The organism is Achromobacter sp., from assembly GCF_057314935.1.
In genome coordinates this window covers 52,217-107,300 of sequence record NZ_DBHKZA010000007.1, presented here as the reverse complement: position 1 = coordinate 107,300, position 55,084 = coordinate 52,217, and the positions used below count along the sequence as shown (strand labels likewise).

The following is a 55,084-nucleotide window of genomic DNA, read 5'->3' as shown; positions in this document are numbered from 1 at the left end:
CCGATGACCCGGCGCACGCGCTGATGCACGGCCCCACCTTCATGGGCAACGCGCTGGCTTGCGCGGCCGCCAACGCGTCGTTGGACCTGTTCGAGTCCGAGCCCCGGCTGGCGCAGGCGCAACGCCTGTCGACGGCGCTGGCTGCCGGCCTGGAACCTTGCCGCGACTTGCCCTGGGTGCGCGACGTGCGCGTGCTGGGCGCGATCGGCGTAGTGGAAGTGGACGGCATCGCGGACCGCGAGGCCTTGAAACGCCGGCTGGTCGAGGCCGGCGTCTGGGTCCGCCCGTTCGGCAATGTCGTCTACCTGACGCCGGCGCTGACCATCGCCGACGATGAACTGGCCGCCTTGATGCGCGCCGTGGTGGACGTGCTGCGCAAGCAGCGCCCCTGATCCTGCCGGCGGCCCCGGCCGCCCCACCTCGGCAAGGGGCGGAAAGGGCCTTGATCCAGATCAAGGCGCCTGGCCAGGGCGCTGGTTACCATCGGCGCATGCGAGCAAAATCGATCTTCGCCGTTCCTGCCTGCCTGCCCGATGCCGACCGCCAGCAGCGCCGCCATGCGCTGGTGCGTCTGTCGCTCGCCTGGCTGGCGATGATGCAGGTCATGATGTTCGCGTGGCCCGGCTACCTGCGGCACGACAGCATGCCCGCCGACGCCCTGGAAACGCTGGATTGGGCCATCGTGCTGATGAACTGGGCCAGCTTCGCGCTGACTATCCCCGTGGTGCTGTATTCGGCGTGGCCCATCTGGCGCCACGCGGGTGACAACCTGCGCCACGGCCGCGCCGGCATGGACGTGCCGGTGGCGCTTGGCATCGTCGCGGCCTTCATCCCCAGCGTGCACGCCACCTGGACGGGGCGCGGCGAAGTCTATTTCGATTCCGTCACGATGTTCGTGGCCTTCTTGCTGACAGCAAGATATCTGGAACTCTGCGCGCGCCAGTCCTTCGGCGCGGCAGGCGGCCTGCGGCACCAGCGGGTCGAGGCCCAGCGCCTGGATCTGGGCGCCCGCGCCGACCGCCTGGCCTCGCGCTTCGTCCTGGCGCAGGTGGCGCTGGCGCTGGCAGCGGCTGCTGCGTGGGCCTACATCGATCCCGCGCACAGCATCCCGGTGATGGTGGCGCTGCTGGTCATGAGCTGCCCCTGCGCCATGTCGATGGCGGTGCCCACGGCTATGGCTTCGGCGCACTCGGCGCTGGCGGCGCACCCGTCCATGCCCGATGCCGCGCTGGACGAACTCTTGCGGCAAGCCCGCCACAAGGCCCGCCAGAACCTCTATGGATCGCTGGTCTGGCATCTGCTCATGACGCCGCTGGCGCTGGTGGGCTGGGTCACGCCGTGGCTGGCCGCCATTACCATGCTGGTCTCGTCGCTGGCGGTGGCCTATAACTCCTGGCGCCTGTGCCGCCGGGATTGGTCTGGCGAACTCTCGCCGTCCGGCGCGCTGGAAGCCGCGCAATGACTATCCTGTACCTGCTGTTGCCCCTGTCCCTGCTGTTCGTGCTGGCCATCGGCATATCGCTGTGGTGGGCCGTCTTCAACGGCCAGTACGACGACACCGACAACGCCGGCACGGCCATCCTGCGCGACGACGACAGCGGTCCCGCCAGCCGCGGCTGAAAGCCGCTGCGCATCGCGGTTCAGGTTCGGGCGACGCGCCCGCCTCGACCGCAACATTCGCCCATCTTCTTGCAGTTCCGTTGCGCGGGCGCCGCGTTCCCCTGCGGGCCATCCACTGCTTGATCCATATCAACGCCGACTTGTGTGACTAGTCCCATCATCTGAGCCTGGAGCTATTTGTTACTTTGGGGGAAGGGTGATGAACGATTGCGCCGCAATCGCAAGCAAGGCCGATACCTTCAACTACAAGATCGTGAGGCAGTTCGCGCTCATGACGGTGGTTTGGGGCATTGTCGGCATGGCTGTGGGCGTTTTTATCGCCGCGCAGCTGATTTGGCCTCAGTTGAATTTCGATACCGCATGGCTGAGCTACGGCCGCCTGCGCCCGCTGCACACCAACGCGGTGATCTTCGCGTTCGGCGGCAGCGCGCTGTTTACGACGTCTTACTACGTCGTCCAGCGCACCTGTCAGGCCCGCCTGTTCTGTGGCCCCTTGGCCGCGTTCACGTTCTGGGGCTGGCAGATCGTCATCGTCGCCGCCGCCATCACGCTGCCGATGGGATTCACCAGCAGCAAGGAGTACGCGGAACTCGAATGGCCGATCGACATCCTGATCACGCTGGTCTGGGTGGCGTACGCCATCGTGTTCTTCGGCACGATCATCAAGCGCCGGTCCAAGCACATCTACGTGGCCAACTGGTTCTTCGGCTCGTACATCCTGACCATCGCCATCCTGCACATCTTCAACAACATCGAAATGCCGGTGTCGTTGTGGAAGTCGTATTCGGCGTATTCCGGCGTCCAGGACGCCATGGTGCAGTGGTGGTACGGGCATAACGCGGTGGGCTTTTTCCTGACCACCAGCTTCCTGGGCATGATGTATTACTTCGTGCCCAAGCAGGCCGGCCGCCCGATCTATTCGTACCGCCTGTCCATCGTCCACTTCTGGGCGCTGGCCTTCACGTACATGTGGGCGGGTCCGCACCACCTGCTGTATACGTCGCTGCCCGACTGGACCCAGTCGCTGGGCATGACGTTCTCGCTGATTCTGCTGGCGCCCTCCTGGGGCGGCATGATCAACGGCATCATGACCCTGCAGGGCGCCTGGTACAAGCTGCGCACCGATCCGATCCTGAAGTTCATGGTGACGGCGCTGTCGTTCTACGGCATGTCGACCTTCGAAGGCTCGATGATGTCGATCCGCACGGTCAACGCGCTGTCGCACTATACGGACTGGACCATCGGCCACGTGCACTCGGGCGCGCTGGGCTGGGTTGCCATGATTTCCTTCGGTTCCCTGTACTACCTGATCCCGCGCCTGTACGGCCGCGAAAAGATGTACAGCGTGAAGGCGATCGAACTGCACTTCTGGATCGCGACCATCGGCGTGGTGCTGTACATCGCTGCCATGTGGATCGCCGGCGTGCAGCAAGGCCTGATGTGGCGCGATACCGCTTCCGACGGCACGCTGGTCTACAGCTTCGTCGAGGAACTGAAGACGCGCGTCCCGTACTACCTGATCCGCTTGCTGGGTGGCACGTTGTTCCTGTCTGGTGTGTTTGTCATGGCCTGGAACGTGTGGAAGACGGTGCGCGGCGCGCAACCGGTCAACCCCGCCATTCCGCTGGACGATCCCCACGCCGCTCGCCCGCCGGTCGTTGCGACCGCCGCGCCGGCTACTGTTTGACGAGGACATCATGGCCAACAAGAAACCTGGCTTCTTTTCTCACCAGACGCTTGAGAAGAACATCGGCTGGATGATCATCGCCAGCATCCTGGTGGTGTCCTTCGCGGGGCTGGTCCAGATCGTTCCGCTGTTCTTCCAGCACAGCACGACCCAGCCCGTCGCCGGCGTCGAACCCTACAGCCCGTTGCGGCTGATGGGGCGCGACGTATACATCCGCGAAGGCTGCGTCGGCTGCCACTCGCAGCAAGTGCGCGTGTTGGCGGCGGAAGTGCAGCGCTACGGCTCGTACTCGACGGCAGCGGAATCGGTCTTCGACCATCCGTTCCTGTGGGGTTCCAAGCGCACCGGCCCGGACCTGGCGCGCGTGGGCGAGCGCTACTCCGACGACTGGCACCGCATCCACTTGCGCGACCCGCGCAAGGTAGTGCCCGAGTCGAACATGCCCGCCTACCCGTGGCTGGAAAAGACGGTCATCACCGGCCAGAACGTGGCTGAGCGCATGCGGGCCCTGCGCGCCCTGGGCGTGCCTTACACCGACGCCGACATCGCGGCCGCACCCAAGGCCATCGAAGGCAAGACGGAAGAGGACGCGCTGGTCGCCTACCTGCAGGAGTTGGGCGTAGGCGTGCGCAAGGCCCAGGCCAAGCAGGCCGAAGACGCCAAGAAGGCCGAAGCGGCCAAGAAGGCGGCAGCGCCTACCGCGCAGTCCGCCGTGCAACCCGCCGCGCAAGCGGCCACGGGAGGCTGATCATGGTGGGCTACCTGAGCGCGATCGTCACCGCCATTTCGATGGCAACCTTTTTCGGCATCGTCTGGTGGGCCTGCTCGCGCGGCCGCCAGAGCGCCAACCGCGAATCGGCCATGCTGCCGTTCGCCCTGCCCGACGAGTTCGGCCAGGCACAACAAGATGGAGCGAATCGGTCATGAGCGATTTCGTTAATGGCTTCTGGGGGTATTTCATCTCGGTCGTCGCCGTGGGCGGCGTGGTCTGGTGCGTGTGGCTGCTGTACACGCAGCGCCGCTGGCTCACCAACAAGCCGGCCAACGGCCAGGTCGAAGACACCGGCCACGTCTGGGACGGCGACCTGACCGAGCTCAACAACCCGGTCCCCACGTGGTGGACCTGGATGTACCTGCTGGCGTGCGTGTTCGCGCTGGGCTACCTGTTCTTCATGCCCGGCCTGGGTTCGTACAAGGGCCAATTGGGCTACAGCAGCACGGAAGAAGTCGCGCGCCACCAGGCCAAGATGGCCGAGGCCGTGCGCCCGATCTACGCGCGTTTCGAGACCATGACCGTGCCGCAGGTGGCGCAGGATCCGGCCGCCCTGGAAATGGGCCAGCGCCTGTTCCTGAATACGTGCGCGCAATGCCACGGCTCTGATGCGAAGGGCGGCCCCAGCTTTCCGAACCTGACCGATGGCGACTGGCTGTATGGCGGTTCGCCGGAAACCATCATGGAGACCATCACCAAGGGCCGTCACGGCGTGATGCCGCCCTGGAAAGCGGCGATCGACGCCAAGACTGCCGGCGACATCGCCCAGTACGTGCGCTCGTTGTCGGGCTTGACGTCGGACGACATCCGCGTGTTCCGGGGCAAGCGCGAGTTCGCCAATTTCTGCGTGGCCTGTCACGGCGTGGACGGCAAGGGCAACCCGTTGCTGGGCGCGCCCAACCTGACGGACGACGTCTGGCTGTACGGCAGTTCGGAAGCCTCGATCGTCAAGACGATCCTGGACGGCCGCGACAACCGCATGCCGGCGCACGAGCACATCCTGAACCCCGAGCAGATCAAGGTGCTGACGGCGTGGGTGTGGGGCCTGTCGAACAACAAGCCGGCAGCCGCGGAGAAGGGCGCGGCGGCACCGGCCGCGCCGCTTGCGGCTACCGCGGCGAAGTAAGGCGAACAGCAGGGCTTAGGTGGGGGGCGCGTCTCGCGGCCCCCACATCATTGGACTTACCGTACGGAGCAGCAAATGGAAGATGGGTCAACCGCAAGCGTCGGCACGCCGCCTGGCGGAGACCCGCCGCCCTGGCAACCGTATACGCGGCCGCCGCGTCCCGGCCAGGAAACGCTGGAGCAGACCCTGGCGGGTGTGCGCAGCAAGATCTATCCGCGATCCGTCAGTGGCATCTTCGCCCGCTGGCGTATCGCCTTCGTCTTTATCACCCAGCTGATCTTCTACGGGCTGCCCTGGCTGCAATGGAACGGCCGGCAGGCCGTGCTGTTTGACCTGGGCGCACGCAAGTTCTACCTGTTCGGTCTGGTGCTGTGGCCGCAGGACGTGGTGTACCTGGCCGTGCTGCTGGTGATCTCGGCGCTGGCGCTGTTCCTCTTCACCGCCGTGGCGGGCCGGCTGTTCTGCGGTTACGCCTGTCCGCAAACGGTCTACACCGAAATCTTCATGTGGATCGAGCGCAAGGTCGAAGGCGACCGCATCGCGCGCATCCGCCTGGACGAATCGCCATGGACCTGGCGCAAGGCGCGCCTGAAAGTCACCAAGCACGTCTTGTGGATCGCGCTGGCGTGGTGGACGGGGTCCACCTTCATCGGTTATTTCGCGCCGATCCGCGAACTGGGCCATGAACTGTTCGCGCTGCAGCTCGGCCCGTGGCAATGGTTCTGGATGCTGTTCTACGGGTTCGCCACGTGGGGCAACGCCGGATTCATGCGCGAGTCCGTCTGCAAATACATGTGCCCCTATGCGCGTTTCCAGAGCGTGATGGTCGACCCGGACACCTTCGTCGTCACCTACGACAAGCGTCGCGGCGACCCGCGGGGCGGACGTTCGCGCAAGGTGGACCACAAGGCCGCCGGCCTGGGCGACTGCGTGGATTGCAGTTTGTGCGTGCAGGTCTGCCCCACCGGCATCGATATCCGGGACGGCCTGCAGTACATGTGCATCGGCTGCGGCGCCTGTATCGATGCGTGCGAACAGGTCATGGACAAGATGCAGTATGAACCCGGCCTGATCCGCTACACGTCGGACCGCGCCATGCAGGATGGCCTGTCCGCCAAAAGCGCGCGTTCGCATCTGCTGCGCCCGCGCGTGCTGATCTACGGCACGCTGATCCTGATCATGGCAGTGGCGTTCGTGGCGTCGCTGGCGATGCGCAACCCCTTGCGGGTGGACGTCATCCGCGACCGCGGCGCGCTGGGCCGGGAAGTGGCGGGCGGCCAGATCGAGAACGTCTACCGCCTGCAGATCATCAACACGTCGGACACCGCCATGCGCCTGCGCCTGTCGGCAGACGGCATGCCGGGACTGGCCGTGATGACGGGCCAGCAGGGGTCGGACGTGGTTGAAGTGGAACCCGCCGCCAACAAGCTGGTTCCGATGGTGATCCGGGCGCCTGCCGGTGCCACGCCAGGCGCGCATGCCATCACGCTGCGCGCGCGCGGCCACGACGGCGAAAACCATCCCATCGAAACCGACGAACCCGCCAGCTTCTACGTGCCTGATTGACTACGTAAAGGACGAACTTCATGACCCTCGCACAATCCGCTCCGCCGCCCAAGCCCTGGTACTACGAACCGTGGCCCTGGATCCTGATGGCCGGCCCGTTCGCGGCCATGGTCGGGTGCTTCATCACGATCTACTTCGCCTACAGCAACTTCACGCACGAGCCGATCCTGGAAGGCGTGGTCAAGCGCGGCCTGGTGATTGAGCAGGCGGCGCCCAAGACCGGCGAAGCCGCGGGCGCCGCGCGCGCCAATCTCTGATGGGAGGACACAAATGGGCTTGCGTTCATTGATGTGGATATTGTGGCCGTCGTTCCTGGCGGCTGCGGCGGGCAGCGCCCTGATCTTCGCGCTGATCGATCCGTTGGACGTGGCGATCTTCGGGCACGTGCCCACGGGGCGCATGGGCTTCTACACGGTGTCGTTCTTCGTGTTGTGGGTGATGGCCGGTTTGTCCAGCACGCTGACGGCCTACCTGATGCCCAAAGCGGCCGAGGAAGACCCGCTTTGAATGGAAAGGGGCCCGCCAACCTGGCGGGCGCCGCGTCAGACCTTTTTGACGAACTCCGACTTCAGGCTCATCTGGCCGAAGCCGTCGATCTTGCAATCGATGTCGTGGTCGCTGTCGACCAGGCGGATGCCTTTGACCTTGGTGCCCATCTTGATCACGCCGCCGGACCCCTTGAGTTTCAGGTCCTTGATGACGGTGATGGTGTCGCCGTCCTGCAGGACGTTGCCGGCCGAATCGCGGTAGACGCGGGCGTCGTCGTCCGAAGGCGTGGCGTCCTGCGCCGACCATTCATGCGCACATTCCGGGCAGACGTAGCCGCCGCCATCCTCGTAGGTGAATTCGGATTGGCATTTCGGACAGGCGGGCAATGCACTCACGGGTGTACCTCAGGTGAAACGCGCGAATCGCGCAATACTCGATTGTACTGCCCCCGGGGTCTATTTTTTCCCTAACAAGTGCCTATCTTCACGCATTTTCGTGCAGTAAGTCGACAAAATGCTGTCCTGCAGCGCTCAAGGGGCGGTCGCGCGGCACAATGCTGCCGAACGCGGCCAGCGACTGCCGGATCTGGTAGGGCAGGATCGCCAACAGGCCGTGGCGGGCGTATCGGCTGGCGACCGATTCCGGAATGACACCCAGCATCTGCGACTTCATCGCCAGATTGGTGGTGGTCAGGATGGAGGCGGATTCGATCAGTCCGGGCGGCAGGGCCGTGTTGTGGGATCGGAACTCATGTTCGATCACGTCCCGCATCGGGCTGCCTTGCGGCTGCAGGATCCAGGGGTAGGCCTGCATCGCGTCGAAACTGACGCGCCGTTTGCGGGCCAGCGGGTGATCCACCGCCGCGATGACGGACAGGGCCTCGTCGCCGATCGGGCGGAACAGGTAATTGCGGTCCGACAGGGTCAGCATGCGGCCGATCACCACGTCCAGCTTGCCTTCGTTCAACTGCGCGATCAGCAGGTCGCTGGTGCCGGTGGAGATTTCCACCGCCAACAGCGGATATGTCCGTTTCAGGCGCAGCAGCGCGTCGGTCAAATGGCTGGGCGAGGCCGCCATGATGCTGCCGATGAAGAGTTTGCCGGCGCTGCCCAGCCGCAGTTCATCCAATTCGCGGGCCAGCGACGACACCGTTCCGCGCATGCCCCGGAAATGTCCCATGACGCACTCGCCCGCGGCCGTCAGCGCCAGGCCGCGGCCCACGCGCTCGAACAGCGGCTGGCCCAACGCCAGCTCCAGTTCGTGCAGCATCTTGCTGGCGGCGGATTGGGTCATGTTCAGTTGCTGCGCAGCCGCGCGCAGGGTGCCCCGGTCGTCAATGGCAAGCAGCAGCACGACCTGCCGCATGCGCAGCCGGGCCAACAGGGCAGGGACATTCAGGTTGCGTTCCATGATTGATCGCTTCAGGTGAACGGTTGGTGCGAAAGTTTCATTTTACGGAAACGGAGCTTCTCCCTAAGATGCATTCACAACAAATTGCCCGGCAGCGGCAAAGAATTTATCAAGGAGACAACCATGAAGATCCGCGTATTGGCCGCGATGGCGGCGGGCGCCCTGTGCCTGTCCGTCCTGGCCACCGGCCCGGCGCACGCCCAGGCGCAACCGGCCGGCTGGCCCACCAAACCGCTGCGCCTGCTGGTCGGGTCCGCGCCCGGCGGCGGCACCGACGCCATGGCGCGCGCCGTGGCCGACAGGCTGGGACCCATGCTCAAGCAGACGGTCGTGGTCGAGAACAAGCCGGGCGCGTCCAACACGCTGGCGGCCGATCTGGCCGCGAAGTCGGCGGACAGCCACACCATGGTGATGGGCGTGTCCACGGCCCACGCGATTGCGCCCCATCTGCTCAAGCTGGGATACGACAATGACCGCGACCTGACGCCCGTGGTGTTCGTGGGCGCGGTGCCCAACATCCTCGTCGTCAACAACCAGGTGCCCGCGAAATCGGTGCAGGAACTGATCGCGCTGCTTAAAAGCAAGCCGGGGGAATACAACTTCGCCAGCAGCGGCTCCGGCAGCACCCAGCACATCGCGGCGGAACTGTTCAAGGACGCCACCGGCGTGCAGATGACGCACATCCCCTACCGCGGCAGCGGTCCGGCCATGGTGGACCTGATGGGCGGGCAGGTGCAGATCGCCTTCGAGACGGCGTCGTCCGTCATCCCCCACATCAAAAGCGGCAAGGTGCGCGCGCTGGCGGTGCTGAGCGCCCGGCGCAACGCCCAATTGCCGGACGTGCCGACGATGGCCGAGGCCGGCGTGCCCGGCGTCGAAATGAGTGCGTGGTATGGCATCTACATGCCCAGCGCCACGCCCGCCGCCATCCAGAAGCGCATCCATGACGACGTCAACCAGATCCTGGCGCTGCCTGAAACGCAGACCCGCCTGTTGGCGATCGGCGCGGACATCACGCCAATGAGCCAGGAACAGTTCGCGCAATTCCACAAGACCGAGAATCAGCGCTACGCCGGCATCATCAAGAAGAACAACATTTCCGTGGAATGACCCCAGCATGAACCCCAACTCGAATTCCAACCCGAACCCCGTCATTGCCCTGACCCTGGGCGACCCCGCCGGCATCGGCGCCGAACTGATCGCCCGTCTGCTTGCCAAGCCAGAGGCCTGCGAGCGCGCCAATATCGTGCTGGTGGGCGACGCCTGGCTGTGGCGCGAAGGCCAGCGCGTGGCGGGCGTGCAGGTGGCGACGCAGACGGTGGACAGCATCGAGGCGGTGCGCAACCGGCCGGACACCCGCCTGCCGGCGTGGCTGGAAATGGACACGATCCGGCCCGACCAGGTCACCGTCGGCCAGCCCCAGGCGGCCGGCGGCGCCTCGGTGCTGCGCGTGCTGGATGCTTGCATGGACGCGGCGCGCGCCGGGCATGTGGACGCGATCTGTTTTGCGCCGTTGAACAAGTTCGCCATGAAGCTGGGCGGCTTGAAGCACGACGACGAACTGCACCACTTCGCGCAGTACCTGGGCGTCACCGGCTACTTCTGTGAATTCAACACGCTGGGCGAGCTGTGGACGTCGCGGGTGTCCTCGCATATTCCGCTGAAGGACGCTGCGGCGGCGCTGAGCATCGACGGCATCAAGGCGGCGACGCGGCTGATCTACCGGTCGCTGCAGGCCAACGGCATCGCCACGCCGCGCGTGGCGGTGGCCGCCTTCAATCCGCATGGCGGCGACGGTGGCACGTGCGGCCGCGAAGAGGTCGATATCATCGCGCCCGCCGTGCGCCAGCTGAACGAGGAGGGGCTGCCCGTGCAGGGACCCTTTCCCGCCGACACCATCTTCCTGAGAGCGCAGGCCGGCGAGTTCCAGGCGATCGTCACCATGTACCACGACCAGGGGCAGATCGCGATCAAGCTGCTGGGCTTCGCGCGCGGGGTGACGGTGCAGGGCGGCCTGCCGATCCCCATCACCACGCCCGCGCACGGCACCGCGTACGACATCGCGGGCCAGGGCCGCGCCAATGTGGAAGCCACCTGGCAAGCCTTCCAGATCGCCTGCCGGATGGGCGTATCGCACCGTTTCCCGTCTTCCAAGTAGGAACCCGACATGAAGATCAAATCCGTCCGCGCCCGCGTTTTCGAATGGACCGGCAAGACCGTGCCGCCCCAGGGCAATTTCTGCTCCAACGCCATGGACCTGCTGTATTCCAAGCAGGAAACCATGAGCACGTTCCGCTTTCACGGCTGGACCGTCGTCGAAGTGGAAACCGATGACGGCATCGTGGGGCTGGGCAATGTGGCGCTGGCCCCGCGCGTGGCCAAGGCCATCATCGACCAGTACCTGACGCCGCTGGTGGTGGGGCAGGACCCGTGGGACTACGAATACCTGTGGCAGCGCATGTACCGGGCCACGCACGCCTGGGGCCGCAAGGGCGTGACGATGGCGGCCATCTCGGGCATTGACCTCGCCATCTGGGACATCCTGGGCAAGTCGGTGAACAAGCCTGTCTTCAAGCTGTTGGGCGGCCGGACCAAGGAGAAGATCCCTGTCTACTACTCCAAGCTGTACCGCACCGATCTGAAGGCGATGCAGGAAGAGGCGCAGACCTATCTGGACCAGGGATTCACCGCGTTCAAGATGCGCTTCGGCTACGGGCCGGCGCATCTGCAGAAGGGCGTGGCCGAGAACCTGAAGTCGGTCGAGGCCGTGCGCGAAGTCATCGGGTACGACACGGACCTGATGCTGGAATGCTATATGGGGTGGAACCTGGAATACGCCAAGCGCATCCTGCCCAAGCTTGAGAAGTTCGAGCCCCGCTGGCTGGAAGAGCCCGTCATCGCCGATGATGTCGACGGCTACGCCGAATTGAACCAGCTGACGTCGATCCCGATCTCGGGCGGCGAGCACGAGTTCTCGCTTTACGGGTTCAAGCAGCTGCTGGACAGGAAGGCGGTGTCGGTCGTGCAGTACGACACGAACCGCGTGGGCGGCATCACGGCGGCGCACAAGATCAATGCGCTGTGCGAGGCCTACAGCGTGCCGGTCATCCCGCACGCCGGCCAGATGCACAACTACCACCTCACCATGAGCACGCTGGCCTCGCCCATGAGCGAGTATTTTCCGATGTTCGACGTGGAAGTCGGCAATGAGCTGTTCTACTACATCTTCGACGGCGAGCCGGTGGCCAAAGAGGGCTTCATCGACCTGGACGACAACAAGCCGGGCCTGGGGCTGACGCTGAAGACCGAGTACCTGAATGATTTCAACATCATCGAATAGGCCCGCCATGATCACGACCCCCACGATCCCCACGCCCCAGGCGCCGCGTTACCGCGGCATCTTCCCGGTGGTGCCCACGCCTTTCACCGAGGCGGGCGACCTGGATCTGCCCAGCCAGAAGCGGGCAGTGGACTTCATGATCGATTCGGGCGTGGACGGCCTGTGCATCCTGGCGAACTTCTCCGAACAGTTCGTGCTGTCGGACGACGAACGCGAGGTGCTCACGCGGACCATCCTGGAACACGTGGCGGGCCGCGTGCCCGTCATCGTGACGACCACGCACTTCAGCACCCGGGTGTGCGCGGCGCGCAGCCGGCGCGCGCAGGACCAGGGCGCGGCCATGCTGATGATCATGCCGCCCTACCATGGGGCGACGATCCGCGTGCCTGAAGCGCAGGTCGAGGCGTTCTTCCAGCAGGTGTCGGACGCGGTGGACATTCCCATCATGATCCAGGACGCGCCGGTGGCGGGCACGCCGTTGTCGGCCGCGCTGTTGGCCAAGATGGCGCGCGAAATCCGGCAGGTCTCGTATTTCAAGATCGAGACCGCGGGCGCTGCCTCCAAGCTGCGCGACCTGATCGCGTTGGGCGGGGCGGCGGTGGAGGGCCCCTGGGACGGTGAGGAAGCCATCACGCTGCTGCCCGACCTGGACGCGGGCGCCACGGGATCCATGACGGGCGGCGGCTTCGCCGACGGCATCCGCCCCATCATCGAGGCGCACCGCGCGGGCCGGCGCGATGAGGCCTACTGCCTGTACGAGCGCTGGCTGCCGTTGATCAACTATGAAAACCGGCAGGGTGGCATCCTGACCGCCAAAGCGCTGATGAAGGCCGGCGGCGTGATCGATTGCGAGGCGCCCCGGCACCCGTTCCCGCCCATGCGCCCCGAGGTCCGGCAGGGCCTGTTGGAAACCGCCCGCCGATTGGACCCCCTGGTGCTGCGTTGGGGGCGTTAATCCCTGAAACGGGAACACTGCGTTCCGCCACGCCGAACAAGCTGTAACGGCGTGGCGGGTAAAATCTCCGGCTATCGATCACGTCGGGGGCTCGTGTGCAGCCGGTTATATCAGTTCAGGGCTTATCCAAGCGGTACGCCTCGGGGTTCCAGGCGCTCAAGAGCGTCAACCTGGAAATTCAGCGCGGTGAGATCTTCGCCTTGCTCGGGCCGAATGGCGCGGGCAAGACGACACTGATCAGCATCATCTGCGGCATCGTCAATCCCAGCGATGGCCGTGTCCTGGCCGACGGCCACGACATCGTGTCGGACTTCCGCGCCGCGCGTTCCAAGATCGGCCTGGTGCCGCAAGAGATTTCCACCGACGCGTTCGAAAGCGTCTGGAACACCGTCACGTTCAGCCGTGGCCTCTTCGGCAAGCCGGCCAATCCGGCCTACATTGAAAAGGTGTTGCGCGACCTGTCCTTGTGGGACAAGAAGGACAGCCGCATCATGGCGCTGTCGGGCGGGATGAAGCGCCGCGTCATGATCGCCAAGGCGTTGTCGCACGAACCGGCCATCCTGTTCCTGGACGAGCCCACGGCGGGCGTGGACGTGGAGTTGCGCCGCGGCATGTGGGAAATGGTGCGGCGCCTGCGCGAAAGCGGCGTCACCATCATCCTGACCACGCATTACATCGAAGAAGCGCAGGAAATGGCCGACCGCATCGGCGTGATCCGCAAGGGCGAGATCATCCTGGTCGAAGAAAAGGACGCGCTGATGGCCAAACTGGGCAAGCGCCAGCTGAGCCTGACCTTGAAAGCGCCGTTGCCGGGCATCCCGACCGCGCTGGACGCCTATCAGCTGGACTTGTCCAGCGATGGGTACAAGCTGGTCTATACCTACGACAACCAGGGAGGCGGCCAGATTTCCCAGCTGCTGCACGACCTGAGCCGGCTCCAGATCGAATTCACCGACCTGAATTCATCGGAAAGCTCGCTCGAGGATATCTTTGTCAGCCTGGTACACGGTCAATCATGAACTTCTACGCCATCCGCGCGATCTACCTGTTTGAAATGGCCCGGGCCTGGCGCACGCTGATGCAAAGCGTGTTGTCGCCGGTCATCTCCACGTCGCTGTACTTCGTGGTGTTCGGTTCGGCCATCGGTTCGCACATGGTCGAGATCGATGGGGTCAGCTACGGCGCGTTCATCGTGCCGGGCATGATCATGCTGTCGCTCTTGACGCAAAGCATCGCCAACGCGTCCTTCGGCATCTACATGCCGCGGTTCTCCGGCACCATCTACGAAATCCATTCGGCGCCCATCTCGTATGTGGAGATCGTCATGGGCTACGTGGGGGCGGCCGCCAGCAAGTCCATCATCCTGGGGCTGATCATGCTGGCCACGGCGCGCCTGTTCGTGTCGTTCGAAGTCGCGCACCCGGTCTGGATGCTGGGCTTCCTGGTGCTGACGGCCGTCACGTTCAGCTTGTTCGGCTTCATCATCGGCGTGTGGGCCGACGGCTTCGAGAAGCTGCAGATCATCCCGCTGATGATCATCACGCCGCTGACCTTCCTGGGCGGCACCTTCTATTCGATCAAGATGCTGCCGCCGTTCTGGCAGACCGCCACCCTGTTCAACCCGGTGGTCTACCTGGTCAGCGGCTTCCGCTGGGCGTTCTACGGCGTGTCGGACGTCAGCGTCGGGGTCAGCGTCGGCATGACGCTGGTGTTCCTCGTTGCCTGCCTGATCGGCGTACGCTGGATCTTCAAGACGGGCTATCGGCTGAAGACCTGATCAATCGGCGGCCGTGGGCGCGCGGCGGGCCATGCCGTCAAAGGCATCGAGCAGCCGTTCGCGCCACGCATGGACGGGGTCGTCTTCGGCCAGCAGTTCCAGCGGGCTGGTGCAGCGGGCCCACATGAACATCCCGAACACCGCATAGTCGGCATAGCCGTGCTGGCTGCCCGCCAGGTAGGGCTGCTTGCCCAGCGTCAGGCGCAGCGGCAGCAGCGCTGCCCGTAATGCCGCGATCTGTTCGGCGTAACCCGCCGGCAGGTCTTCCAGTCTGCCGAAGCGCTTTTCCCGCGAGGCGCGGAAGTAGTCCTGGTCTTTCTCGTGGATCAGGCCGTGGATGGCGGGCAGCAACAGGCGCGCCAGCACCGGCACCAGCGTGGCATCGGCCCAGGCGTTCGCGAACCGCGTGACCGCGCGCCCGCCCGCGCCGCCGAACAGGGACGGCCGTTCGGGAAACGTGTCTTCCAGATAGCAGGCGATCTGCCATGAATCGCTGACCACATGGGTGTCGTGCACCAGCACCGGAACCAGCTTCTGGCCGGAAAAGTCGATCGCTTCCTTTTCGGTGAAGCGCCAGGGCACGGTCTTGGCGGACAGGCCCTTGTGGGCCAGCGCCATGTGCGTTTTCCAGCAATGCGGGCTAAAGCGCAGCGACGCGTCGGCGCCGGCCAAATCGTACAGGGTGAGATCCGGGTTCAAGATGCCGCGCTCCTTGGACATGCCAGTGGAAAAGGACGGCAGTCAGGATAACGCTTCCCCGCTTGGCGGCCCATAAGAAAAAGCGCCACGCGCCCGAGGACGCGTGGCGCAGGCCGGACAATCCCCGGTCCGGCCTTGGGTTACTTCGGCGCGCCCTGGCTCATGTTCATGACTCGCTGCTTCAACTGCGGGTCCTGCTGCACGGCCTGGCCGATGCCATTGAATTCTTCGACGGTCAGTCCGTCCGCACGCACCAGCTGCACCATCTTGGCGTCCGCTTCCTGCACCACCTTCTGCTTGGCGTCATCGGACTTTGCCGCGTCGACCTTGGGCCGGTATTCGTCGACCACGCCGGACACCTTTTGCGATGCCGAGGCGAAGCGTTGCAGCTGCTGGTCGGTGGGTTGCGTAATGGCGGGGGCCATCTGCGGTTGAGCCGGCGGCTGGCTGGCGTTCTGCGCCAGGGCGGGGGCACCGGACAGCGCCGTCGTCAGAATGGCGGCGGATAGGAATGCGTAAGTGGAACGCTGCATGAAACCTCCTTGTTCCGGTTGAATGTCCGACCATGATGACGACGGGACCGGCCGCGGGACAAGTTTCGCGATGTGTTTTCCTGTGTCGGCAGGCCACGAGATCCGGGCGTGCCGCGGGAGGGCCGCCCCTGGGGCGGCGCCAGAAACGTTTTGCGCGGTTTCGTAGTCGCTGCTGGTCGCGATGTGTCTTTAGGTTTGTGCGGCGCAGCGCGGGTCGCGCGCCGACGGGTCAGATCAGCAGCATGCTCAGCATCACCAGCGCCAGCAGCAGGATGTACACCCGGGCATGCAGGCGGTCGGGAATGCGCGGGATCAGCGGCGCCGCCAGCCGGATGCCCGCCAACGAACCCAGCGCCAACGCCGCGAAAGCCAGCAGATCGACATAGCCGACGATCCATGGGGCCAACGCGGCGGGCAGGCCGCGCGCCGCCGCCATATAGGCCAGTGTGCCCACGATGGCCACCGGCAGCGTCAGCGGGTTGGCCATTGCCGCCGCCTTGGCCATGGGCAGGCCGCGCCGGCGCAGCAAGGGCACTGTCATCACGCTGCCGCCAACCCCAAGGAAAGTGGCGATGGCGCCAATGACCACGCCGCCGCCCACCACGACGCCCTGTCCCAAGGGCCGCGGCGCCTGCGTGTCATGCTGCTGCGCCAGGAAACCTTGGCGCAGCAGGCAGTCCAGGATCGTCACGCCCAGGTAGGCGATGAAGATCCCGCGCACCAGGTCGCCGCTGGCGCGGGTGGCGGCCCACGCGCCCAGCAGGGCGCCCGCGGCGATGAAGGCGGCCAGCGGCCAGACGTAGGCGCGCACGATATTGCCGGCGCGCTGATGCTTGCGCGTGGCGGCGATGGAATTCACGATCATGACGCAGGTGGACGTCGCCACCGCGATGTGCATCGCGGACTGGCCGATGGCGTCGCCCGCGCCGTGCGTGGCCGTCAGCACCCCGTACAGCACCGGCACCACGACAAAACCGCCGCCGAAGCCGAACAGGACCGTGGTGACGCCGCTGGCGCAGCCGAACAAAGCCAATACGAGATAAAGCATGCCGTCCATCCTTTCGCATAGAAGTCGCCACGATACGGCGGGGAGGATTGGCCTGCTTTATAGGATTGGACAATAATGTTCGTATTTCGGCCAAGCCCGTCGGTTGCCCACTCCGTCTGCCATGCGAAATACCCATATCGACCGCTACGACTCGCTAGACCGCGCCGTGGTCGCCATCGGCAACGACTATCCGCCTGGCCAGCTGCTGCCGGCCCATGCGCACCGCCGCGCGCAGCTGCTGTACGGCGCCACCGGCGTCATGCAGGTCGAAACCCGCGACGGCAACTGGGTGGTGCCGCCGCAGCGCGCCGTCTGGATACCCGCCGGCGTGACGCATCAGGTCCGCATGCTGGAAGTCAGCACGCGTAGCGCGTACATCGAACCCGGCGCCGCGCGCGCGGATCGCGACGCCTGCGAGGTGATCGAGGTGTCGCCGCTGTTGCGGCAATTGCTGCTGGAAGCCGTGGACATGCCCGCCGCCTATGAGCGCGAAGGGCGAGACGGCGCGCTGGCGGCCTTGCTGCTGCACGAGGTCGACCGCGCGCCCGTGTTGCCGCTGCATATTCCGCTGCCGCGGGACAAGCGGCTGGCGCCGCTGTGCCGGGCCTTCATCGCCGCGCCCGACGCGCGCGTGCCGCCGCAGGCGTGGGCCGACCGCCTGCACATGAGCCTGCGCACGTTCAGCCGCCACTTCCGGCAGCAGACCGGCATGTCCTTTTCGGCGTGGCGGCAACGCGCTTGCGTGGTGCTGGCGCTGGCGCGGCTGGCTTCCGGGCAGCCGGTCACCGCCATCGCGCTGGACTTCGGCTATCAAAGCCCCGCGGCGTTCTCCACGATGTTCCGCCGGGTGCTGGGCAGCCCCCCGACCGAGTACCTGCGGCAGGACTAGTGTGTTGGTACTATCGCGACACGAATGTCGGCCCGTGCCGGGCCGACCGCCAATACGGATTCCATCACCTTGTCGCAATCACCGCTTTCCGTGGGTATCGCCGGCGCGGGCAGCGCGGGACTGGCCACTGCGCTGGCGCTGGCGCAGGCCGGGCATCAGGTGCGCGTCTTTGAAAAGCATCCGGGTTTCACGACCCAGGGCGCGGGCCTGCTGCTGCAGCCGCCCGGCGTGCGCGCGCTGCGCTCCTTAGGGGTGGACGTGGCCGCGCTGAATGTAGGTGCGCCGATCGACCGCCTGCTGGGGGTGTCGCATCGCGGCTGGCCTGTCGTCGATATCGATTACGTGGGGGATGGCGCCCGCGCGGTGACCCGGGCGGCGTTGGGCGGGGTGCTGTTCGACGCCTGCCGGCGCGCGGGCGTCGCGTTCTCGTTCGGCTGTCCGGTCCAGACGCTGGACAGCCAGGCGGGCAGGGCGCGCGTGGTCCATGGGGACGGCGCCAGCCAGGCGGAATCCCTGTTCGACGTGTTCGTGGTGGCCGATGGCGCCGCGTCCGCGCTGCGTGAACAGGTGGGGTTGGCCAGCAAGTCCCGCGTGTATCGATGGGGAGCGTTGTGGGGGCAGTTCTGGACGCCGGACTGGCCGGGGGCCACGCAGCTCTTGCAGCGCTTTCGCGGCACGCGCCAGATGATGGGGCTGCTGCCTACTGACATCGGCCCCCAGGGCGTCCGCCTGTCGCTGTTCTGGAGCATTCGCCATGACGCCTTGCCCGCTTGGCGCGCCGCGCCGATCGGGCAGTGGAAGGATCAGTTGCTGGCGTTGTGGCCCGAAGCCGCGCCGGTCGTGGCCCAGGTGTCCCGGCATGAGGACCTGGCCGTGGCCACTTATCGCCATACGTGGCCGCGCGGGCTGGCGGCCGGGCCCTATTGCGCGGTGGGGGACGCCGGTCATGCGATGAGCCCGCAGTTGGGACTGGGGGCGACGTTGGCGGTGTTGGATGCGCTGGCGCTGGCGCGCGCGCTGGGCGAGTACGGCGCCGCCGAGGGACCGTCGCGTTACGCGCGCAGCCGGCTGCTGCCATCACGCCTGTACCAGACGCTGAGCCGCGCCTTGACGCCGTGTTTCCAGTCGTCGGGCCCGGGCCTGTGGCGCGACTTGCTGTTCGGCGGGTCGTTGCTGGTGCCCGGCGTGCGCGGGTTGATGAAGCGGGGGCTGCTGGCGATGCCGGCGGCGGACGAGGCCCGGCGCCGTTGATGGCGCGTCAGGCCGCGTACCACAGCACCGCGAAGAAATGGCACACGGTGCCGGCCAGCACGAACAGGTGCCAGATGAAATGGCTGTAGCGCCAGCGGTTGTCGAACACGAAGAACACCACGCCGCCCGTGTAGGCCAGGCCGCCGGCCACCAGCCACCACAGCCCGCCCGTGGGCACGCGTTCGATCAGTGGATTCACGGCGATGATCACCAGCCAACCCATCGCCAGGTAGAGGCCCGTCGAGATGGCAGGTCGATTCAGGCGCTTGCTGGCCTTCAATCCCACGCCCAGCAGCGCCAGTCCCCAGACCAGGCCGAACAGGGTCCAGCCCCACGGGCCGCGCAGCGCGCCCAGCGCAAACGGCGTATAAGTGCCGGCGATCAGCAGGTAGATGGCCGAGTGGTCCAGCACGTTGAAGATCTGCTTGGCGCGGCAGAGCGGCAGCGCGTGGTAGATGGTGGAGGCCAGATACAGCAGGCACATCGATGCCGCGAACACGGCGGCGCCTGCGATGAAGGCGGGGTCGCCCTGGCGTACGGCGGCGATGATCAGGAACGGGGCGGCGGCCACGGCGCCTGCCGCGCCCACGCCATGGCTGATGGTGTTGGCGATTTCTTCGCCCAGGGTCTGGGGTCTGTCGTTGGGAAACATGAATGCGTCTTGTTGTGTTGGTGCAAGGCTTACACCATAGGCGGTTTGCGCGGCGCGCTCAAGCGGCCACTCGCCCGCCGGCCCACTGATGCGGGCTGGCTTGATCTTGTGCAAATCGCGCACGGGCCGGACAGGCGGCCAGGCGCGGCCGCGAAGTTACTCTGTGATACATTTCACGCAGAAATAAATCCGCCCGCAGAGGCGGTGTACGTTCTTTTCCCAGGCTCGCGTCCGCGATCTGCGCGTCCGCGCGGCCGCAACAGATACTCTAAGGGGAGGCACCGATGATTCCGGCAATTGGCCTTATGGTTGGGGCATACATCGTTACGCGGATGACAGCCATGTTGACGCGTCCCGACTCCAGTAAAGTGGTCAGGGTATTGTCCATACTCACTATCGCCGTTGCGTTGATGTCCTGTCTGCAATTGTTGACGGGCGGTCTCGGTCCGGCGCCAAGATTCTGAGCTCCAGGCGTCCGCGACCTTGCGGACGCGATGGCCTGCGTGCCGCAGCGAGCGGCCCCGCGGCGTCAAGACGCCGACGCGAAGTCAAGAAGGTTTACTGGCCGAGGCCTAGCAATGGCGCGCAGTTTTACCAGTCTGTTTTTCAAAGCCGCAAAGAAACTAAGCAAACTCCAGCGCGCCGCGATGCGCATGGCGGCCCCCAAGTCCGCCAGGAAGCGAACCCCGTCGGTACGCAAGGCGGCAGCCAAGCCGGCGCCGCCGGCCGCGACGCCCCGCCAGCCGGCTGCCCCCTCCCTGGGCGGCGGCCGTTGGGAGTCGTCGCGGCAGTTCTCCGACGGCGCGGGGCGTCAGCTGACCTTCGCGCGCTATACCCCGGTATCTGCGCCACGCGCCGGCATGCCGTTGGTGGTGATGCTGCATGGATGCCGCCAGACGTCGCTGGCATTTGCGCGCGGCACGCGCATGAACCAATGGGCCGACGCCGGCGGCTTCATGGTGCTGTACCCGCAGCAATCCATGACTCGCCAGGTCCAGCGCTGCTGGCGCTGGTTTCAGCCCGATGACCAGCATGGCGGCGCCGAGGCCGACTTGATCGCGGCGCTGATCCGAGCGGAAGTCGCGCGGCACGGACTGGACCCGGAACGGGTCTACGTCGCGGGGCTGTCCGCGGGCGCGGGCATGGCGGCGTTGGTGGCCCTGCGGCATCCCACGTTGATCGCCGCCGTGGCCATGCATTCCGGCCCGGTGGTGGGCGATGCCCATAGTGCCGCCGGCGGCATCGGCACCATGCGGCGCGGCAGCCTCAAGCCCTTGCTGCCGCTGCTGGAAGGCGTGGCCGACCCAGGCGTGTTCCGTCTGGGCATGCCCGCGCTGATCCTGCAGGGGCAGTTGGACCCGGCGGTGGCGCCCCGCAACGGAAAGCAGCTGTTCGAACAGTTCCGCGCGTTGAACGACTTGCGCCCGGAAGACGTTCCGGTCGAGCGCGTGCTGGGGCTGGGCACCGACAAGGCGTACCGCCGGGTGGACTTGCTGCGCGGACGCAAGACGATTTTGCGCCTATGCGAAATCACGCGACTGGAGCACGCGTGGAGTGGCGGCGACGCCTCGGTGAAGTACCACGCGCGCGGCGGCCCCGATGCCTCCGCGCTGGTCTGGCGCTTTTTCCAGGGCTTGCGCCGGACGGGCTCGGGCCAGCCGCAAGCGTAGACGCCATTGTTCGCGAATCGGGAATGCAGTTGTCGACGCCGGCAGCCGGAGAAACCGCAGGTCGCGGCGGTAAGATCGCCCCATTCCTGATCCCGGCGGAGCGCGTGCTTCGCCCAGGCTGGCCTTTTTGGAAATCTTCGCCATGTCCCTCTCCCTCTATCGGGCGTCCGTGCCTGTCTTCGTTCGCGGCATGGCCGTGCTGGCCGACCTGCTTGAAAAAGCCGTCGCCCATGCGCAGGCCGAAGGGCTCGACCCCGCCACGCTCGTCAATGCGCGCCTGGCGCCTGACATGTATCCCCTGTCCGGCCAGATCCAGCGCGCCAGCGACGCCGCCAAGTTCGCGGTGCAGCGCCTGTCCCAGGGGCAGGCCCCGAAGTTTCCGGACGAGGAAACGACCTTCGCGCAGTTGCAGCAACGCATCGCCGACACCATCGCATACCTGCAGAGCGTGACGCCTGAACAAATGGACGGCGCGGAAAGCCGCAAGGTCGTCGTGAACTTCGGCGAGTTCAAGCCGGAGTTCAGCGGCGAGGATTACCTGCTGACGTTCGCGCTGCCCAACTTCTATTTCCACGTCACGACTACGTATGCGATCTTGCGCAACGCCGGCGTGAAAATCGGCAAGCTCGATTTCCTGGGGCCGTATTCGCAGTAAGCCGCCGTTACTGCTTGGCGGCCTGATCGCCGCAACCGGTCATTTCGCCCATTTTGGCCATGTTCTGCTGGATCTCTTCGGGCGAATAGTCGAACTGGTGCGTGGCGATGGACCAGCGGTGGCCGAACGGATCCACGACCTGGCCATAGCGGTCCCCCCAGAACATGTCAGCGACCGGCATCGTCACGGTGGCGCCGGCTGCGACGGCCTGCTTCATCGCCGCGTCTACGTCTTTCATGTACAGATGCAGCGTCACCGGGGAGCCTTTCAGCGCCTTGGCACCCAGGCTGCCCCATTCAGGGAAATCGTCCATCAGCATCAGCACGGAATCCCCGATGCGGATGGCGGCATGCATGACCTTGCCGTTGGGCCCCGGCAGGCGCGCGAGCTCTTCGGCGTTGAAGGCTTTCTTGTAGAAGGCGATGGCGTCCGAGGCGCCCTCGCACACGATGTGCGCGGTCAGCGTGTGCATGCCGTCGGGGATGGGATTCTTTGCGGGCGTAGCCATGGTGTGTCTCCAGAATCGTGGACTATCAGTGGGGGACGGAGCACCCGGGTCCAATGGGGCCGGGCGCCTCCTTTCTCTACGACGAACGGGGGCTGCCGATTTCGACAGGCCGCCCGGGTTTTATTTGCCGACCAAGGTATTGAAGCCGCCCAGGCACATGCGCTTGAAATCGAAAATGCCTTCGCAAGACATGCCGGTCAACCTGGGGTCCGCCATGACGAGGGCGTTGATCCGGTCGCGTTCGGCCTTGTTTTCGAACACGACCCAGGCGAACACGACCGTTTCGTCCTCTTTGGCGCCAGCGGCGGCGGTGAATGAGCCAAAGCCCTCCCTGTCGATGTCTTCCGCGACGCATTCCCGGTAGTCCAGCGCGCCATGCTCCATCCAGACGGCCATGGCCTGTTCCGCCATGTTTTTGTAGGTCGGCAGCTTTGCGCGGGGCACGGCAAGCAGGTAACCATCTATGTACTTTTCCATCAAACACTCCTTTGATCCATGTTGTTCTATTCAGTGGCGGGCGCACCCGCTGGTTGCGCTCGCCGCCGTCCGGCCTCAATGCCGGCAGATGTCACTGTATCGGGATTGGGAGCGCTTTCAGATAGGGGATTGCGACATTCTTGCGGGTGGATTGCGACAGTCGGCAGGCGTATGCTTGGCGTCATGAAAAATGACGCCGCGCCGCATCCGCCGCGCGGGTCTATGAGCCCCTTCCGAGGGGGCATCTTCGGAGCCGCCCGGCGATGAAAAACGTCGCTTTCCTTTTGCCGACGGGAGCCAATATCGCTTCCCTGGAAACCGCGCGCCATGGCTTTCTGGTGGCCAACGAGTATCTGGCCGCGCATGGCCGCGAACCGCGGTTCCGCGTGCGCACGTTGGCCTTGACCCGCGAGGTCAGTCTGGACGACGGCCGCATCAAGGTGCAGGCCGATCTGGTGCTGGCCGACGAGCCTGAAATCGACATCTGCATCGCGCCGCCTTTGCTGGGCGCGGTGTCCGATGCCGTGCTGTCCAACCGCGAGCTCATCGACTGGTTGTCGCGCCATCACCGCGAAGGCGGCGAAGTCGCCAGTTTGTGCATGGGCGCCGCGCTGCTGGCGGCAGGCGGAGTGCTGGATGGCCAGCAGGCGGTGGTGCATTGGGTGGCGCAGAACCTGTACGCCAGCCTGTTCCCGAACGTGCAATGGGTCAGTGACCGGATCGTCATGGCCGACAACGGCATCTATACCAGTGGCGGCGCGTTTTCGGCGGCGCATCTGGTGTTGCACCTGATCGAGAAATACACCGACCGCGACACCGCCATCTGGTGCGCCAAGTACTTCCAGCTGGATTGGAGCCGGCAGAGCCAGCTGCCGTTCTCGGTGTTCATGGGCCAGAAGGGCCATGCCGACGACGTCGTGCGCGCCGTGCAGAACGACATCGAAGGCCGCTACACGGAAAAGATCACCGTGGAAGATCTGGCCGACCGCCATGCGATGGGCCGCCGCACGTTGGAACGGCGGTTCCGGCAGGCCACCGGAAACAGCATCGTGGAATACGTGCAGCGGGTCCGCGTCGAAGCCGCGAAGAAGCGGCTGGAGACCTCGCGCAAGAGCGTGTCGGAAGTCATGTACGAAGTCGGCTACAACGACACGAAGGCGTTTCGCGACATCTTCAGTAAATACTGCGGCATGTCGCCGGTGGGTTATCGCGAGCGCTATCAGTGACGCTGCGCCGGGATGCGATCCCGGCGCAGGCCCGCAGCGCCATCATCCGCGTTGCGGCGTCGCGGGGGCCGCGCTTTGCGCGGCGCCGCCGCGCAGGCGCAGATACTCCGCGTGGCGGCGCAAGTATTCGGCATCGTTGAGGTCAGGCGTGTCTTGCGTGCGCGAGAGTTCCGCCATCCCGGACTCGCGCCATGCGCGCAGATCGGCCTGGATGTCGGCCTGCGTCAGCGTGCCGGCCGGGGGCGGCGGCACTTGGGTTTCTTCGGCGGCTGCGGCACTGCCAGCGGCAAGCGCGAAGACAAGTGTTGCGGCGGCGGATGCGAAGGTCATGATCATGTCGAGATCTCCTGTTGGTCGCATTCAATGCGGTTTGGGGGGATCGGCGTTTTCCGATCCTTGACGCCATTCTGGACAGCAGCGGCTGACCCCACCGTGACCCGCGCATAACATCTTTGTCAGCTTCGGCCACGCGATTTTCCGGGCTTGCGTCGTTTCGTCATTTCCGCGTCAGCAACGCGTCACGGTCAGGACAGTGTCGGGAATCTAGAGTGCATGCTCTTCACGTCTACGGGGCGACGCAGCCATGGTGTCCTTCACGCAATTCCTGACGCGTCCGCGGATCATCGCGTCGGCTTCCTTTCTGGCGTTGGCGACCGCGGCAGCCGCCTATCTTTGGTGGCCGCGCGACAGCGGTGCGGCCGCGCCGGCCGAACGGCCGGCCGTTCCGGTGCGCATTGCGCTGGTGGAACGCCGGCCCGAATTGCCGATGCGCTTGCGCTCGCCTGGCGACGTCCGTTCCTTGCGCAGTGTCGATGTGCGCACGCAGGTCGATGGCGTGCTGAACGAGATCGCCGCGCAAGAGGGCGCCATGGTGCGGGCCGGAGACGTCCTGGCGCGCATCGACCATCGGGTGATCGAGTCCGAGCTGGTGCAAGCCCAGGCGCAGCACGCGATGGCGGCCGCGCAGTTGCACGTGGCGCGCCTCGATCTGGCGCGGTATCGCAGCCTGCGCAAGGAAGAGGCCGTTTCCACGCAGATCCTGGAGCAGCAGGTGGCCCGGGTGAACGAGCTGCAAGCGTCTGCCCGCAATCTTGAGGCGGCCGTGCAGGCCCAGAAGGTCCTGCTGTCCCATACGGAGATCCGCTCGCCGTTGGAGGGCCGGGTCGGCCTGCTTCGGCTGCATGCGGGCAATGTGCTGCGTGCCGCGGAATCGCAGGTCATGTTCACCATCGTCCAGATGGATCCGATCGCGGTGGAAGTGTCGGTGCCGCAAGCGCTCTTGCCGCGCATCCAGGAGGCCTTGTCCGGCATGTCGGACGTGCCGGTGCAGGCGTATGCCAGCGACGGCGGAGCCGTTCTGGGCGAGGGCAGGCTGGCCCTGATCGACAACCAGGTCTCCGCGGCCAGCGGCACGATACGGTTGAAGGCGCTGTTCGACAATCGCGACGGCCGGCTCTGGCCGGGGCAGTCGGTCGTGGCGTCGGTGGAGTTGCAGGTGCTGCAGGACGTGCTGGTCGTGCCCGCCCGCGCGCTGCAGCGGGGCGACGGGCGCATCTTCGTCTGGCACGTCGAAGACGGCATGGCGCAGCCGCGCGAGGTAGACGTGCAGCATCAGACCGATACGCTGGCGGTGGTGTCGGGGGTGGACGCGGGCGCGGCCGTCGTCGTGGACGGCGCATCCCGCTTGTACCCGGGAGCGAAGGTGCGCACCGAGGCTGCGGGGGGCGGTACGCAGCCGCCTGGCGTGGCGATCGCGGGCAAGGTGGTCGCCGATGCAACGCGCTAGCCTTTATGCGTGGTGCATCGCGCATCCCGTCGGCACGGTGCTGTTGACGGTCGCCGTAGTGCTGTTGGGCGCGCTGGCGTATGCGCGTCTGCCCGTGGCGCCGCTGCCTGAAGTGGACTTTCCCACCATCCAAGTCGAAGCGCGGCTGCCTGGCGCCAGCGCCCAGACCATGGCCTCGTCGGTCGCCACGCCGCTCGAGGTGCAGTTCAGCGCGATTCCCGGCGTCAGCGAGATGACCTCGTCCAGTTCGATTGGCGCCACCACGCTGACCTTGCAGTTCTCGCTGGACAAGAACATCGACGTGGCGGCCCAGGAATTGCAGGCAGCCATCAATACCGCCGCGGGCCGTCTGCCCGCCGACATGCCCAACCTGCCCACCTGGCGCAAGGTGAATCCGGCGGACAGCCCGATCCTGATCCTCAGTGTGACGTCGGAGACCTTGTCGTTGACCGAACTGAGCGATCACACGGAGACCGTGCTGGCGCGCCAACTGAGCCAGGTGGAAGGGGTGGGCCAGATCACGCTGACGGGCCAGCGCCGGCCCGCGATACGTGTGCGCGCCAATCCCGAGTCGCTGGCGGCCACGCGCAGCAGCCTGGAAGACGTGCGCAGCGCCATCCAGCGCGGCAGCGTGAACCTGCCCAAAGGATCGCTGTTCGGCGCCGACCGCGTGGCGACGCTGGACGTGAACGACCAGTTGTTCGATCCGGCGGACTACGGTGAGCTGGTGATCGGCTATCGCGAAGGCCAGCCGGTGCTGCTGAAAGACGTCGCTACCGTCGAGCACGGCGCCGAAGATGATTACGCCGGGGTGTGGCCCAACGGTAAACCGGGGGTCGGCGTGATCATCCGGCGCCAGCCCGGGGCCAATATCGTGGCGACGGCGGACCGCATCATGCAGGCGCTGCCGGCCCTGCAGGCGGCGTTGCCTGCCGATGTGGCCGTGGAGATCTACAACGACCGCACCCGCACCATCCGGTCGTCGCTGCACGAGGTGCAGTTGACGCTTGTCGTGGCCATCGTGCTGGTGATCGCCGTGATGGCGGCATTCTTGAGGCAGGTGTCCGCCACATTGATCGTGTCCGCGGTGCTGGGGGTGTCGCTGGTGGCGACGTTCGCCGTGATGTCCCTGGCGGGATTCAGCCTGAACAACCTGACGCTGGTGGCGATCGTGGTGGCCGTGGGCTTCATCGTGGACGACGCCATCGTGGTCATCGAGAACATCCACCGGCATCTTGAGGCCGGAGCGGGCATGCGCGAAGCGGCGCTCAAGGGCACCAGCGAAATCGGATTCACCGTGGTGTCCATCAGCGTGTCGCTGGTGGCGGCCTTCACGCCGCTGCTGTTCATGGACGGCATCGTGGGCCGGCTGTTCAGCGAATTCGCGCTGACCGCCACCGCCGCCATCATGGTGTCCATGGTGGTGTGCCTGACGCTGGCGCCGACGTTGGCCAGCCTGTTCATGAAGCCGCAAGCGCATCCGCCCGGCACGGCGACCGGCCCGTCCGGCCGCCTGGTCACGCTGTACGAGCGGGCGCTGGATTGGGTGCTGGCACGCCAGCGCGCGACCTTGCTGGTGTTCCTGGCGACGGTGCTGGCCAGCGTCGCCAGCTTCGTGGCGATACCGAAGGGGTTCTTCCCGCTGCAGGACACGGGATTCATCATCGGGGTGACGCGCGCCGCTTCCGATATTTCGTACGAGGACATGGTGGAAAAGCACAAGCGGATCGAGGCCATCGTCCAGGCCGATCCGGACGTGGTGGGCGTCAACCACGCGGTGGGCGGGGCGGCGACGCTGGGCAATGGCCGCCTCTGGCTCGTGCTGAGCGATCCGGACGCGCGCAAAGCGTCGGCCAGCCAGGTCATCGACCGGCTGCGCCCGCAGTTCGCCGAGATTCCCGGCATCCAGGTGTTCTTGCGCGCCGCCCAGGACATCAACATCGGGGCGGGGCAGCCGCGCGCGCAGTACCTGTACGTGATGCGGGCCCAGGACAGCGCCCAACTGGCCGACTGGGCCGAAAAGCTGACGGCGCAGTTGCAGCGGGACCCCTTGTTCCGCGACGCGTCGCACGACCTGCAATGGGACGCCCAGATCACCCGGCTGACGATCGACCGGGCCGAAGCGGCGCGCTACGGTTTCACGGCAAGCGATGTGGACAACGCGCTGTACGATGCCTTCGGCCAACGCCAGATCAACCAGATCCAGACCGAGGCCAACCAGTACTACGTGGTGCTGGAGATCGACCGGCATCAGCGCGGCACGGCCGACAGCCTGGCGTACTTCCAGTTGCGTTCGCCGTCGACCGGTGAGATGGTCCCTTTGCTGAGCTTCGTTCGGGTCGAGCCGGCGGTCAGGGGGCCGGCGGTGATCGTGCACGACGCGCTGCTGCCGGCGGTCAACCTGTCCTTCAACCTGGCGCCGGGGGCGGCGCTGGGTGATGCGGTGGACCGGCTGGAGCAGATCCGCGCCGACCTCGACATGCCGGCCAATGTCACCGGCACCTTCCAGGGCGCGGCCCAGGCCTTCCAGGACTCGCTGGCCAGCCAGCCCTGGCTGATCCTGGCGGCGCTGCTGGCGGTCTACATCATCCTGGGCGTGCTCTACGAGAGCTTCGTGCACCCGCTGACAATTCTCTCCACGCTGCCGTCCGCGGGTTTGGGCGCCATCCTGTTCCTGTGGCTGTGGCGCCTGGATTTCTCGGTGATGGCATTGATCGGGTTGATCCTGCTGATCGGCATCGTCAAGAAGAACGGCATCCTGCTGGTCGACTTCGCGCTGCAAGCCCAACGCGAGCGCGGGCTATCGGCGCAAGCGGCGATCCGGGAAGCCTGCTTGACGCGGTTCAGGCCGATCATCATGACGACGCTGGCGGCCGCGCTGGGCGCGGTGCCGTTGATGCTGGCGTTCGGCACGGGCGCCGAGCTGCGTGAACCCCTGGGCGTGGCCATCGTGGGCGGCCTCGCGGTCAGCCAGGTGCTGACGCTGCTGACCACGCCGGTCGTGTTCCTGGCGCTGAACCGCCTGTTCCTGGAACGCCGGGCCGCGACGCACGCGGCACAATCCCTGAAAAAGAGCGGATCGGCATGATGACTCGCAAGATACGGTTGCCGGCCCTTGCCGCGTTGACGCTGTTGGCCGCCTGCTCGACCGTGCCTCCGGAACCTGCGGCGCCCGCCCGGCCGCATTCCGCTGAAGGGGTGCTGGAGCAGGCGGGGATGCCCCTGCGCTGGTGGGAGAGCTTCGAGGATCCGGCACTGGACCGCCTGCTTTCGCAAGCGTTGGCATCAAACCTGGACCTGGCGGCGGCGGCCGAGCGCATCCGGGAACAACGCGCCCAACGCCGGCTGGCGGGCGCCGCGTTGTTCCCGGTCGTGAACGCCGGCGCCAGCGCGCAGCGGGCCGCAGCCGTCGAACCGGCGTCCTGGGCGGGCCTGGACCTGTCCTGGGAGCTGGACTTGTTTGGACGGCTGCGCGCGCAGCGAGATGCCGCACAGGCCCAGGAGCAGGCAACCGAGCACGACTACCAGGCGCTGCGGTTGAGTTTGATGGCGGAAGTGGCCGTGGCGTATTTGCAATTGCGTCTGGCCGAGCAACAGGCGCGGCTTGCGGAAAGCACCGGCGAAGTCCTCCGGCGGACCAGCGCCCTGGTGGAGGCGCGCCGGCGGTTGGGAATGGCCAGCCGGCTGGATGCCGAACGGATGATCGCCGAGTCTGAATCGACGTATGCCGAAGTGCCGCTCGCGCAGCAGCAAGTGACGGCGGCGCGCCATGCGCTGGCCTATCTGCTGGCAACGGAGGTGGCCGCCATCGACGATGTGCTGGCCCTGGGCGGCGGGCAGCCGCAAGTGCCGCATCGGGACGCCCTGGAGGCGCTGCTGGCGATGCCGGTGGACGCGTTGCGCTGGCGGCCCGACGTGCGGGCGGCGGAACGGCGCATGGCGGCCTCCGGCGGCGAACTGGCGGCCGAACGGGCCGCACGTTTTCCGCAGCTGACCTTGGGCAGCCTGGGAGGCGTCGAGCAGGGCGTCAGCGGGCCGGCCTGGACGCTTGGCCTGCAACTGCTGCAACCCTTGTTCGACTTCGGCAGGATCCAGTCCCGCATCGATGGCGCGGACGCCAGGCTGGCGCAGAGCCGGCTGGCTTATGCGTCGGCGCTGCGGCTGGCGGTCAGGCAAAGCCAGACCAGCATCCACGGCTACGGCCAGTCCATGCGCCGGGAGGCGCGGCTGGACGCCGCAGCGACGGCTGCCAGCCAGGCGGTCGGGCTGGCGCGACGGCAGTACGAGGCCGGCATGGTGTCGTTGCTGGAGGTGCTGGACGCGGAGCGCAGCGCCTACGATATCCAGCGTTCGCTCGCCAGCGCGCGGATCGATGTCGCGTTGCGTTGGGTGGAGATCTACCAGACGTTGGGGGTCTACAGCGACGTGCCCGCCGCCCGCGCGGGGTGATGGCAGGCGGCCAGCACGCTGTCGTAGATGTCCAGCGTGCGGCCGACGAAACTCCGGACACCGAATTCGGCCACGCTTTTCGCGCGCGCCGACCGGCCCATGGCCCGCAGGCGCCCGCGTTGCAGGAGGATCTGCGCCAGGCATTGCGCGATGGCGGCCGGCGATCCGGGATCCACTATCCAGCCGTCAACGCCGTCCGTGATGTTCTCGGGCAGGCCCGCGTAGCGGCTGACCATCACCGGCTTGCCCATCGCCATCATTTCGCGGCACGCGAACGAAATGGTCTCGATCCGGGTCGACAGCACGAATCCGATGTCCAACGCCGCCACGAACGGCCGCACGTCGGGCAGGAGGCCCGCATAGTAGACGTGATCCTCCATGCCCAGCGCCAGGACGCGGGCCTGCTGCTCGACCGTGGGCGGCTGACCGGCCACGGCCACCAGCACCCGTTCGCGCAAGGCGGGGGACAGCAGGGCGACGGCTTGCACCATATGCAGCCAGTTCTTGTAGGAAGCCGTGCCGGCGTTGCTGCCGATGACGAGGCGGCCTGCGGTGCGGACGGGCCAGCTGTTGCGCACGCCGGCGCCCGCCGCGTGGGAATAGGGTTGGAACCAGTCCGTGTCCACGCCGTTCTTTACGGTCGAAATGGGGCGCCGGGCATAGGCCGACCGTTGCAGTTTCCGATGGGTGTCTTCGCAGACCGCGATCACGTGATCGGTGGCCAGGCTTGCGCGCAGAAAGGCTCCCAGCCCCGAGACCTCGTGGTTGTCGTGCTTGGTGTACACGATCCGCGGCCCCGGTCCGGCCATTTTCATCCTGGCAAGCATCGCGCAGCGGTGGTCCAGCGAACCGTTGACGTGCACGATGTCGAATTCGCCGGCCGCCATGATGTCCGCCAGGCGCGAGACCAGGGCGGGCGTGTGCCAGATGCGGCTGGAATAGTCCACCGCCATGGCTTCGGCAAGACCGGCCTGCCGCGCTTGCCCGTACAGGCGGCTGGTCCGCGGGGCGGCCAGGGCGACGTGATGCCGCGGTCCCAGATGCTGGATCAGGGTGGTGAGATAGGTGGTGTGCCCGCCGCCATCGCCCTTGTGGTAGTTGGTGTAGAGGATTTTCATGGTTGCCAGGCGCAGGGCGCCCGCAAGACGGGCGGCACTTGCTTGAAGGTTTGGATTCCTGGCACTCTAGTCAGGTGCGACTTACCCTAGCGTGACCCGTTGCTGACGCGAGGGCGTCACAAAACTGACAAAACCCTTGCTGACAATTGCGTCAGGTTCGGGTCATGTTCTTGACGGGGTTGCCAGGCTAGAGTGACGGTGCGCCGTTGTCGCTGGCGCAGGGGTGCGTGCCGGCGGAGAAACCCGGTGGCGGCCGCGTCCAATCAAGACCTACTGAGAAGGCCCTCGGAGAAAATGCGCCTGTTACTTCTGGAAGACGAGGCCAAGACGGCCTCGTATATCAAACGGGGCCTGACCGGCCTGGGCTACACCGTGGATGTGGCCGACGACGGCACCGAGGGCCTGTTCCTGGCGCTCGAGCAGGACTACGACGGCATCATCCTGGACGTCATGCTCCCTGGCCACGATGGCTACACCGTCCTGGAGCTGCTGCGCGCGCGCAAGAAGACGCCCGTGCTCATGCTGTCGGCGCGGGGCTCGGTCGACGAGCGCGTCAAAGGGCTGCGCAAGGGCGCCGACGACTATCTCCCCAAGCCTTTCTCGTTCACCGAACTGGTCGCACGCATCCAGGCGCTGCTGCGCCGGGGCGCGGGAGCGGGCGGCGAATCCACCTTGCTTCAAGTCGCCGACCTGCAGGTCGACATGATGGCGCGCCGGGCGATGCGCGGCGGCCAGCGGCTGGACCTGACGGCCAAGGAGTTCGCGCTGCTCAGCCTGCTGGCCCGGCATGAAGGCGAGATCCTGTCCAAGCTGATGATCGCGGAACAGGTCTGGGACATGAATTTCGACAGTGACGCCAATGTGGTGGAGGTGGCCATGCGGCGGTTGCGGGTCAAGGTCGACGCGCCTTACGACAACAAGCTGCTGCATACGGTGCGGGGCATGGGCTATCTGCTGGAAAGCCGCGACCTGCCCGGCGCGGCGCAACCGGTCGACTGAACGATGAGAGCGTCCATCTCAACGCGCCTGGCGTTGATGTTCGGCTTGTCCGTGGCGCTGATCGTATCGGTCTGCGCGGTGCTGCTGCACGGGTCGCTGAAGGCGTCGTTGCAGCAGCAGATGCGCAACGAGCTGGAATTGCGGCACTCGCTGCTGGATCCGTTGCTGATGTCGCGCGATTCCAAGGAATCCTGGGCGAAAGCGATCAACAAGCTCAACGCGCTGGCGCCGGACGACGGTCCCGACGCGCAGCACTGGGTGGCCAGCGACGACCCTTTTTACCGTTACGGCGTGGACGCGCCGCAGGGCGTCGATTGGCGGGCCGTGCCGGACGGCTATTCGACGCTGCCGCTTGAGCGCGGCTGTTGTCCGCTGAATGTCTTCATCACGACGCTGGCGCCTTTCGGCAGCCGTCCCGAGGTCCGTTTCATTGTCGCGCTGGATTCCACGCCCTACATGAAGACGTTGGGCGACTTCACCAGCACGCTGGTCGGCATGTCGATCGCCGGCACCTTGCTGGTCGCGCTGTTGGGCTATTTCATCGCCCGCCTGGGCCTGTTTCCGGTCAGGCGCCTGAGCGCGCAGGCTCACGGCCTGGCGCCGGGAAACTCCGGCCAGCGTTTGCGCACCCGGCATCTGCCCGCGGAAATCAAGGACATGGCCGTGTCGTTCAACGGCGTGCTGGAGCGGCAAGAAGTGGCGTGGCGCCAGCTTGAGAGCTTCAACGCCGATGTGGCCCACGAACTGCGCACGCCGCTGACCAACCTGGTGGGGCAGACCCAGCTGGGCCTGGCGGTGGGCAAGGACGTGCACGAGTTCAAGGAGCTGCTCCAGTCCAACCTGGAGGAGCTTGAGCGGATGACGTCGATCATCAACGACATGCTGTTTCTGTCGCACGCGCAGGTCGGCCGGATGGCGATGGACCTGAGCGACGTGTCGTTGCGCGAAGAGGCGGCCAAGACCACGGAATATGTCGAACCGCTGTTCGGGGACAAGGATCTGACCGTGACGCTCAACGGCGATGCGCGCGCGCTGATTGACCGCAGGCTGTTTCACCGGGCGCTGGCGAACCTGCTGGAAAACGCGGCGTTCTACGCCAAGCCGGGAACCGACGTCGCGGTCGCGATGCAAGAGCAGACCGGCATGGCGCAGGTGTGCGTCTCCAATGTGGGCGACCCCATCGACGCCCAATCGTTGCCGCGCCTGTTTGAACGCTTCTTCCGGGTGGAGTCCGCCCGCACGCAAAGCGACAAGCACCACGGCCTGGGCCTGTCCATCGTGAAGGCCATCGCGTCGATCCACCAGGGCGACGTGTTCGTGCGCAGCGAAAACGGGGTCAACACGTTCGGGTTCACCATGGCTTGCCGGCCAGCGCCGGGCGCGCAATAAGCGCCAGTCCGGGGCAGGGCCGCCGGACAGCGACTGGATATTCACCACTACGGGATCGCTTCGCGCGCGCGGGCATTTACCGCCTGATTCGTGTGCGGCGGGATGTCGGCTGCGCGTCAGGTGAACGTATCGGTTTGAGATTCGATGTAAGAATTTGTAGGTTATTATCGCGCGGCTTGCGTGATTTGAATGAAAGCCGCATCAGGCATACGCCTGGGTTAATAACAGTCAGATTCAAAATCCGGTATGAAAACGAGAAACAAGAAAGCACCGCATTACGCCACGCAATATGGCGCTACGACCAGAAGTGAATTTACCGGGGTAATGACGCGCCGCCCGCTGGCGGTTGCGATTTCCCGAAGTTTCGTCCCGGCATGGGCGATCGGCGGTGCGATGTTGCTGAGCTCGGCGATGGCGCATGGGACGGTGATTGGCGTCGGAGATATACACGAGCTGCCATTCACTCCCTTGGACAACGCGCCGGTTCACATGGCGGGCGGCACATTGGTGGCGCATATGGATGCCGCCCTTTCCCCGCTGCAAAAACTGGTATTCGAGGAGAATACAGGCAGCGTCGTGATGGTAAACCAATTTTCCACATTGACGATCGGCGGCGGCGTGGATTTGCGAGGCATTGCGCATTTCGGCGAAATTGGTAGCCTGGGTGTTATCCAGTTGACGGACGGAGGCCCGATTACGGTCGGCGCGGAAGGCGGATTCACGGTAATGGGTGGCACGCTTAGAAATGCGGCAGGAAGCGACGCACTGAGCGGGCTTACCCGCCAAGTTGCTTCGACCTACGTCCACCAAGGCGGCACGCTGGACTTTCAAGGCGGCACCGCGCACATCAAGAATCTGCAAGGCAATGGCACCGTCAATGCCGGTTTCGGTTCGCCGGAAGCGCTGGTTGTGGAACAGGGCAACTTCTCCGGTGCGATACTCGGTGGGGCAAAGTTCAAGAAAGTCTCCTCGGGCACGTTTGAATATCATCACGACCAAGGCTTGAGCGGTGTGATCGAGGTGGCGCAAGGCACTCTGCTGGCTGGCGGAACCGGAAGCTATGGCACCGCTGGCAAGAGCATCCTCAATAACGGCTCGCTCGTGTTCAAGTGGTTCGCGGGCGGTGTCTCGGGGGACATTTCGGGGTCCGGCAATGTGGATGCGACCGTGAATTCGCTGGTCGCGCTGACCGGAACGAACACCTATACCGGCACCACGAAGATCGACCACACCTCGCAGATCATTCTTGCCGACGCCGGTGCGCCGGCGGACTCGTCGAGCACGCTGGGGACCGGCGCGGTCTTGAATGACGGCAGGCTCAGCAATCAACGGGCCGGCCGCACGCTTATTGCCAATGGCATCTCGGGGAACGGCGCCGTATTTCACAGCAGTCCGGGCTGGTTGACGCTTTCGGGAGACAACACCTACAGCGGCGGGACAGAGATCACTAGCGGCGGTACGCTGGAAATCGGAACCGGCGGCTCGACGGGAAGCCTGGGAACGGGATATTTGGCCACCGCTGCGGGGAGCACGCTGATCTTCAACCGTGGCGACGATTTCTCCGTGGCCAACAACATGTCGTATTCGGAGTCGACCCTTATCAAAAAGGGCGCCGGCACGATGACCGTCACGGGCCCTACGGGCGGATTCAATGCGCTGGTGGACATCCAGAGCGGCACGATCCGGTATGTGAACGCGCCGGGCTCATCGATGATCCCCCCGGGAAACATCAATATTGCGCAGGGCGCGCAAGTGGTCTTTGACAACGCCGAGATCTTTCCTTCCGGCGAACGGTTTACAGGACAGGGGACGATCCGCAAGACCGGCGCGGCACGATTCCATTACTCGGGCGACAGCTCTGGATTTTCCGGCTCCACCATCATCGACGGGGGAGAACTCTATCTGGCGAATGGTTGGCTGGGCGGCACCGTTACCATCAACGCCGGCGGACGCTTGCAGGGCACGGGCCGAGTCGGGACGACGGACATCCTGGCCGGCGGCATGCTGGTCAGCTCAGGTTATTCCCGTTTGCGGATCAACGGCGACCTGTCTCTCAAGGACGGTTCCACGTTCCGCTATTACCTGGGCGATCCCGGGCCCGACGCGGCCAACGCCGGCACGACCGGTTCCACCCGGGTTGTCGGCAACCTGGACCTGAACGCCAAGCTGCAGATTCGCGACAATGCGCAGCCGACCATCGGCTACTACCGCTTATTCACCTACGGCGGCACGTTGAGCGGGAATGGGCTGACGCTGGACACGATCCCGGCAGACCACACGCGGGACCAGTTCTTGATCGATACCACGCGTGCCGGCTTCGTCGACCTGCGCGTGGCTCCCGCCACGACGCCTGATGCTTTGCTGGTCTGGACCGGTGGCTCAGGAACGTGGGGGGCAGGTGGCCTGCAGTGGGAGGCGGATGGCCAGCCGGGCTGGTCGGGTGCCTGGGGCCAGCAGCATGCTGTGTTCAAAGGCGCCGCCGGTCTGGTCTCGGTCTCCGGCATTCAGACATTCAAGGGCTTGCAGTTCGTGTCCGACGGCTGGCAGATCGGGCCTCTTGCCGGCACAGGCGGGGCCTTGCAGATGGCGGGTGACGGTAGTGAACTGCGCGTGCTGGCCGGCGTGACCGCCACGGTCGGCGCGCCGATTCAGGGCGCCAGCGTGTTGGACAAAACGGGCGGCGGCACCTTGGTGCTGGACGGCGTGAACGGCCACACCGGCGGCACCCGACTGTCCGAAGGCGTGCTCAGTGTGTCGCAGGACGCCAGCCTGGGCGATGGCGCAAGCGACTTGATGTTCAACGGCGGCACGCTGCGCGTAACGGGCCAGAGCTTCTCGCAGACAGCGCGCAATCTGCAGTGGAGCGCGCAGGGCGGGGCATTCGATATCGCGTCTGCCAGCAATCGCTTCACGGTGGGGCAGGCGCTGTCGGGTGCGGGCGATCTGGTCAAGCTGGGTGCCGGCACGCTGGTGCTGACGGGCACCAACGCCTACGGCAACACGCGCGTTGAAGCGGGTACGCTGGTGGGCAATACGGATTCGATCCGCGGCAATTTGCAGAACAACGGTTTCGTCGTGTTCGATCAGGCCTCTAGCGGAACGTTTGGCGGCGACATCTCGGGCTCGGGCGAAGCCACCAAGACTGGCGCAGGTGTCCTGACCTTGTCGGGCCGCAGCGTACAGAACTGGCGCGTGACGGCCGGTACGCTGGCCGCCTCGGGCGGCGCCCTGTCCGGCAATGTGGACGTGGGAGCGGCCGGAGCGTTGCATCTGGACGCCCCGCAATCGAGTACCTATTCGGGCGTCTTGTCCGGAACGGGCGGCTTGTCCAAGACCGGCGCAGGCATGCTGGCGTTGACCGGCGACAGCGCGGCTTTCGCCGGAACCACCCGCATCGATCAAGGCATCTTGTCGGTCGGCATCAATGGGCAGGGCAAGCTGGGCGGCCAGGTGACGGTGGCCCGCGACGCCGTGCTGCAAGGAACGGGCACCGTGGGCGGCACCACCGTGCAGGCGGGCGGCGTCATCGCGCCGGGGAACTCCATCGGCACGTTGCATGTGGCCGGCGACCTGACGCTGGAAGCCGGTTCGGTGTACCGGGTCGAGGCAGATCCGCAGTCCAATAACAGCGACCGCATCGCCGTCAGCGGCACCGCCAACCTGGGCGGTTCGGTGGTGCACGTCGGCCCGGACGGCAATCTGGCGGGCGAGCGCAGCTATACCATCCTGACCGCCAACCGGATCAACGGGGCATTCTCTTCCGCATCGTCCGAGTTCGCGTATCTGGACGCGAACCTGGGCTACGACGCCCAGGCCGTAACGCTGCGTCTGGACCGCAAGCGCGTGCCGGTGGACCCGTCCACGCCGTCCACGCCGGGCACTCGTCCGGTGCGTTTCGCCGACGCCGCAAGCACGTCGAACCAGCGCGCCACCGCGAATGCGCTGGACAGCCTGTCCGGTGCGAACCCGCTGTATCAGTACGTGCTGACCCTGCCGGAAGGCGTACCCGCCGGGGTGTTCGACAGCCTGTCCGGTGAAACGCATGCCAGCGTGACGTCCAGCCTGAACAATCTGAGCGGACTGTCGCGGAACTTGCCGTTCAAGAGCTTGCGCGCCAATCTGGATGCGGGCCTTGCGCCGGGCGCCACCACCGCGCAGGCAGCCGGCACGTCGCCCGCATCGGCACTGCCGGGGTCGGCGGCGCAACCCGCCTGGGCCGAGCTTGTCGGCACCTGGCAGACGCTGGATGGCAACGGCAACGCCTCGCGCGTGGATCAGCGTACCGGCGGCGTGTTCGTCGGCGCTGACCACGCGGTGGGCGGCGGTTGGCGCCTGGGCGGCGCGTTGGGTTACACCGACAGCCGCATCCGGGTCGACGCGAATTCGTCCAAGGCGGACGTCGATAGCTACAGCGCGACGGTCTATGGCGGTAAGGCGTTCCAGGCCGGGCCGGGCAAGATCAATCTGCTGGTTGGCGCGGGCTACACCTGGCACGACATTTCCACGACGCGCAACGTCGCGGTCGCAGGTCAGCAAGACAAGCTGACCGCCGACTATGGCGCCAGCACCGGCCAGCTCTTTACCGAACTGGGCTATGCGTGGCCGGTGGCCGAGCGGACGCAGCTGGAGCCCTTCGCGGGTGTGGCGTGGTCCGACACGCGTACCCGCGGCTTCCAGGAATCGGGCGGCGTGGCGGCGTTGAGCGGGGAAAGCAACCGCAATTCGCTGACCACGACCACGCTGGGCCTGCGCGGCAAGACGGCGTTTACCGCCGGCAAGACGGAAGGCGTGCTGCGTGCCGCCGCCGGTTGGCGCCATGCGTTCGGCGACGTCGAATCGCAAACGCGACTGGCCTTCAACGGCAGCCAGCCGTTCACGGTCTCGGGCGCACCGCTGGCGCGTGACGCGGCATTCACCGAACTGGGCGTGGATATCGCGGTGTCGCGTTCTGCCACGATCGGCATCAGCTATAGCGGCCAGTTCGGCGGCGGCAATCGCGAGAATGCGGGTACCGTGGGTGTAACGTGGCGGTACTGAGCGTGCGTAAGCAAGACCGTCACTGAGGCCGGGGCGCCGTGGGGGCCGAGAGGCTTTTGCGGCATGGCTCGGCGCAAGACCAGACGCCGCCTGCGGGCGGCGTCTGCCGTTTCAAGTGCCGCTTCAGACCGTCGGCAGCGTCTTCCCGACGCTTGCCGCCAGCATCTGCGCCGTGGCCGCCGACAGGGTCCATCCCAGGTGGCCGTGCCCCGTGTTGTAGAACACGCCAGGGCGCTTGCCGGGACCGACACGCGGCATCATGTTGGGCGTCATGGGGCGCAGGCCGCACCAGGGCACCACGCGCGACGTCCGGATGCCGGGGAAGTGCTTGCGCGTCCAATCGAACAGCGGCTGCACGCGTTCGGCGCGGATGTCCATGTTGAAGCCGTTGAACTCCGCCGTGCCCGCCACGCGGAAGCGGTCGCCCAGCCGGCTGGTGACGATCTTGGCGGCTTCGTCCAGCAGGCTGACGCTGGGCGCGGCCGCCTGGCTTTGCGCATCGTCCAGGTGCACGCTGATGGAATAGCCCTTGACGGGATAGATGTTGAGCGAGTCGCCCATCTGCCGCGCGAACTTGCGGCTGACCGCGCCTGCGCAGATGACGATGGCATCGGTTTCGTGCTGCTCGCGCACCGTGCCGCCTTCGCGCAGGACGTCCATCGCATAGGGACGGCCGTCGCGGCTGATCTGCTCGATGTCGGCGTCCTGCACGAACGTGACGCCAAGGCGTTCGCAGGCCCGCGCCAGGCCGCTGGTGAATTTGTGGATGTCGCCAGTGGCGTCCGACGGCGTGTAGAAGCCGCCGTAGCAATCCGTCTGCAGCGTGGGTTCGATGTTGCGGGCTTCGCTGCCCGACACGGCAAAGCGCTCCAGGCCGCCTGCCTGCAGCAGCGCATTCGAACGGCGGGCGGCGTCGAAGCTCGCCGCGTCGTGATAGATATGCAGGATGCCCCGGCGTTCCAGGTCGAAGTCGATGCCCTCGGCCTCGGCCATGTCGAACAGGTGCTGGCGCGCTTGGATCGCGAGCCGCGTGGTGGCGATGGTGTTTTCGCGGTAGTTCGGGATCTGCGCCATGAACTGCGCCAGCCACGAATACTTGTGCCAGCTGAACTTGGGGTTCAGCAATAGCGGCGCGTTCTTGCGCCACATCCAGCGCAGGCCCTTCAGAACGGTAGCGGTGCTGTTCCAGACCTCGGCGTTGCTGGCCGACAGCTGGCCGCCGTTGGCGTAGGACGTTTCCATGGCGGGATAGCGCTGGCGGTCGTAGACGGTGACCTGGTATCCCAGCTTGGACAAGGCGTAGGCGGACGTGACGCCGGTGATACCGGCGCCAATGATGGCGATGCGGGGCATGATGTCTCCAGATTGGGTGGCCGCGGCCCGAACTGGCCGCCGCACCCCATCTGTCTTGGTACCTGAGAGCTTCACCCGCTGCGCTGACGGCGGCGGGATCCCCTTCGGTGGGCGCGCACGGCGCCTCTCTCCAGATTGTCTAGACGCGCGCAGTCCTGTTGCCTGAGAGTTTCCGGGGCGGTTGCTCCGTCGGCGCCGGCCGCAAGGGCCAGTCTCTTCTGCGCGGTTTTGAATCGACGGGATAGAGAATAGCCAAGTTCTTGTCGGATGGGATTCAGGGTAAGTACTATGTCGGGCGATCGACACCGGCCGGAATTGAAGGAATAGGACCATGAGGATGCATGTTGAACGGGCCCGGCATATTGCCTTGTCGGGGCTGGCGGTTTTGGCGCTGGGCGCAGGCGCTCCGCAGGCGTTTGCCGCGCCGACGCCTGCCGTGGAACCGACCGAGGCCAGCCGTAGCATCGACGAAGCCGCGCAGGCCGTGATGCGGGAATACGGCGTGCCCGGCATGGCGATCGCCATTACCCGGGAAGGTCGGCAGCAGTTCTACAGCTATGGCGTGGCCTCGCGGCAGACCCAGGCCAAAGTCAGCCGCGACACCCTGTTCGAGGTGGGCTCGATCAGCAAGACCTACACCGCGACCTTGGCGGCCTATGCCGAAGTGCTGGGCAAGCTGTCGTTGAACGACAGCCCCGCACGCTTCCTGCCCGAATTGCAGGGGTCCGATTTCGCGAAGCTGACGCTCGTCCATCTGGGCACGCATACCGGCGGGGGGTTTCCGCTGCAGGTGCCCGACGCCGTGCGTAACGACGCGCAGCTGATGGACTACCTGAAGGCCTGGACGCCGAAATACCCGGCAGGCACGTACCGCACCTACGCCAATCCCAGCATCGGCATGCTGGGCGTGGTGGCCGCCAAGAGCCTGGGCGAGCCGTTCACGAAGGCGATGGAAAAAACGCTGTTTCCCAAGCTGGGGCTGACGCACACGTACATCGACGTGCCCGCCGCCGCGATGGCGGACTACGCGCAGGGCTACAACAAGCAGGATGCGCCGGTCCGCGTGAATCCCGGCGTGCTGGCGGCGGAGGCCTATGGCGTGAAGACCAGCGCGCGCGACCTCTTGCGTTTTGTCGAGGCCAACATGGATACAACGGGCGACGCGGCCATCCAGCGCGCCGTCGCGCGCACCCATGTGGGCTATTACCGGATCGGGGACATGACGCAGGACCTGGCGTGGGAACAACTGGCCTATCCCGTGGCGCTGGACGCGCTGCTGACGGCCAACGCGGGCACGCTCAACAGCCAGAGCCACCCGGCAGCCGCACTGAATCCGCCGCTTGCGCCGCAGGATGCCGTGTGGATCAACAAGACGGGATCGACCAACGGCTTCGGGGCCTATGTGGCGTTCGTGCCGGCCAGGAAGGCGGGCATCGTCATCCTGGCCAACAAGAACTACCCGAACGAGGCCCGTGTGCGGCTGGCCTACCGGATATGGGAGGCGCTCGCCCCCTGAGCGTCAGTTGCGGTGCGCAGGCGCGGCATGGGCGCCGCCCGCGCGCGGCAGCAGCCCCATGATTTGCAATCGCTGGCACAGCTGCGCCAGGCGCTCCAGTTTGTAGGCGTCCACGTCCATGCCGGCGTAGTCGTAAAAGCCCTGGCCGTCGCGCAGGCCGTTGCGGCCTTCCTCCATGTTGCGGGCGATGACCTCGGGCGAGGAGAAGCGGGGGCCGATGGCTTCGGACAGGTAGCGCGACGCGTAGTAAAGGATGTCGCCGCCGCCCCAATCGATGAATTCCAGCAGGCCCAGCACCGAAAAGCGCAGGCCGAAGCCCAGCCGTACGGCGGTATCGATGTCTTCGGCGCTGGCGACGCCTTCCTCCACCATGCGCGCGGCCTCGTTCATGGCGAGTGCCTGGATGCGCGGCACGATGTAGCCCGCGGCCGGCGCGCACTGCACCGGCACCTTGCCGGCCTGGCGCAACGCCTCCAGCAGCTCCTGGGCCGCGGCGTCGCGGGTCTGCGGCCCGCGGCTGACTTCCACCAGCGGAATCAGGGCGGCGGGATTCAACCAATGCGCATTCAGGAAGCGCTCGGGGTGCGGCACCAGTTCGGCCAGTTCGGTGACGAGGAAGGTGGACGTCGTGGACGCGATCACGCTGTCCGGCGCGCAGGCCTGGCCCAGCCACTGGAAGGCGTCGCGCTTGGCGTCCAGCCGTTCCGGCACGGCTTCGAACACGATGCGCGCGCCTCGCAGGTCGGCCACGGCGCCGTCGCGCCCGCACAGGCGCACCCTGCCGATGGCAGCGTCTGCCTGGCCGCCGTCCAGCAGGCCCAGCTGGCGGAACGTGGCGAGTTCGCGGCGCAGGTTGGCCAGCACGCGCGCATCGTGCGCGGCTTGCTCCGCCAGCGGCCTAGGTTTGATGTCGATCAGCGTCACGTCCCGGCCGGCCAGCAGGTAGGACAGGGTGATGCCTTCGCCCATGCGGCCGGCGCCGATCACGCAGATTCTGTCGGCCATGGTCAGCATCCTTGCGCCAGCAATTCGGCCATGCCGCGGCGCGACAGGGCGTCCAGTCCCAGGCCTTCCAGGGTGCGGCCTTCGGCGTACAGATCGCGTCCGGTGATGGCGCTGGCGACGCTCAGCAAGCCTTGCGCCACCGGGGTGGGGACATCTGCCCAACGGCCCGCCGACACCAGGAAAGACAGGCCCAGCCGCGTGTCTTCGAGCATATAGCGGTGGGAGTGCAGGTCGATGGTTTCGCGCCAGTCGCCGCTGTCGGTCAGTTTGCCGTGGGCGCCGCGGCCGTACATCCATTCGTCGCCTTCGGAGGCGTAGTGGTCGGCCAGCGGAAAGTGCGGCGCGGCATAGCCCAACGCTTCGCGGATGGCGATGCGTTCGGCGTCCAGCGCGTCAGTCACGCGGCGGATCGAGGCCTGCGTGCCTTCGTTGTGGATGTCCCACTTGTCGAAGTGTTCCAGCGGGCCGGCGTTCATCATGATGAGGGGCGGGTGGATGACGGGGCCGGCATTCATCAGCGCGCCGGACAGGCCGTCTTCGATGGGTTCGATGGCGGGGTAAGCCTGCCGCAGCAGCGCAAGGGCTTCAGCGGACAGGCGGCTGGGAAACACGCCGGTAGGCAGGCGCGTGGCGTAGCCGCTGATCACCACCTTGTTGCCGTGCTTGCGGGCCAGGTAGGGCAGGGTGCCGGTTTCCGCATAGGCGACGCGGGCGGGGTTGCCCGCAACTTTCTGGGCGTGGGCGAAGAGGTAGCTGCCGAACGTGCCCGGCGGCAGGAACACGACCTGCCCGTCTCGCAACAGCGGGCCAAGCGCTGGCGCCAGCGCGTCGTGCGTCGTGGCGGGCAGCGGGATGACCAGCAGTTGCGCATGGGCTACCGCGTCGTCCAGGGCCTCTGCCAGTTGCAGATGGCCGGGGCCCGCGCCCACCGGGACCTGGCGTGTGCCGCGGTAGTCGGTGACCGTCAGCGCACCCGCGTCCCGCAAGCCCTGGAACGCGCTGCTGTCGCGACGCCACCAGCGCACGTCATGCCCATTTTCCGCCAGTTCGGCCGCCGCTGCATAGCAGCCGTGGCCGCCGCCAATTACGCTGATTCGCATGATCAAGCTCCTTCGATAGAGGCTTGATCCTAGCGGCGGCGCGCGGCGCGGGCTGCGCAAAACGCGCAAGCGCCATTCCGATCCGGCAAGGGAATGGGCCGCGCTTATCCGCGATGCTGCCGCAAGGTGTCCGACGGCAGGCAGCCGTAGCGCTTGCGGTAGTGCGTGGCGAAATGGCCGAAGCTCGTCACGCCGTGACGCAGCAGGATGTCGGTCACGCTGTCGCCCGTGCGCGCGGATTCAAGCGCCGCATGCACCAGCGCCAGGCGCTGGTTGCGTACGTAGTCGCTGGGGCTTTGTTTGAGGAATTGCGTGAAGCCGTTCTGCAGCGTGCGGATCGACACGCCACAGTGAGCCGCCAGATCCGCCAGCGAGATGGTTTCGTCGACGTGGGTTTCGATGTATTCGCGCGCCCGGCGCACGTGCTGGGGCAAGGGCTGCCGGCGATCGACGCGCAGCAGGTCCGAGTAGTTGTGGGGCAGCTGGGTCAGCAGCAGGGCCAGCAGATAGTCGGAAAAGCCTGCCGCCAGAGTCTGCGTCACGCCGTCGATGGCGGGATGCTGGTACAGCCGGCACAGGTAGTCCAGCGTTTCGCGCACGGCGGCCAGGCCCGGCGCATCCGGATCCACTTCCAGGTCGAACACCAGCGCCTGCCGGATCGGCCGGTCCAGCAGACGTTGCAACTGGTATTCCAGCGCCTGCCGTTCCACGCGCAGGATCAGATTGCGGCAATCCCGCCCGATGCTGATGACGCTGGGCTCCGACGGGGACGAGATCGTGAGGCTGCCTTCGCGCATCAGGGCGCGGCGCTTGCCCAGCGTGACCAGGCCGGAGCCTTGCAGCGTGATGCGGATCAGGTAGTAGCTGGCGATGTCGCCGGCATCGATTTCGACTTCGGCGCCGTAGTGCAGGTCGAACAGCGCGGCGCTGCCGAAGAACACGCCGTACAGCCGTGACTGCAAGGGTTTCCCCTGGGCGACGCACATACGGTGCGACCACAGGTGCTGGCTGACCTGGTCCTTGATCTCGGTAGCGTTGCCCGAGTCCAGCAAGCAATGGCGGTTCAGCGGATAGGTGTCGTTGAACATGCTTTCCTGCGCGGTGGGAACAGTCGTTGCGTCCGGCGTATAGAGTCCGATTGCGCAAAGACCTACAACAGATGGACAAACGGGACGCAGCCCGATCCCGGCACACTCCAAGGGAAAAACATGACTGACGCCACCCGGCAGCAAGGGACAAGACGAAGCTACGCCTACGAGTGGTACGTCGTCGTGATATGCATGCTAGCGTACATATTTTCCTTCGTCGACAGACAGATCCTGGCGCTGATGATCGAACCGATCAAGCACGATCTGCAGCTGTCCGACACGCAATTCAGCCTGCTGCACGGCCTGGCGTTTTCCTTGTTCTACGCCTTCATGGGCATTCCGATCGCCTTGCTGGCCGACCGCTATTCGCGGCCGAAGATCATCGCGATCGGGGTGGCGTTCTGGAGCCTGGCCACGGCCGCCTGTGGGCTGTCGCGCAATTTCGCGCAGATGTTCCTGGCGCGCATCGGCGTGGGCGTGGGCGAAGCCGCCTTGTCGCCCGCCACCTATTCCATGCTTAGCGACATGTTCCCGCGTGAGAAGCTGGGGCGTGCGGTGGGCATCTATTCGATCGGGTCGTTCATCGGCGGCGGTATGGCCTTTCTGATTGGCGGCTATGTCATCGACCTGCTGAAAAGCGTGGACACGGTGGTGGTGCCGTGGATCGGCGCGATGCGGCCCTGGCAGGTCACGTTCTTCATCGTGGGCTTGCCCGGCCTGCTGGTGGCGTTGCTGATCCTGTTGACGGTGCGCGATCCCCAGCGGCTTGGCCTGCGCCGCAATGCCGCCGGCCAGGCGCAAAAGCCTACGTTGCGCGACACCGTCCGCTTCCTGGGCCGGCACCGGGGCACGTTCTTCTGCCATTATCTGGGCTTTTCGTTCTACGCCATGGTGCTGTTCGCGTTGCTGGGCTGGACGCCCGCGTTCTACATACGGAAGTTCGGCATGTCGCCGGTGGAAGTGGGCTACATGCTGGGCGTGGTGGTGCTGGTGGCCAATACGGCGGGCGTGTTCTGCGGCGGCTGGCTGATGGACCGGCTGGCCAAGCGCGGCTACAGCGACGCGCCCTTGCGCGCCGGCGTGATCGGGGCAGTCGGCATGGCCTTGCCGGCGGTGGCCTTCACGCAGGTGGACAGCCTGTGGCTGTCGGTGGGCCTGCTGCTGCCCGCGATGTTCTTCGCATCGTTCCCCATGCCCACGTCCACGGCGGCCATGCAGATCTTGCCGCCCAACCAGATCCGCGCCCAGGTGTCGGCCCTGTTCCTGCTGATTTCGAACCTGATCGGCCTGGGGCTGGGAACCACGGCGGTCGCCTTGCTGACCGACCGCCTGTTCAAGCAGCCGGCGGCGGTGGGGCAGTCGCTGTCCATCCTCGTCGGCGGCGCGACGGTGCTGTGCATCGTGCTGCTGGCAACCGGGTGTGCACGGTACCGGCGCAGCCTGGCGTTGGAGGACACCACGCAGGCGGCTCTGAGGCCCGCGCAGGCGGTGTCCTGAACGGGGACGGGAGCGGGGGCCAGGTTTGGAGCCGCGTGCGGCCTGTACAGGCGGCCGGTCTCGGCCTGTACAGTGAGGCCGGCGTGATGCGATTGTGTATTTGCAGGGCGCTGGTACACAGTCAAGAATGGCCCGTACCGATGCCGCATGCCGCGGCCGTCCCCTGAACAGGAACTCCCATGACGCTTGCCTCCGCAACCCCCACCCTGGCCGACCTGCGCGTGGATGGCGCGCGCTTATGGCAATCCTTGATGGACCTGGCCCGTATCGGCGGCACCGAGAAAGGCGGCGTGTGCCGGCTGGCGCTGACCGACCTGGACCGCCAGGGCCGGGACCTGTTCGTCAATTGGGCAATGGACGCCGGCTGCGAGGTGCGCGTCGACGCCATCGGCAACATCTTTGCGCGCCGGCCGGGGCGCGACAACCGCCTGCCCGCAGTCATGACGGGCAGCCATATCGATACCCAACCCACCGGCGGAAAATTCGACGGCAATTACGGCGTGCTGGCCGGCCTGGAGGTGTTGCGCACGCTCAACGAGGCCGGGGTGCAGACCGAGGCGCCGCTGGAACTGGCCGTATGGACCAATGAAGAGGGCTCGCGCTTCGTGCCGGTGATGATGGGCTCTGGCGTGTACGCGGGCGCCTTCACGCTGGAGCATGCGCTGTCGCAGCAGGACCGTGAGGGCGTCAGCGTGCGCCAGGCCTTGAGCGACATCGGCTACGGCGGCGACGCGGCCGTGCCGCCGGCGCAGCCGGACGGCGTGGGCGCGTACTTCGAGGCGCACATCGAGCAAGGCCCGGTGCTGGAAGCCGCCGATACCGTGATCGGCGTGGTGACGGCCGCGCTGGGCCAGCGCTGGTACGACGTGGTGCTGACGGGCGTGGAAGCGCACGCGGGGCCCACGCCCATGCCGCTGCGCCGCGACGCCTTGCTGGCGGCGTCCGACCTGGTGCTGGCCGTGAACCAGATCGCGCTGGCGCACGCGCCGGACGCGCGCGGGACCGTGGGCTGGATGGATGTGTTTCCGAATTCCCGCAACGTGATTCCCGGCCGCGTGCGCATGACGGTGGACTTGCGCGCGGCCGACGACGCCACGCTGGCCGCCATGGACGCCGCGCTGCGCGCTGCCGTGGATGCAGCGGCGACGGCCCGGGGCGTCGCCGCACAGGTGGAGCAAGTGGTGTACTTCCCGCCGCAGCCCTTCGCGCCCGCGCTGGTGCAGTCGGTGCGCGACGGCGCCAAGGCCTTGGCGATGTCCGCCATGGACGTGGTCAGCGGCGCCGGGCACGACGCTGTCTACCTGGCGCGCGTGGCCCCCGCTGCGATGATCTTCGTGCCCTGCAAGGATGGCATCAGCCACAACGAGATCGAGGACGCGCGCCCCGAGCACCTGGAGGCGGGATGCAATGTCCTGCTGCGCGCCATGCTGGCGCAAGCCGGCGTGGCGGCATGATCCGCTGACGCGCACGCCCGCACCACGGCGGCGCATGGTGCGCTGCCCTGGTGCCGCCGGCCACGGGACCGCGCCGTTCCTGACCGCATTTCCCGGGGCCTGCCCCGGGCGCTCCAATGCCCTGCACATGGCACAGAACTTGCTTATACAAATTCTGTGTACTAACTCTGTGCACGTGACTCTGGAGAACCACAATGCAGACACGGAGTATCCGCATCCAATCCCTGGCCGCCGCGCTTGCGCTGGCGGCAGCGGGCGCCGCCGCCTTCTCGCCGGTCACGGCGCACGCTGAAAAGGTGCTGCGCATCGGCATGACGGCGGGGGACATCCCGCGCACGCTGGGCCAGCCTGACCAGGGGTTCGAGGGCAACCGCTTCACCGGTATTCCGATGTACGACGGCCTGACCCAGTGGGACCTGTCCAAGCAGGATGGCCCCAGTGTGCTGATTCCCGGTCTGGCCCTGTCCTGGGACGTGGATGCCGCCGATAAGACCAAATGGGTGTTCAAGCTGCGCCCGGGCGTGAAGTTTCATGACGGGTCGGATTTCAATGCGGACGCGGTGGTATGGAACGTGGGCAAGGTGCTCGACAAGACCGCGCCGCAGTTCGACGCGAGCCAGGTGGGCGTGACGGCCTCGCGCATGCCGACGCTCGCGTCTGCCAGGAAAATCGATGACCTGACGGTGGAGTTGACGACCACGGAGCCCGATTCGTTCCTGCCGATCAACCTGACCAACCTGTACATGGCTTCGCCTGCGCAATGGCAGAAGAAGCTGGCGGCGGTTCCGGCGTCGGTGACGGACGCCGCCGAGCGTTCCCAGAAGGCCTGGGCCGCGTTTGCGGCCGATGCGGCAGGCACGGGCCCCTTCAAGATGGCCAAGTTCGTGCCGCGGGAAAGGCTGGAAGTCGTGAAGTACGACGGGTACTGGGACGAGAAGCGCCGGCCGAAGATCGACCGCGTGGTGATGCTGCCGCTGCCCGAAGCCAACTCGCGCACCGCGGCGCTGATGTCCGGCCAGGTTGATTGGATCGAGGCGCCGGCGCCCGATGCGTTCGAAGCGATCAAGGCCCGCGGCTTTGTCATCTATTCCAATGAACAGCCGCATGTGTGGCCGTGGCAGTTGTCGTTCAAGGAAGGGTCGCCGTGGCTGGACCAGCGTGTGCGCCAGGCCGCCAACCTGTGCGTGAACCGGGGCGAATTGAAGCAGCTGCTGGGAGGCATGATGGCCGAGCCCAAGGGCACCGTGCCGCCGGGGCACCCCTGGTGGGGCAACCCCAAGTTCGACATCAGGTACGACCCGGACGCCGCCCGCAAGCTGATGGCTGAAGCGGGGTATTCCAAGGCCAAGCCGGTAAAGGTCAAGGTGCAGACCTCGGCGTCGGGCTCGGGCCAGATGCAGCCGCTGCCGATGAACGAGTTCGTCCAGCAGAACCTGAAAGACTGCTACTTCGACGTGAGCTTCGACGTGGTGGAGTGGAACACGCTGTTCACCAACTGGCGCAAGGGCGCCAAGGACCCGTCGGCCAACGGCAGCGACGCCATCAACGTCAGCTTTGCGGCGATGGATCCGTTCTTCGCGATCGTGCGCTTCGTCAGCACCAAGACCTTCCCGCCCACGTCGAACAACTGGGGCTACTTCGGCAACGCCGAGATCGACGGCCTGATCAAGGATGCGCGCACGACCTTCACGCCAGCGGAACGCGACGCCGCGCTGGCCAAGCTGCATGCGCGCGTGGTCGAGGAGGCGCCGTTCGTCTGGATTGCGCACGACGTCGGCCCGCGGGCGATGTCGCCGAAGGTCAAGGGCGTGGTGCAGCCCAAGAGCTGGTTCATCGATATCGCCACGATGTCGATGGACTGACCCTGAACGCGGGCAGGGTGCCGCCCGGCGCGGCGTCCTGCCTGCATTAGCCGGTGACGCCTATGCTGTCTTACATTTTCCGGCGCGTGGTGTACGCCCTGCCCATCATGGTGGGGGTCGCGCTGCTCTGTTTCCTGTTGATCCACCTGGCGCCCGGCGATCCGCTGGTGTCCATCCTGCCGCCCGACGCGTCCGCCGACCTGCAACGGCAACTGATGCAGCTCTACGGCTTCGACCGCCCGCTCGTCGAGCAGTTCGCGGGCTGGCTGTGGCGCGCGCTGCATGGGGATCTGGGCACTTCGATCGCCACCGGCCGCCCCGTCGCCGCCGAAGTGCTGAACGCCGTGGGCAATACCTTGCGGCTGGCCTGCCTGGCGACGATGCTGGGCTTCGTCGTGGGGGCGTTCCTGGGTTTCGTGGGCGGCTATTACCGCAACTCGCCGATGGACCGCGTCGCCTCCTTCGTGTCCGTCGTCGGCGTCAGCGTGCCGCATTATTGGCTGGGGATGGTGCTGGTCATCGTGTTCTCGACCCAACTGATGTGGCTGCCGCCTACCGGTGCGGGACCGGGCGGTTCAGGGGAATGGGCCGCCGACTGGGCGCATTTCCGCCACATGATCCTGCCCGCCGTGACCATGTCGGTGATCCCGATGGGCATCATCGCCCGCACGGTGCGTGCGCTGGTGGCCGAAACGCTGTCGCAGGAATTCGTGGTGGGGCTGCGCGCGCGCGGGCTGACCGACCTGGGCGTCTTCCTGCACGTGGCCAAGAACTGTGCGCCCACGGCGCTGGCCGTGATGGGCCTGCAGCTGGGCTACCTGCTGGGCGGCTCCATCCTGATCGAAACCGTCTTTTCCTGGCCGGGCACGGGCTTTCTGCTCAACGCCGCCATCTTCCAGCGCGACCTGCCGCTGCTGCAGGGCACGATCCTGGTGCTGGCGCTGTTCTTCGTGGTCTTGAACCTGGCCGTCGACATCCTGCAAGGCCTGTTCGACCCGCGTATCGAAAGGAGCTGATCGCATGACCGATTCCGTTGCAAGCCTGGCGGCCGCCCCGGCCGTGGCGCCGGTGGCGCGGTCGCCCGGCTACTGGTCCAACGTGCTGCGCCGCCTGCGGCGCGATCCGGTGGCGCTGGCCGCCGGCGCCGTCATTCTGGCGCTGATCGTCATGGCGATCCTGGCGCCCTGGATCTCGCCGGCCGATCCGTTCCAGGCGTCGATGCTCAAGCGCCTGCGGCCCATCGGCACCGAAGGCTATCCGCTGGGCGCCGACGAGCTGGGGCGCGACATGCTGTCGCGTCTGATGCTGGGCGCGCGCCTGTCGCTGTTCATGGGCATCGTCCCGGTGATCGCGGCCTTCGTGGTGGGCAGCGCCATCGGCATCCTGGCGGGCTACGCGGGCGGCTGGACCAGCACGCTGATCATGCGGGTGGTGGACGTGTTCTATGCGTTCCCGTCCGTGCTGCTGGCGATCGCCTTGTCCGGCACGCTGGGGGCGGGCATCTTCAACGCCATCGTGTCGCTGACCGTCGTCTTCATCCCGCAGGTCGTGCGCGTGGCCGAAAGCGTCACGGCGCAGGTGCGGCGCAGCGACTACGTCGACGCGGCGCGGGCGTCGGGCGCCTCGCCGTTCACGATCGTGCGGGCGCACGTGCTGTCCAACGTGCTGGGTCCGATCTTCGTGTATGCCACGAGCCTGATCTCGGTGTCCATGATCCTGGCCTCCGGCCTGTCGTTCCTGGGCCTGGGCGTGCGGCCGCCGGAACCCGAGTGGGGGCTGATGCTCAACACGCTGCGTACCGCCATCTATACCCAGCCCTGGGTGGCGGCGTTGCCCGGCGTGATGATCTTCATCACGTCCATGTCATTCAACCTGCTGTCCGACGGGCTGCGGTCCGCCATGGAGGTCAAGGAATGAGCGCGTTGATCGAAACCGCACGCGCCGCCCACGGCGATGTGGGCGGCCCGGCCCAGCCGCTGCTGAGCGTGCGCGGGCTGGTGAAGCACTTTCCGCTGAAGCGGGATCCGCTGTCGCGCAAGCGGGGCGGCAACGCCGTGCGCGCGGTGGACGGCGTCGACTTCGACGTGAAGAAGGGCGAGACCCTGGGCGTGGTGGGCGAGTCGGGCTGCGGCAAGTCCACCACCGCGCGGCTCGTGATGCAGCTGATTGCCCAGGACCGCGGCGAACTGGTCTTCGACGGCATGGCGGTCGGTTCGCGCGCGCTGACGCTGCGCGAATTCCGCCGCCAGACGCAGATGGTGTTCCAGGACAGCTATTCGTCGTTGAATCCGCGCATGACCATCGAAGATTCGGTCGCCTTCGGCCCGCTGGTGCACGGCACGGCCAGGAACGAGGCCATTGCGGTGGCGCGCGGATTGCTGGGGCGAGTGGGGCTGGACCCGCAGCGTTTCGCTGGCCGCTATCCGCATGAATTGTCCGGCGGCCAGCGCCAGCGGGTGAACATCGCGCGGGCGCTGGCGCTCCATCCGCGCCTCGTCATCCTGGATGAAGCGGTCTCGGCGCTGGACAAGTCGGTCGAGGCGCAGGTGCTGAACCTGCTGCTGGATCTTAAGGACGATTTCGGGCTGACGTACATGTTCATCAGCCACGACCTGAACGTGGTGCGGTACATCTCTGACCGGGTGATGGTCATGTACCTGGGCGAAGTCGTCGAACTTGGCCCGGTGGAGCAGGTGTTCGACGCGCCGCGCCACCCGTATACGCAAGCCTTGCTGCGGTCGATGCCGTCGATGGAGCCAGGTCAGCGCACCGAATCCGCGCCCTTGTCCGGCGACCCGCCCAACCCCATCGATCCGCCTTCGGGTTGCCGCTTCCATACGCGTTGCGCCCAGGCGCGCGCGGTCTGTGCGCGGCAGGCGCCTGACATGACTCGGCAGGGTGACGGCCATGCCGTGCGCTGCCTGATTTATCAACCCGATTCCGGCTACGCCGATTCAGGAGCGTTGGCATGACGTCCGCCCCGCAACCGCTTGTCAGTATCCGCAACCTGGAAGTCGCGTTCCAGGCCGGCGCGAAGACCGTGCATGCGCTCAATGGCGTGAACCTGGAAGTCGGGCGCGGCGAGGCCGTGGCCCTGATCGGCGAATCGGGCTCGGGCAAAAGCGTGACGCTGCGCGCGCTGATGCGCCTGCATCCGCCGCGCCGCACGCGCATCCGCGGCCAGATGCACGTGGACGGGCGAGACGTGCTGGCGATGAGCCCGCGCGAACTGGCGGCCATGCGCGGGCCGGTGGTGTCCATGGTGTTCCAGGAGCCGTTGCTGGCGCTGGATCCGGTCTACACCGTGGGTCGTCAAATTGAAGAGATGGTGCGCCGGCATACGGGCAAGACCGCCGCCGAAGCGCGTGCGCAGGCCTTGTCGTTGTTCGAACGGGTACGCATTCCCAGCCCGGAGCGCCGCCTGCAGGCCTTTCCGCACGAGATGTCCGGCGGCATGCGCCAACGCGCCATGATCGCGCTGGCCTTGTCGTGCAATCCCAAGGTGCTGCTGGCCGATGAGCCCACGACCGCGCTGGACGCCACCGTCCAGATCCAGATCCTGCTGCTGTTGCGCGAATTGCAGCGCGAACTGGGCCTGTCCATCGTCTTCGTGACCCATGATATCGGCGCGGCCGCCGAGATCGCCGACCGCGTCGCCGTCATGTATGGCGGCCGGATCGTCGAGCAAGGCACCGTCGCCGACCTGTTGCGCGCGCCGCGCCATCCCTACACGCTCGCCTTGTTGAAGGGCAGGGCGCACGGCGCGATGCGAAAAGGGCAACGGCTTGAAACCATTCCGGGCTCCCCGCCTGATTTGGCCGCCTTGCCGCCCGGCTGTTCGTTCGCGCCGCGTTGCAGCTTGGCGCAGCCCCGCTGCCAGGCGGCGGTGCCCAATATCGCGCCTGTGGCGCCGGGGCACGAGGTACGGTGCATCCGAGTGGAAGAGACGCAATAGCCGGGCCAAACTTGTTTCAACGTATCACCGCCGCAATCTGTCCCTGATTTGGGTTTTCATTCTTGGCCGATAATGCTTGCTGTTGCTCCCAGCCGGACCCCTTATGCCCTGCGTTACCCGTCGTGTTGCTTTGCCTCTGTTCGCCATCCTGTCGGCCGTGTTGGCGGGATGCACCTCCCCTAAACCGGCCTACGAACGCGAGGATTTCACCCAGAACGACGTGTTTTCCCGCACGTTCCCCACCGCCAGCACCACCGCGTGCGACGCGGGCCGGCGCGCCTTGCTGAGCCAGGGCTACAACATCGACCGGTTCGATCCTTCGCGAGTGTCGGGGCACAAGAATTTCCAGGGCGAAGACGGGCTGCATACCCAGATCAATTTCAATATCGACTGCGCCTCGGACGGCAGCGCCAACCAGCGCGCCACGGTATTCGCCAACGCCGTGCAGGACCGCTATTCCATCAAGCGCACCAGCAGTTCCGCCAGCGTAGGCGTGAGCGTGCTGGGACAGGTGTCGATGCCTTTCGGATCCAGCGACGATTCCCTGGTGAAGACGGCCAGCCAGACCGTGTCCCGGCCCAAGTTCTACGAAGGGTTCTTCCAGCTGCTGCAGCGCTTCCTGCCGGACGCCGAAGCCGCCGCCGCGCCGCATGTGCCGCCGCCCGCCCGCGCGCGCGCCAACCCGGGCAAGCCCCCGGCGGCGCCGGCGGATCCGGTGGTCGCCCCGGACGCGCCTGCCGACACCCTGAACCCGGCCCTCGCCAACGGCACCCCTGCGGCAGGCGACAAGATGGCGCCTGCGGCGGAACCGAATCACGCGGCAGCGCCGTCCGCGCCGGGTAATTCGGAAGCGGGTGCTGCCGCGCCCGCGACCGCCCCGGCCACCACACCCGCAGCCACGCCCGCCACCCCGTCAGCGGCCACCCCTGCCGTGCAAGCGCCGGCCCCTGCCACGACGCCTTCTGCCGCCCCGGCAACGCCCGCCGCAACGCCGGCCGCGCCCGCGTCCGGCAACTAAGGCGGCCCGCGTGTCGCGCCGGTTTGCCTTGGCGCAATCCGGCGCGGCCTTTCGGCGCTGCAGGCCGCACGCAAGCGGTGATAATGCCGGCCATGACATACCAACTAC

At 66.3% G+C, this 55,084-nt stretch carries 51 protein-coding genes and 1 riboswitch; of the genes, 36 read left to right on the top strand and 15 right to left on the bottom strand.

Annotation, left to right across the window (positions count from 1 at the left end):
* The 10 genes from ACO6D5_RS04430 to ACO6D5_RS04385 form a co-directional block, all read left to right on the top strand.
* On the top strand, window positions 1–392 hold a 392-nt coding region (locus ACO6D5_RS04430), incomplete at its 5' end, for an aminotransferase class III-fold pyridoxal phosphate-dependent enzyme (RefSeq protein WP_485824705.1).
* Window positions 393–490: 98 nt separating this feature from the next.
* The gene (locus ACO6D5_RS04425; protein ID WP_424624970.1) at window positions 491–1,462 is read left to right on the top strand and encodes a P-type ATPase actuator domain-containing protein; all 972 of its coding nucleotides are present in this window, start codon (window positions 491–493) and stop codon (window positions 1,460–1,462) included.
* Complete coding sequence (gene ccoS / locus ACO6D5_RS04420) at window positions 1,459–1,620, top strand: cbb3-type cytochrome oxidase assembly protein CcoS (RefSeq protein WP_006225694.1); 162 nt, start codon at window positions 1,459–1,461, stop codon at window positions 1,618–1,620. Before ACO6D5_RS04425 ends, ccoS begins: the two co-directional genes overlap by 4 nt.
* Window positions 1,621–1,819: 199 nt before the next feature.
* Entirely contained in the window at window positions 1,820–3,307 is a 1,488-nt protein-coding gene (ccoN, locus tag ACO6D5_RS04415; RefSeq protein ID WP_006225695.1) for a cytochrome-c oxidase, cbb3-type subunit I, read from the top strand.
* Window positions 3,308–3,317: 10 nt separating this feature from the next.
* Window positions 3,318–4,055, top strand: coding sequence for a cytochrome-c oxidase, cbb3-type subunit II (gene ccoO / locus ACO6D5_RS04410; RefSeq protein ID WP_006225696.1), 738 nt, complete (start codon window positions 3,318–3,320; stop codon window positions 4,053–4,055).
* A 2-nt stretch (window positions 4,056–4,057) separates the two neighbouring features.
* Window positions 4,058–4,234 carry a cbb3-type cytochrome oxidase subunit 3 gene (locus tag ACO6D5_RS04405; RefSeq protein ID WP_006225697.1) on the top strand — a complete coding sequence of 59 codons (177 nt, stop codon included), beginning with the start codon at window positions 4,058–4,060 and terminating at the stop codon, window positions 4,232–4,234.
* Window positions 4,231–5,205 (top strand): cytochrome-c oxidase, cbb3-type subunit III, encoded by a 975-nt coding sequence (gene ccoP / locus ACO6D5_RS04400; RefSeq protein WP_006225698.1) that lies wholly within the window; start codon window positions 4,231–4,233, stop codon window positions 5,203–5,205. The genes ACO6D5_RS04405 and ccoP overlap by 4 nt, the downstream gene beginning before the upstream one ends.
* A gap of 75 nt (window positions 5,206–5,280) precedes the next feature.
* Window positions 5,281–6,771, top strand: a complete 1,491-nt coding sequence (gene ccoG / locus ACO6D5_RS04395; protein WP_485824704.1) for a cytochrome c oxidase accessory protein CcoG — start codon at window positions 5,281–5,283, stop codon at window positions 6,769–6,771.
* A 20-nt stretch (window positions 6,772–6,791) separates the two neighbouring features.
* The gene (locus ACO6D5_RS04390; protein ID WP_485824703.1) at window positions 6,792–7,028 is read left to right on the top strand and encodes a FixH family protein; all 237 of its coding nucleotides are present in this window, start codon (window positions 6,792–6,794) and stop codon (window positions 7,026–7,028) included.
* A 13-nt stretch (window positions 7,029–7,041) separates the two neighbouring features.
* Entirely contained in the window at window positions 7,042–7,278 is a 237-nt protein-coding gene (locus tag ACO6D5_RS04385; RefSeq protein ID WP_006225701.1) for a hypothetical protein, read from the top strand.
* Window positions 7,279–7,313: 35 nt separating this feature from the next.
* On the opposite strand, the gene ACO6D5_RS04380 is transcribed toward ACO6D5_RS04385, so the two are convergent.
* Window positions 7,314–7,655, bottom strand: a complete 342-nt coding sequence (locus ACO6D5_RS04380; protein WP_169270931.1) for a zinc ribbon domain-containing protein YjdM — start codon at window positions 7,653–7,655, stop codon at window positions 7,314–7,316.
* 88 nt (window positions 7,656–7,743) lie between these two features.
* Window positions 7,744–8,670 (bottom strand): LysR family transcriptional regulator, encoded by a 927-nt coding sequence (locus ACO6D5_RS04375; protein ID WP_485824702.1) that lies wholly within the window; start codon window positions 8,668–8,670, stop codon window positions 7,744–7,746.
* A gap of 123 nt (window positions 8,671–8,793) precedes the next feature.
* Here ACO6D5_RS04375 and ACO6D5_RS04370 point away from each other — a divergent pair, with 123 nt between their 5' ends.
* From ACO6D5_RS04370 to ACO6D5_RS04345, 6 genes are all read left to right on the top strand, one after another.
* A complete protein-coding gene (locus ACO6D5_RS04370) occupies window positions 8,794–9,780 on the top strand; it encodes a tripartite tricarboxylate transporter substrate-binding protein (RefSeq protein ID WP_315845015.1) in 987 nt (328 codons plus the stop codon).
* A 7-nt stretch (window positions 9,781–9,787) separates the two neighbouring features.
* Complete coding sequence (locus ACO6D5_RS04365) at window positions 9,788–10,828, top strand: 4-hydroxythreonine-4-phosphate dehydrogenase PdxA (RefSeq protein WP_485824701.1); 1,041 nt, start codon at window positions 9,788–9,790, stop codon at window positions 10,826–10,828.
* A gap of 9 nt (window positions 10,829–10,837) precedes the next feature.
* Window positions 10,838–12,010: an L-rhamnonate dehydratase gene (locus ACO6D5_RS04360; RefSeq protein ID WP_485824700.1), complete on the top strand. Its 1,173-nt coding sequence runs from the start codon at window positions 10,838–10,840 to the stop codon at window positions 12,008–12,010.
* Between the two features lie 7 nt (window positions 12,011–12,017).
* Window positions 12,018–12,965 (top strand): dihydrodipicolinate synthase family protein, encoded by a 948-nt coding sequence (locus ACO6D5_RS04355; protein WP_485824699.1) that lies wholly within the window; start codon window positions 12,018–12,020, stop codon window positions 12,963–12,965.
* A 95-nt stretch (window positions 12,966–13,060) separates the two neighbouring features.
* On the top strand, window positions 13,061–13,984 hold the full coding sequence (locus ACO6D5_RS04350) for an ABC transporter ATP-binding protein (protein WP_006225708.1): 924 nt from the start codon (window positions 13,061–13,063) through the stop codon (window positions 13,982–13,984).
* Window positions 13,981–14,742 carry an ABC transporter permease gene (locus ACO6D5_RS04345; RefSeq protein ID WP_315845019.1) on the top strand — a complete coding sequence of 254 codons (762 nt, stop codon included), beginning with the start codon at window positions 13,981–13,983 and terminating at the stop codon, window positions 14,740–14,742. Before ACO6D5_RS04350 ends, ACO6D5_RS04345 begins: the two co-directional genes overlap by 4 nt.
* On the opposite strand, the gene ACO6D5_RS04340 is transcribed toward ACO6D5_RS04345, so the two are convergent.
* The 3 genes from ACO6D5_RS04340 to ACO6D5_RS04330 all read right to left on the bottom strand — a co-directional run bounded on the left by ACO6D5_RS04340 (window position 14,743) and on the right by ACO6D5_RS04330 (window position 17,022).
* Window positions 14,743–15,441, bottom strand: coding sequence for a glutathione S-transferase N-terminal domain-containing protein (locus ACO6D5_RS04340; protein ID WP_315845020.1), 699 nt, complete (start codon window positions 15,439–15,441; stop codon window positions 14,743–14,745).
* A 140-nt stretch (window positions 15,442–15,581) separates the two neighbouring features.
* Entirely contained in the window at window positions 15,582–15,974 is a 393-nt protein-coding gene (locus ACO6D5_RS04335) for a DUF4168 domain-containing protein (protein WP_183013059.1), read from the bottom strand.
* 229 nt (window positions 15,975–16,203) lie between these two features.
* Entirely contained in the window at window positions 16,204–17,022 is an 819-nt protein-coding gene (locus tag ACO6D5_RS04330) for a TSUP family transporter (protein ID WP_315845021.1), read from the bottom strand.
* A gap of 121 nt (window positions 17,023–17,143) precedes the next feature.
* On the opposite strand from ACO6D5_RS04330, the gene ACO6D5_RS04325 reads away from it, so the two are divergent.
* Window positions 17,144–17,911 carry a helix-turn-helix domain-containing protein gene (locus ACO6D5_RS04325; RefSeq protein WP_315845022.1) on the top strand — a complete coding sequence of 256 codons (768 nt, stop codon included), beginning with the start codon at window positions 17,144–17,146 and terminating at the stop codon, window positions 17,909–17,911.
* 24 nt (window positions 17,912–17,935) lie between these two features.
* Window positions 17,936–19,162 carry an FAD-dependent oxidoreductase gene (locus tag ACO6D5_RS04320; RefSeq protein ID WP_485824698.1) on the top strand — a complete coding sequence of 409 codons (1,227 nt, stop codon included), beginning with the start codon at window positions 17,936–17,938 and terminating at the stop codon, window positions 19,160–19,162.
* Window positions 19,163–19,169: 7 nt separating this feature from the next.
* On the opposite strand, the gene trhA is transcribed toward ACO6D5_RS04320, so the two are convergent.
* Window positions 19,170–19,814, bottom strand: a complete 645-nt coding sequence (trhA, locus tag ACO6D5_RS04315; RefSeq protein WP_485824697.1) for a PAQR family membrane homeostasis protein TrhA — start codon at window positions 19,812–19,814, stop codon at window positions 19,170–19,172.
* 653 nt (window positions 19,815–20,467) lie between these two features.
* Between trhA and ACO6D5_RS04310 the strand changes: the two genes are divergently transcribed.
* On the top strand, window positions 20,468–21,484 hold the full coding sequence (locus ACO6D5_RS04310; protein WP_315845025.1) for an extracellular catalytic domain type 1 short-chain-length polyhydroxyalkanoate depolymerase: 1,017 nt from the start codon (window positions 20,468–20,470) through the stop codon (window positions 21,482–21,484).
* A gap of 142 nt (window positions 21,485–21,626) precedes the next feature.
* Window positions 21,627–22,139, top strand: coding sequence for a DUF1993 family protein (locus tag ACO6D5_RS04305; RefSeq protein ID WP_315845026.1), 513 nt, complete (start codon window positions 21,627–21,629; stop codon window positions 22,137–22,139).
* 7 nt (window positions 22,140–22,146) lie between these two features.
* Here ACO6D5_RS04305 and ACO6D5_RS04300 read toward each other — a convergent pair whose 3' ends face one another.
* Window positions 22,147–22,647 carry a VOC family protein gene (locus tag ACO6D5_RS04300; RefSeq protein WP_315845027.1) on the bottom strand — a complete coding sequence of 167 codons (501 nt, stop codon included), beginning with the start codon at window positions 22,645–22,647 and terminating at the stop codon, window positions 22,147–22,149.
* 120 nt (window positions 22,648–22,767) lie between these two features.
* Window positions 22,768–23,124, bottom strand: coding sequence for a DUF1428 family protein (locus ACO6D5_RS04295; protein ID WP_315845028.1), 357 nt, complete (start codon window positions 23,122–23,124; stop codon window positions 22,768–22,770).
* A gap of 263 nt (window positions 23,125–23,387) precedes the next feature.
* Here ACO6D5_RS04295 and ACO6D5_RS04290 point away from each other — a divergent pair, with 263 nt between their 5' ends.
* Window positions 23,388–24,350, top strand: a complete 963-nt coding sequence (locus ACO6D5_RS04290) for a GlxA family transcriptional regulator (protein WP_315845029.1) — start codon at window positions 23,388–23,390, stop codon at window positions 24,348–24,350.
* A gap of 42 nt (window positions 24,351–24,392) precedes the next feature.
* Here ACO6D5_RS04290 and ACO6D5_RS04285 read toward each other — a convergent pair whose 3' ends face one another.
* On the bottom strand, window positions 24,393–24,686 hold the full coding sequence (locus ACO6D5_RS04285) for a DUF4148 domain-containing protein (protein WP_485824696.1): 294 nt from the start codon (window positions 24,684–24,686) through the stop codon (window positions 24,393–24,395).
* A 247-nt stretch (window positions 24,687–24,933) separates the two neighbouring features.
* Between ACO6D5_RS04285 and ACO6D5_RS04280 the strand changes: the two genes are divergently transcribed.
* The 3 genes from ACO6D5_RS04280 to ACO6D5_RS04270 are packed head-to-tail and all read left to right on the top strand — an operon-like array spanning window position 24,934 to window position 30,585.
* Window positions 24,934–26,136: an efflux RND transporter periplasmic adaptor subunit gene (locus ACO6D5_RS04280; RefSeq protein ID WP_485824695.1), complete on the top strand. Its 1,203-nt coding sequence runs from the start codon at window positions 24,934–24,936 to the stop codon at window positions 26,134–26,136.
* On the top strand, window positions 26,123–29,224 hold the full coding sequence (locus ACO6D5_RS04275; protein ID WP_485824694.1) for an efflux RND transporter permease subunit: 3,102 nt from the start codon (window positions 26,123–26,125) through the stop codon (window positions 29,222–29,224). The genes ACO6D5_RS04280 and ACO6D5_RS04275 overlap by 14 nt, the downstream gene beginning before the upstream one ends.
* Window positions 29,221–30,585, top strand: coding sequence for an efflux transporter outer membrane subunit (locus tag ACO6D5_RS04270; RefSeq protein WP_485824693.1), 1,365 nt, complete (start codon window positions 29,221–29,223; stop codon window positions 30,583–30,585). The genes ACO6D5_RS04275 and ACO6D5_RS04270 overlap by 4 nt, the downstream gene beginning before the upstream one ends.
* On the opposite strand, the gene ACO6D5_RS04265 is transcribed toward ACO6D5_RS04270, so the two are convergent.
* The gene (locus ACO6D5_RS04265) at window positions 30,552–31,703 is read right to left on the bottom strand and encodes a glycosyltransferase (protein ID WP_485824692.1); all 1,152 of its coding nucleotides are present in this window, start codon (window positions 31,701–31,703) and stop codon (window positions 30,552–30,554) included. The two genes, ACO6D5_RS04270 and ACO6D5_RS04265, sit on opposite strands and share 34 nt — an antisense overlap.
* 294 nt (window positions 31,704–31,997) lie before the next feature.
* Between ACO6D5_RS04265 and ACO6D5_RS04260 the strand changes: the two genes are divergently transcribed.
* Both ACO6D5_RS04260 and ACO6D5_RS04255 read left to right on the top strand, forming a co-directional pair.
* Window positions 31,998–32,702 carry a heavy metal response regulator transcription factor gene (locus tag ACO6D5_RS04260; RefSeq protein WP_315845035.1) on the top strand — a complete coding sequence of 235 codons (705 nt, stop codon included), beginning with the start codon at window positions 31,998–32,000 and terminating at the stop codon, window positions 32,700–32,702.
* A gap of 3 nt (window positions 32,703–32,705) precedes the next feature.
* Window positions 32,706–34,091: a heavy metal sensor histidine kinase gene (locus ACO6D5_RS04255; RefSeq protein ID WP_315845036.1), complete on the top strand. Its 1,386-nt coding sequence runs from the start codon at window positions 32,706–32,708 to the stop codon at window positions 34,089–34,091.
* 234 nt (window positions 34,092–34,325) lie between these two features.
* Here ACO6D5_RS04255 and ACO6D5_RS04250 read toward each other — a convergent pair whose 3' ends face one another.
* Window positions 34,326–35,120 carry a hypothetical protein gene (locus tag ACO6D5_RS04250; RefSeq protein ID WP_485824691.1) on the bottom strand — a complete coding sequence of 265 codons (795 nt, stop codon included), beginning with the start codon at window positions 35,118–35,120 and terminating at the stop codon, window positions 34,326–34,328.
* Between ACO6D5_RS04250 and ACO6D5_RS04245 the strand changes: the two genes are divergently transcribed.
* The gene (locus ACO6D5_RS04245) at window positions 35,103–39,128 is read left to right on the top strand and encodes an autotransporter family protein (protein WP_485824707.1); all 4,026 of its coding nucleotides are present in this window, start codon (window positions 35,103–35,105) and stop codon (window positions 39,126–39,128) included. The genes ACO6D5_RS04250 and ACO6D5_RS04245 overlap by 18 nt on opposite strands.
* A 123-nt stretch (window positions 39,129–39,251) precedes the next feature.
* Here ACO6D5_RS04245 and ACO6D5_RS04240 read toward each other — a convergent pair whose 3' ends face one another.
* A complete protein-coding gene (locus tag ACO6D5_RS04240; RefSeq protein ID WP_485824690.1) occupies window positions 39,252–40,481 on the bottom strand; it encodes a D-amino acid dehydrogenase in 1,230 nt (409 codons plus the stop codon).
* Window positions 40,482–40,621: 140 nt separating this feature from the next.
* A riboswitch (glycine riboswitch) is annotated at window positions 40,622–40,712 on the bottom strand.
* A gap of 106 nt (window positions 40,713–40,818) precedes the next feature.
* Here ACO6D5_RS04240 and ampC point away from each other — a divergent pair.
* Window positions 40,819–41,997 (top strand): class C beta-lactamase, encoded by a 1,179-nt coding sequence (ampC, locus tag ACO6D5_RS04235; RefSeq protein ID WP_485824706.1) that lies wholly within the window; start codon window positions 40,819–40,821, stop codon window positions 41,995–41,997.
* Between the two features lie 3 nt (window positions 41,998–42,000).
* Here the strand turns inward: ampC and ACO6D5_RS04230 are convergent, their stop codons facing one another.
* The 3 genes from ACO6D5_RS04230 to ACO6D5_RS04220 all read right to left on the bottom strand — a co-directional run bounded on the left by ACO6D5_RS04230 (window position 42,001) and on the right by ACO6D5_RS04220 (window position 45,190).
* On the bottom strand, window positions 42,001–43,002 hold the full coding sequence (locus tag ACO6D5_RS04230) for a 3-hydroxybutyryl-CoA dehydrogenase (RefSeq protein WP_485824689.1): 1,002 nt from the start codon (window positions 43,000–43,002) through the stop codon (window positions 42,001–42,003).
* Window positions 43,003–43,004: 2 nt separating this feature from the next.
* Window positions 43,005–44,102, bottom strand: a complete 1,098-nt coding sequence (locus ACO6D5_RS04225; RefSeq protein ID WP_485824688.1) for an NAD/NADP octopine/nopaline dehydrogenase family protein — start codon at window positions 44,100–44,102, stop codon at window positions 43,005–43,007.
* Between the two features lie 104 nt (window positions 44,103–44,206).
* Window positions 44,207–45,190 carry an AraC-like ligand-binding domain-containing protein gene (locus ACO6D5_RS04220; protein ID WP_485824687.1) on the bottom strand — a complete coding sequence of 328 codons (984 nt, stop codon included), beginning with the start codon at window positions 45,188–45,190 and terminating at the stop codon, window positions 44,207–44,209.
* Window positions 45,191–45,310: 120 nt separating this feature from the next.
* Here ACO6D5_RS04220 and ACO6D5_RS04215 point away from each other — a divergent pair, with 120 nt between their 5' ends.
* The 8 genes from ACO6D5_RS04215 (at window position 45,311) to ACO6D5_RS04180 (ending at window position 54,976) form a co-directional block, all read left to right on the top strand.
* The gene (locus ACO6D5_RS04215; protein WP_485824686.1) at window positions 45,311–46,687 is read left to right on the top strand and encodes a spinster family MFS transporter; all 1,377 of its coding nucleotides are present in this window, start codon (window positions 45,311–45,313) and stop codon (window positions 46,685–46,687) included.
* Between the two features lie 179 nt (window positions 46,688–46,866).
* Window positions 46,867–48,141 carry a Zn-dependent hydrolase gene (locus ACO6D5_RS04210; protein WP_485824685.1) on the top strand — a complete coding sequence of 425 codons (1,275 nt, stop codon included), beginning with the start codon at window positions 46,867–46,869 and terminating at the stop codon, window positions 48,139–48,141.
* 194 nt (window positions 48,142–48,335) lie between these two features.
* Complete coding sequence (locus tag ACO6D5_RS04205) at window positions 48,336–50,003, top strand: ABC transporter substrate-binding protein (RefSeq protein ID WP_485824684.1); 1,668 nt, start codon at window positions 48,336–48,338, stop codon at window positions 50,001–50,003.
* A 62-nt stretch (window positions 50,004–50,065) separates the two neighbouring features.
* Window positions 50,066–51,019, top strand: coding sequence for an ABC transporter permease (locus tag ACO6D5_RS04200; protein WP_485824683.1), 954 nt, complete (start codon window positions 50,066–50,068; stop codon window positions 51,017–51,019).
* A 4-nt stretch (window positions 51,020–51,023) separates the two neighbouring features.
* Window positions 51,024–51,920, top strand: a complete 897-nt coding sequence (locus ACO6D5_RS04195) for an ABC transporter permease (protein WP_485824682.1) — start codon at window positions 51,024–51,026, stop codon at window positions 51,918–51,920.
* On the top strand, window positions 51,917–52,975 hold the full coding sequence (locus ACO6D5_RS04190; protein ID WP_315845047.1) for an oligopeptide/dipeptide ABC transporter ATP-binding protein: 1,059 nt from the start codon (window positions 51,917–51,919) through the stop codon (window positions 52,973–52,975). The genes ACO6D5_RS04195 and ACO6D5_RS04190 overlap by 4 nt, the downstream gene beginning before the upstream one ends.
* A complete protein-coding gene (locus ACO6D5_RS04185; RefSeq protein WP_315845048.1) occupies window positions 52,972–53,958 on the top strand; it encodes an oligopeptide/dipeptide ABC transporter ATP-binding protein in 987 nt (328 codons plus the stop codon). The genes ACO6D5_RS04190 and ACO6D5_RS04185 overlap by 4 nt, the downstream gene beginning before the upstream one ends.
* Window positions 53,959–54,088: 130 nt before the next feature.
* Complete coding sequence (locus ACO6D5_RS04180) at window positions 54,089–54,976, top strand: DUF2242 domain-containing protein (RefSeq protein WP_485824681.1); 888 nt, start codon at window positions 54,089–54,091, stop codon at window positions 54,974–54,976.
* Window positions 54,977–55,084 lie beyond the last annotated feature (108 nt).

Excerpts from the sequence above, each read along its gene's own strand:
- ACO6D5_RS04425 (WP_424624970.1), top strand. The coding sequence starts at position 491 with ATGCGAGCAAAATCGATCTTCGCCGTTCCTGCCTGCCTGCCCGATGCC.
- ccoS (WP_006225694.1), top strand. The coding sequence starts at position 1,459 with ATGACTATCCTGTACCTGCTGTTGCCCCTGTCCCTGCTGTTCGTGCTG.
- ccoN (WP_006225695.1), top strand. The coding sequence starts at position 1,820 with ATGAACGATTGCGCCGCAATCGCAAGCAAGGCCGATACCTTCAACTAC.
- ccoO (WP_006225696.1), top strand. The coding sequence starts at position 3,318 with ATGGCCAACAAGAAACCTGGCTTCTTTTCTCACCAGACGCTTGAGAAG.
- ACO6D5_RS04405 (WP_006225697.1), top strand. The coding sequence starts at position 4,058 with ATGGTGGGCTACCTGAGCGCGATCGTCACCGCCATTTCGATGGCAACC.
- ccoP (WP_006225698.1), top strand. The coding sequence starts at position 4,231 with ATGAGCGATTTCGTTAATGGCTTCTGGGGGTATTTCATCTCGGTCGTC.
- ccoG (WP_485824704.1), top strand. The coding sequence starts at position 5,281 with ATGGAAGATGGGTCAACCGCAAGCGTCGGCACGCCGCCTGGCGGAGAC.
- ACO6D5_RS04390 (WP_485824703.1), top strand. The coding sequence starts at position 6,792 with ATGACCCTCGCACAATCCGCTCCGCCGCCCAAGCCCTGGTACTACGAA.
- ACO6D5_RS04385 (WP_006225701.1), top strand. The coding sequence starts at position 7,042 with ATGGGCTTGCGTTCATTGATGTGGATATTGTGGCCGTCGTTCCTGGCG.
- ACO6D5_RS04375 (WP_485824702.1), bottom strand. The coding sequence starts at position 8,670 with ATGGAACGCAACCTGAATGTCCCTGCCCTGTTGGCCCGGCTGCGCATG.
- ACO6D5_RS04370 (WP_315845015.1), top strand. The coding sequence starts at position 8,794 with ATGAAGATCCGCGTATTGGCCGCGATGGCGGCGGGCGCCCTGTGCCTG.
- ACO6D5_RS04365 (WP_485824701.1), top strand. The coding sequence starts at position 9,788 with ATGAACCCCAACTCGAATTCCAACCCGAACCCCGTCATTGCCCTGACC.
- ACO6D5_RS04360 (WP_485824700.1), top strand. The coding sequence starts at position 10,838 with ATGAAGATCAAATCCGTCCGCGCCCGCGTTTTCGAATGGACCGGCAAG.
- ACO6D5_RS04355 (WP_485824699.1), top strand. The coding sequence starts at position 12,018 with ATGATCACGACCCCCACGATCCCCACGCCCCAGGCGCCGCGTTACCGC.
- ACO6D5_RS04345 (WP_315845019.1), top strand. The coding sequence starts at position 13,981 with ATGAACTTCTACGCCATCCGCGCGATCTACCTGTTTGAAATGGCCCGG.
- ACO6D5_RS04335 (WP_183013059.1), bottom strand. The coding sequence starts at position 15,974 with ATGCAGCGTTCCACTTACGCATTCCTATCCGCCGCCATTCTGACGACG.
- ACO6D5_RS04330 (WP_315845021.1), bottom strand. The coding sequence starts at position 17,022 with ATGCTTTATCTCGTATTGGCTTTGTTCGGCTGCGCCAGCGGCGTCACC.
- ACO6D5_RS04325 (WP_315845022.1), top strand. The coding sequence starts at position 17,144 with ATGCGAAATACCCATATCGACCGCTACGACTCGCTAGACCGCGCCGTG.
- ACO6D5_RS04320 (WP_485824698.1), top strand. The coding sequence starts at position 17,936 with ATGTCGGCCCGTGCCGGGCCGACCGCCAATACGGATTCCATCACCTTG.
- trhA (WP_485824697.1), bottom strand. The coding sequence starts at position 19,814 with ATGTTTCCCAACGACAGACCCCAGACCCTGGGCGAAGAAATCGCCAAC.
- ACO6D5_RS04310 (WP_315845025.1), top strand. The coding sequence starts at position 20,468 with ATGGCGGCCCCCAAGTCCGCCAGGAAGCGAACCCCGTCGGTACGCAAG.
- ACO6D5_RS04305 (WP_315845026.1), top strand. The coding sequence starts at position 21,627 with ATGTCCCTCTCCCTCTATCGGGCGTCCGTGCCTGTCTTCGTTCGCGGC.
- ACO6D5_RS04300 (WP_315845027.1), bottom strand. The coding sequence starts at position 22,647 with ATGGCTACGCCCGCAAAGAATCCCATCCCCGACGGCATGCACACGCTG.
- ACO6D5_RS04295 (WP_315845028.1), bottom strand. The coding sequence starts at position 23,124 with ATGGAAAAGTACATAGATGGTTACCTGCTTGCCGTGCCCCGCGCAAAG.
- ACO6D5_RS04290 (WP_315845029.1), top strand. The coding sequence starts at position 23,388 with ATGAAAAACGTCGCTTTCCTTTTGCCGACGGGAGCCAATATCGCTTCC.
- ACO6D5_RS04285 (WP_485824696.1), bottom strand. The coding sequence starts at position 24,686 with ATGATCATGACCTTCGCATCCGCCGCCGCAACACTTGTCTTCGCGCTT.
- ACO6D5_RS04280 (WP_485824695.1), top strand. The coding sequence starts at position 24,934 with ATGGTGTCCTTCACGCAATTCCTGACGCGTCCGCGGATCATCGCGTCG.
- ACO6D5_RS04275 (WP_485824694.1), top strand. The coding sequence starts at position 26,123 with ATGCAACGCGCTAGCCTTTATGCGTGGTGCATCGCGCATCCCGTCGGC.
- ACO6D5_RS04270 (WP_485824693.1), top strand. The coding sequence starts at position 29,221 with ATGATGACTCGCAAGATACGGTTGCCGGCCCTTGCCGCGTTGACGCTG.
- ACO6D5_RS04265 (WP_485824692.1), bottom strand. The coding sequence starts at position 31,703 with ATGAAAATCCTCTACACCAACTACCACAAGGGCGATGGCGGCGGGCAC.
- ACO6D5_RS04260 (WP_315845035.1), top strand. The coding sequence starts at position 31,998 with ATGCGCCTGTTACTTCTGGAAGACGAGGCCAAGACGGCCTCGTATATC.
- ACO6D5_RS04255 (WP_315845036.1), top strand. The coding sequence starts at position 32,706 with ATGAGAGCGTCCATCTCAACGCGCCTGGCGTTGATGTTCGGCTTGTCC.
- ACO6D5_RS04240 (WP_485824690.1), bottom strand. The coding sequence starts at position 40,481 with ATGCCCCGCATCGCCATCATTGGCGCCGGTATCACCGGCGTCACGTCC.
- ampC (WP_485824706.1), top strand. The coding sequence starts at position 40,819 with ATGCATGTTGAACGGGCCCGGCATATTGCCTTGTCGGGGCTGGCGGTT.
- ACO6D5_RS04230 (WP_485824689.1), bottom strand. The coding sequence starts at position 43,002 with ATGGCCGACAGAATCTGCGTGATCGGCGCCGGCCGCATGGGCGAAGGC.
- ACO6D5_RS04225 (WP_485824688.1), bottom strand. The coding sequence starts at position 44,102 with ATGCGAATCAGCGTAATTGGCGGCGGCCACGGCTGCTATGCAGCGGCG.
- ACO6D5_RS04220 (WP_485824687.1), bottom strand. The coding sequence starts at position 45,190 with ATGTTCAACGACACCTATCCGCTGAACCGCCATTGCTTGCTGGACTCG.
- ACO6D5_RS04215 (WP_485824686.1), top strand. The coding sequence starts at position 45,311 with ATGACTGACGCCACCCGGCAGCAAGGGACAAGACGAAGCTACGCCTAC.
- ACO6D5_RS04210 (WP_485824685.1), top strand. The coding sequence starts at position 46,867 with ATGACGCTTGCCTCCGCAACCCCCACCCTGGCCGACCTGCGCGTGGAT.
- ACO6D5_RS04205 (WP_485824684.1), top strand. The coding sequence starts at position 48,336 with ATGCAGACACGGAGTATCCGCATCCAATCCCTGGCCGCCGCGCTTGCG.
- ACO6D5_RS04200 (WP_485824683.1), top strand. The coding sequence starts at position 50,066 with ATGCTGTCTTACATTTTCCGGCGCGTGGTGTACGCCCTGCCCATCATG.
- ACO6D5_RS04195 (WP_485824682.1), top strand. The coding sequence starts at position 51,024 with ATGACCGATTCCGTTGCAAGCCTGGCGGCCGCCCCGGCCGTGGCGCCG.
- ACO6D5_RS04190 (WP_315845047.1), top strand. The coding sequence starts at position 51,917 with ATGAGCGCGTTGATCGAAACCGCACGCGCCGCCCACGGCGATGTGGGC.
- ACO6D5_RS04185 (WP_315845048.1), top strand. The coding sequence starts at position 52,972 with ATGACGTCCGCCCCGCAACCGCTTGTCAGTATCCGCAACCTGGAAGTC.